The sequence below is a fragment of the Segatella sinensis genome, assembly GCF_040095255.1.
Classification (GTDB): Bacteria; Bacteroidota; Bacteroidia; order Bacteroidales; family Bacteroidaceae; genus Prevotella; species Prevotella sinensis.
Map to the genome: position 1 here is coordinate 1 of NZ_JBBNGE010000001.1, position 57,671 is coordinate 57,671.

A 57,671-nucleotide genomic window follows, 5' to 3' on the forward strand; every position below is an offset into this window, starting at 1 on the left:
GCAGCCAGGAATCGATGATGACAGATATCTTTGAACGTGTGAAGTCTCCGTTCTATCATTTTGGAATGCTGATGAGAGTCAACAAGATTCCATACGAAGATTTCAAGTCATATATTGCAGACAGAATGAAAGATGTATCAGAGCAGCCTACTCAAATTGCAGACGAGATACTGGCCTTTACAAATTGCCATCCATACTACACGCAACAGCTTTCATTCGCAGTTTGGAACAATCTGGTAGCTGGCAAAAACGAGGATATACTCCAACTCGCCATAGAAGACATCATAACAACTCATGATTTAGACTACGAACGCTTATGGCTGAATTTCAACAAGACAGACAAGTATGTAATGGTCAGCATCTGCGAGGGCAACAATCCTGCACAAGACAGGAACCAACCTACCAGCACGATGACCAGTGCCCTATTGCGTTTAAGCAAGAAAGGCTATATCATCCGAAGTGACAGATATGAAATAGAAGACCCATTCTTCAGGAAATGGATACTCAAGAATATGATAGAGTAAGATTATATACTGAGAAATCGCCAGCGAAGCTGTAGAAAGGCTTCGCTGGCGATTTTGCAAGAGAGATTTATCTATGTGTTAACAAAACAAACTCGCTCCAAATTGGACTTTGATTGGATATCAAGAAGTTTCAACTCGATATTATCTTATTCTCTTTCTTCTGTTCCATATCAAACGCATTTTAGTTTCCCAATTCCAACTGATTCTTCACAAGATTATAATATGCCCCTCGCTTGGCGGTCAAAGATTCATGGTTGCCAACCTCAACCACCTTTCCCTGGTCAAGGACCACGATTTGGTCGGCATTCTTCACCGTGCTCAGGCGATGAGCAACAATCACAACCGTCTTGCCTTGGTAGAACTTATCCAGGTTCTCCACAATATTACGCTCATTGTTAGCATCGAGCGAGTTGGTCGCCTCGTCCAGGAAGATATAGTCAGGATTCTTATAAACAGCTCTCGCTATCAGGATGCGCTGCTTCTGTCCCTGGCTCAGTCCTACGCCATCACGCCCAATCTTGGTGTTGAACTTCAGCGGCAAGGCCATCACATAATCCTTGATGCAAGCTATCTCGGCAGCTCTCATCAAACGGTCTTCATCTATCTCTGCATCATCCACGGCTATGTTGCGCCCGATGCTCTCCGAGAAGATGACGCCCTCCTGCATCACCACGCCACACTGTCGGCGCCACCATTTCCTGTTGAGCTGATTGATGTCGGTATCGCCGATGGTGATTTTTCCTTCCAGCACCAGGTAGTAACCCAGCATCAATCGGATGAGTGTGGTCTTTCCGCTGCCAGATGCTCCCACTATTGCCGTCACCTTGCCTTGAGGAATAAGAATATCCACCCCGTCTATCGTCTTTCTGAGGGCATGAGGATCATACTTGAACATGATGTTGCTGATATGGATACCATCCTCAGGATGATCAAGACCAGTCAGCAAGCCCTCCTTTCCGTTCTCATCATCCATCTGGTGAATCTCATTGATTCGTTCCAGACTGATTTTCACATCCTGAACGGAATAGAAAAAGTTCATGAGTTGCTCCACCGGCGAGTTGAGCTGTCCGATGATATATTGCACGGCAAGCATCATACCCAAGGTCATGTGCCCTTGGATTACCGCCGTAGCGGCAACCACCGTCACTACGATATTCTTCACCTCATTGATAAAAATACTTCCTGCCTCCTGGGTCTGCTGTAGTTTTAGAGATTTCTGCTGCACCCTGAAAAGATTCACCTGAGTTTCCTCCCACTCCTTCCGCTTGCGCTGCTCACAATCCTGCAACTTGATTTCCTGCATAGAAGTAATGAACTCGTATGTTCTGTTGTTATTGATGGCCTGCTGCTCGAAGAGTTCATAATCGAGCACCTTTCTTCGACGCAGGAAGAGAGCCATCCATCCTCCGTACAGGATGCTGCCAAGCAAGAAGATGGCAAACACCACCTTATTATATATAAAGAGCACCACCGAAAACACCACGAAGGTAAGCATGGCAAAGGTGATGTTGAGCGTCTGCTGGGTGAGGAAGTTGTTCACACGACTATGATCGTTCATTCTCTGCATCAAGTCGCCCATCAGTTTGGTGTCGAAGAAAGACATCGGCAGTTTCAGAAGTTTGATGAAGAAGTCGCTCACCAGGGAGATATTGATCCGCATGGAGATGCGGAGCAGGAACCATCGGCGGACGAAATCTATCGCAGTTCGGCTGATGGTGAGCATCAACTGGCCTAAGAGTATGAGCCAGATGAATCCAATATCTTGGTTCTTGATACCGACATCCACGATGGATTGGGTAAGGAACGGCAACACCAGCTGCAGGGCGCTGCCCGCAAGCAGTCCCAAGATAATCCAGGAGAATGCCTTGCGGTATTTCTTGAAATATCTGAAAAGGAACTTGAAGGAACGCTTCTCCTTCTGTCTATCTTCTCCTTCCATCTGATAGGTGAAGAAGGCAGGAGTGGTCTCGAAAAACATGGCGATGCCCTTGTCCTCGTCATTAGAGCGAGTGCTTATCCAATGCGGTCTGAATTCTTCAAGATTATAAGTAGTCTTACCCTTGCCAGGGTCTGCAATATAGAACTTCTTGCCCTTCTTCACCTTATATAATACCACGAAATGGTTCTGGTTCCAATGAAGGATGCAAGGAAGCGGAGTCTCGCTCAGTTCCTCTATTGTGGCCCTTGCCGAAACCGTTTGAAATCCCAATATTCTTGCTGCCTCGTTGATACCCAGCATGGAAACACCTTCCGTTGTTGCAAAACAAATCTTCGACAGAGAGTCCAAGGAGTACTCCCTGCCGAAATATCTACATATCATCTGCAAGCAGGTGATACCGCATTGCATGCTGTCATGCTGATGTTCTATCTTTATATGTGCCATTACTAAAAATGAAAGAATATAGACATTAATATTGTTCTACCTCGCAACTGATACTCCTTGCTCGTACGGGTCAACCCAGAATAAACAGTATAACCGTAGGTGCGCTGATTGAAAAGATTAATTAGAAAGCAGCAAAGAAAAGTCTATTCTTCCGAAATACCAAGTCTCTTCATTTCTACTTCTGCTGATGTTTGATTCTCTCTTTCTTTTATCTTATGGAAACGATATGTTAACGTCAATCCTATTTTTCTAGTTTCATACTTTGTATTAAAACTAGATTTAACATTATAAATCTGCCTACAAGCACGATTTCTATCTCCATTAAAAATATCATACCCATCCAATGATAATCGCAATCTATCGTTCAAGAAAGATTTTTTGATACTCAAATTGACAGAAGAAGATGATTTTACATTTATCGACTCCATGTATCCACCCCAGACTTGTTGCCAAGACAGAGAGAGCAGAAAATGCTTAGGAAGCTTGAAATCATTATCAAAATTAAGAATTGTCGACGGATGTCCATCATGAAATGTTGTTCCATCAATCCCCGGATAATGCATAATTGACTTCTGAAAGAATCCCGTCAACGATGCTGTATAGCATTTATAGGTATTACGCCAATTCAACATCGCTGACAAAGCTTGACGATGCGACAAATTATCTTGTGACGAAACCGTTACTGCCGAGTTACCTTCCAAAGAATAAATCACCGGCAATAATGGACGATAAACATAATCATAATTTAATGTAAGAAACAAAGACTTATACATCAACTGATAAGACAATCCATGAGTGATGGCAGTCTTCAACTGGCTATTACCCTTAGATTGCTCATAACGGTTCACATACGTCACATTATCATTCATATCTGCATAATTAGCACGATCTGTTCCTATCGAATAGCTAAGATTCTGCATCAACAATCCATGACTATAGCTTAGGGTTACCGATGGCAGGAATGTATTATCACTATGCGACTCTATCACAGACGCCTTTTCATTCTTCCGACGAGAATATAGATTCTGATAACGTATTCCTGTACTCAAGGAAAAGTCCCCCAAGGGTAATTCGTAGTTGATAAATACTGCATTTTTAACTTCCTTATTCTCAAAACGACCATCGAACTTCAACCGTTCATAATCTATCTTATCTACTCCCTCACTATAGCTGAAATCATATCCCATACCCAAAGTGCCCCACTTTCCAAAATCATGGGTAGCATGGAAATTAGAAGCCAGGACATTCCATTTAGAATGTCCCATATATGAAACCTCAGAACTCGTACCTATATGATTTTCCTTTAAAGCAGAATTAGTGTTCGATACTTTAGAAATATAATCCATCACTACACTCACGTGCCAGGCATGATTCAAACTTGCATCATAATACATATTGACATGATGCGTAAGGAGGTTGTTTTTAGTTTTATTTTTATCAAAGAGATAATATGCAGGTCCAGCATTTGGCACTACACTAAACGTATCCTGAGTCTCAACCTTTCCATCCGTGTACATTCCACTATAAAGCATCCCTAGTTCTGATTTATCAGACAGATGATAAGTCATACCAGCAGAATAAGTATGACTACCAGAATGCGTTAAGCTTTCAATATGTTGCATTTTATTCCAAATGGTATCAGCCAATACCTGTTTATTATAATCAGAACTTTCGGAAGCATTATTTCTCCTATAGTAATACTTACCATACAAATCTATTTTTCCTGAATTGTATGTTGAAGAGAAACCTGTTTTATGAGCCAAATGCTTTGCCTGAGTGACATTTCCGATGACATTAAATGCCACACCATCTCCTAAAATTTTAGTTTTTATATCAACCACAGGTGAACCCGATGTGTCATAATCCGCCCCAGGCATAGCAACGATTTTTAAAGATTTGATTTGATCAACCGGTAAGTTATCGATAAGACTTTGATCTCTCACCTTACGTCCATTTAAATAATAGACCGGGGCTCCCTTACCCAACACATTGAACGAATTTCCTACATGTAAGACACCAGGAACCTTACCAATCAGTTCATATATATCATTCTGATGGTTAAGAATAGAATCATGCTCTACGTCTACGAGTAAATTATGACCAGACAACTTTATGTTTTTGCGATGAGCTATCACCTCTACATCAGATAGAGAGATTGCTGTAGAATCCGAGATACCAGTCATGTTTTTGGCAACAACGTTACTATCAGAATCAAGGATAGCAATGTTTGCAGGAACATCACCTTTGTTAGCTCCCATATCCCTTTCTATTATATTTCTAGCACTAGCAATTTGACATAAAATTACCATAAAGAAAGAGAGAGCAACTAGAATTTTATTAATTTTCATACTTATTTTTAACATTAAAAATTTCACAAAATGTTATATATAAAACTTTTTCAGTATAAGATACAGAAGGACACCTGAATAAAAGTAAAAAGCACTATATAGCCCCTATTTCTAGAAGTTTTCTATGTAGTTACGAAGCGAAAAATGCTCATTTTTTATGCCTACCTTATCCTTATACAAGAACAACTTTTGCTTGATAGCTTTCTCGCTCACACAATAGATAGATGCTAAAGTCTTTTGCGATAATTTTAAACGCAACAACATCATTAATCGCACATCTGCATTGGACAAATTAGGATGCTCTTTCTTTAGCCTCGACACAAACAAATCCTCTACACTATTTAAGAAGACTTCTAACTCTGTCCAATCATTATCAGAAAGCACAATATGCTTGCCCTCATTGGGAACACTCGAATTTAATTTTTCCACAACCTCTATCTTCTTTAGCAAATAGGTACGCATTACAGACAATTGCACATCCCTATGAGAGAGCTCTTCTTGGTGTAATTTCTCCATCATTTGCTGCTTTTGGCTGAATATTTCCTGTTCATGAGCTATGCGAGCTAATGACAGTTTTCGATACGACCAATAAGCATACAAAACAAAAGAAATAACAATCAAGCCCAAAAGTAAAAACAATCCAAATACCCATCGCTGTATTTCCGTCTTTCCTTGCATTTTTGCCCTTTCACTTTCTTTCTTCAAAAAAGAAGTATAATAGGAATTCTTGGCTTTGGATGCTGTCCGGTACATTTCTTGCAAACAAGAACATGCTGAATCACTGAAAGTTTTAGCCGTTTTATAATCCTGGGCTTTTACAGCTGCTTGACTTTGCATATAAAATACCGAATAATGATCTTCAGCAGTTTTAGGAGTTGCTTGATCCAATATTGCAAAAGCTTGCTTTATGGAATCTACTGTAATATAAGCAGAAGCTAACATTAACTGACAGGAAAATCTATCATTACCATTCAAGTCGTAAGCTTGCCGAGCATAAAACAGGCAACTATCCTTTTCTCCCATTTCCTCAAATGTACTCGCTAGATTTTGTCTTACATAAGACAATAAGTTATTATCGCCTACAGACGCTGCCATCCTATATGCCTTCTTTTCTTCTTCCAAAGCCTGGTTCAAACTATCAACGTAAAAGAAGTTTTCTCCTAACTTCAAACGGGCTACCACCTTATTATATATAGTTACATTTGGCATCGAATCATACATCTTCACCAAAGCCTTTGCATATTTCAATGCTGTATCAGGTGCCAATTGTTCTTCTACTTCTATCAGCTTATCCAATGCCAAGCATTTTAAATTCATATTATGAAGGCTGTCAGATATGGAATAGGACTTTTCTAAACAAGCCTTTGCCTGCTCCATACTATCATTCAGCAGAAAGTATTTTCCCATATAATACAAGGTTGTAGCATAAAGCGAATCGTCCTGATGTTCTCCATACCAATCATACGCTATGTGGATCAAGGAATCATTATCCACATCCAAGCCCGACTTATCCTGCGCCATGTAATAAGTGAGAGCATACTTCGCCATATCTTCATCAGAGAGTTTACCTTGATTGATACGGTTCAAAAAGGCCAAGGCACTATCTGGCTTAGACTCTGCCAACGTATAAGCTAAGTCCAACTCTCTCTTATGACTTTGATAACATGATACCAATACCGAAAGCATCACAAAAAACAATATCGTAAACGAAATACTTCTTCTCATATTTTTAGTATAATTACATTCTGGGCGCAAAAATACAAAATATTTTTCAATAATAGAACTAAATAGGGTCTAAAATACAAAGTCTGCAGAAAAGCACAATACAACTGATTATCAGGTATATATATTATATTTATAACAAAAGGGGGTCTAAATAATAGTCGTATTTTCGCATTACCAACCGTTCTGCATCAGATAACAGAATCTCACGCTTTGGTTGCCAGAATGCATTATGTTAACGAAACCAACTCATTGTTTTATGGCTCCTAAGTCTATGAGTTCCGAGAAGGAAAACATAGAGTTAAAAAGCAAAGAAAAAAATAACACGGACAAATTGTCCGACAGCTTATAAGTTACTAACATTTAAGTCTTTACAAGCACCCGGACAAAAGAGCCGGACAAATTCAATTTGTCCGTGTTTCTAATTTAACTTAATTATTTTAACTTTTTGGTCAAAAACCACCTGTTTTCAGCCTTTCTGCCTGAAAGCAGAAGGCGTTACCCCTCTCATCTTCTTGAAGAACTTGGTGAGATGAGCCTGGGATGAGAAGCCGAAGGTGTTGGCTATCTCCTGCACCGTATGCGTGGTGGTAGAAAGCTCGCGCTCTATCTCCTTCACGATGTATTCATCGATGATCGCCTTCGGCGTCTTGCCGGAGATGCGGCGGGTAACCTGCGCCAGATAGCGGCCACTCACATTCAGCTGGTCGGCATAGAAATGCACATCGCTATAGGTGCGGCAGAAGTTATTCACCTGCGAGATAAACTGGTTGTAAAGCTCGGAACTCCTGCCCTGCAGATTGCTCTCCCTAGCCAGTTCTATATTGATGAAATCCTGCGCCATCGCCAACGCCTCCTCCATCTTCTTACCCTGATTCAGATAGATGGCAAGGGCAGAAGAGAAGCGGTTGATGAGACCATGCGAATTGGCATTATCGAGCCGGTAAATCCTGAGCCCCTGCTTTTCGGCAAGCTCCAGGAGTCGGGAGTTCTGAAGAATGATGTCACTCTCCTTCTTTCTCGCCACGACTACCGAACAGAGCGGCAGCAGACGGTATTTGATCTGGCTCACCACATCCTCCGTCATCAGCGCATCGCCCTGACTCGACCAGATGGAAGGGGCGTAGATGATATGGTCGGGACGATACTTGGTCAAGGCATCAATGAGCACATTCAGCGTCTCTACCTTGCGTATCATTCCCACCTTCACGATGTTGGGCTGCATATCGTTCATGATTGCCTCTATCTGTCCGGAAACAATCTCGGCAGGAATATCGAAGAACTCCTGGATACCCAGGGTATTCTGCACGGTGATGCTGGTTATCGCCGAAACGGCATAACCTCCCAATTCGAATATCGTCTTGATATCCGCCTGCACACCAGAGCCACCGGTGCTGTCGGAACCTGTAATCGTTAATATTGGCAACATATCGTTTGAACTTTGAACTTTAATCCTTATACTTTTTAACTGCGCATAAACTCAGTAGGAGTCATTCCAAATGCCTTGGAAAAACACTTGGAGAAATAGCTGCTGTTAGAGAAGCCTACTGTGTACATTACCTCTGACACGCTGAACTTGCCTGCCTTCAATAATTTTGCCGCCTTCTGCATTCTCATATCACGGATATACTCCACCGGAGTCTGACCCGTAAGTGCCTTCAGCTTGCGGTAAAGCTGCTTGTTTCCCATACCCATCTTCTCCTGAAGCATCGACACGTTAAAGTCGGAATCCACCATATTCTCCTCTATCATCTCCCGAATCTGGTTGAGCAGTTTCTTATCCATCTCATCCATCTCAACTTCCGGAGCCTGAGGAGCATGGAGATCTACAATCATTGCCGACTCTGATTCGTCGTCGGAAGCATTCACATCAAGATGAGAAACTACCAGATTATTCACTTCCTCGAACGAACGGTGAGCGGCAGCATTCTTCAGATCATCGGCAAGGTTGGCATAGAACTGCATACGCGCCTGCACCTGCTCCAGGATTTCCTCCTTCTGCTTTTTCGCCTCCTTCAACTGCTTTCTTACGAAATGAGCATTGATGACCCAGGCTATACCCACAATCAGGAGGGTAAGATAGAACAGCTTGCACCAGATGGAAAGATACCATGGCGGAAGAACGGAGATCTCGAGCTGATAAACTTCATCTCCGATATTTCCCTCGCCATCCACCACATGCACGGTGAGATGATAATCGCCATACGACAATCCATTGTAAGTGATGTCAAGATTGCCCTTGTCCAGATAATGCCACTCGTGGTCGCTACCCTCCAGACGGTAGGCATAGACGGCGGTAGGATGATCGGCAAAAGGCAAATCAGACAGCTGGAGCGTGAAGTTGTTCTCATCATGCTTCAGTACCAGCGTCTTCAGTCCCACGGGCGAAACACCCGGTGTTCCCTCAATGTTCTCATCGAGCAGGGCATCCTGGGTCTGTCTGCCATTCACCACGATACCCGCCAGGAGCAGCTGCGCCTTGTCGTCCTTCGGCATGGTAAGGTCGGCACGGATGGAAATGAAGCCATCGTTGCCACCCATCACCACTTCGTGGTTCAGCTTGGAATAATAGATATTGTTCGGATTCTCCATCGGAATGAAGAACCGGAAACTGTTGTTTCCCTGGTCCAGCACGCTGCAGATATTGCCTGCCACCACCCAGACCTTGTCTTCTACGTCACACATAGAAACCACCTTCGCACCTATCTTCCATTCCTTGCTTTCCACCTCCTTGCCCTTCATCGGCAAGTTCACCATATAGCACTTCACGCTGGAATTATATCCTACCCACACATTGCCGTTGTCAGACTTCATCAGATAATTGATGGCATCATTGCCTGGGATATGGGAGATGCGAAGGGTACGGGTATCGATACGGTCGAGATGATTATAAGAGGATGCCCAGACCATTCCCTTTCCATCGAGTACCAGCTGACCGATGTGCAGGCCCGAGAGGGCGTTCTTGCCCTTGTCTGAGAAATGATAGTCTGCCACACAGGTGGCTGTAGCTGCAGATGAGAGTGAGATGGCTGCCAGAAGGCGCTGCTTGTCCAGCACGAAGACGCCACCCTGATAAGATGCCATCCACATCCTGCCCTTCTGATCCTGAAGAATATCATAAGCCCAGGCAGTAGAATACTTGCCGGTCTTGTCATAGACGATAAAGTTGAGCAACTTTCCCGTACTCTTCTGATAGAGGTTGATGCCATGGTCTGTACAGATCCATACATCCCCCTCCTTGTCTTCATAAATCTTGCGCACACGGTTGTGAGCAAGAGGAGCCGAAGGGTTGTTCTGCTTATACCATACCACATTCTGATATTCAGAAGCTGCACCCTGCACGCGCACTCCCTCTGCATAGTGAATCAAGCCGTTGGTTCCGCCCATCCACCAGTCGCCGCTGCGGGTCTGAAGGATAGCATGCAGACAGTTGCCCTCGCCCGAGAAGGTAATCTTATCGAGCGAAGTGAAGCGATAGTAGGTATGGGTAGATAAACGGGAAAGTCCGTGATCGGTACCGATCCACACATTCTGCCACTTATCCACATAGCAGGACCATACGATATTGTTGGGGATGGTTGCCTCATTGCGCGAGTCGTGAACGAAATGCTCCAGACTGTTGTTCATCGCCATGCGATAAAGTCCATTATCTGTACCGATATAGAGATTGCCATCCTGGTCTTCGTCCAGACACTTCACGGAGTTTCCATCCAGCGCCGCAATCTTGGAAAAGTTCTGCAAAGCCTGGTCGGCGCAGTACAAAGCTCCCTCGGTACCTATCCAGTAACAGTGGCGCTTGGCATCGTAAGCCAGGGCATTCACCAGCGGCTGTGCTCCGGGAGTCAGGAGAATCTGGCGCTGGTTGAGACGGAGTCCGGCGAGAGAACCCACCAGAAGTCCCTTCTGCGTATGCAGGATAGCATACACATCGTTGCCAAAGGCATCTTTCCTGCCCTTCATATCAAGCACTCGCAACTCCCTTGCCATCTTTTTCCTGCCCTTACCTCCATCAGATTCCATCGCTGGCGCAGAAGCATAGATTCCCTTCTGCGTATCAAACTTCAGCATTCCACTGCCCGTAGCCAGATAGAGCATGCTACCCTCGAAGCCGAGCGCATTGATGCGGATATGACTAAAAGAATGGGGAGCAAAATGACAATAGTCGTGGTAGCCATCATAACTGTAGAGACCATTGTCGGTACCCAGCCAGACTACTCCTGATGTATCTTGGGTAATGGCATAGACAGCCTGAGCACCATCCAGGGTGGTGTTGACGAAACGTTGCGCATGGAGCGCTATGGATATAAAAAGCATAGCTATCGCCATGCTTACTCTAGATAAAGCGGTTAGTGATTTGTTCATAGCTGCAAAAATACACATTATTCACGACAATGCCAAATATTATTAGAGAAAAATAACAATAGAATAAGGAGAAGTTGTTGAAAGGACAGAAAGAAGATGTTGAAAGGATAGGGAGAATTTGTTGCTACCATTAGAAGAAATCTCCGTTCAATACTGCTGAACGTATGTTCAACAGTGTTGAACACACATTCAACACTGCTGAACACACATTCAACGTCGCTGAACGAAGAATTCCCCTAGGGGTAAGAACTTCTACTCCTAGGGGAATCTATATTTATCATTAATAAGTCTGTTTTATATTGCCTGCAGCGTAAGCGACTTTTCCATATTGCGCTTGCCATCCTTTACGGTGAGGATGATGTCGCCCTTCTGTGCCTTGCTCTGAACAACAATAACGAGTTTGCCAGAGAAGAGTCGCATGTGTGGCTGAGTGAAGGAATCGAGCGAAGTAGCATCACCATTGCATACTGCCTTGAAGGTTCCGGCACCCTTTACCTCGAAGGTAAGTTCATCATCGGCGAGCGGGCACTCATTGCCGTCCTTGTCCAGGAGGCTCACGGTGATGAAGGCAAGGTCGTTGCCATCGGCATTCAGCAGCACGTTGTGCTCATCGGTGCAGCCTTCTACCATACAGGCGATAGGCTCATGGTCTGGAGTCTCCACGCTAAACTTCATCTGTGCAGGTTCTCCGGCTGTACGCTTCACGTCCTCGCCTACCTTGTCGCCATACTGATTGTAGGTAACCACGCGAATCTCGCCTGGTTCATACTTCACATTGTTCCAGCGGAGGCGATAACGGTCGAGGCGGCTTGACTTGTCCTTGCGAACTCTACCCTGGCTCTTGCCGTTTACGAAAAGCTCGCCTTCTACACCATCGGTGTAGCAATATACAGGGGTAACCTGTCCTTCCCTGCCCTTCCAGTTCCAGTGAGGAAGAAGATGGGTGGTATGCTGATGCTCGTTCCAGCGGGCACGATACATATAATACCGATCCTTTGGAAGTCCGGCAAGGTCGCAGATTCCGAAGTAGCTGCTGCGGCTTGGCCAGTAGGTATCGTATGGGGTCGGCTCGCCCAGATAGTCATAGCCCGTCCACACGAACTCTCCGATTACCCAACTGTAGTCATCCTGCATCTTCCAGTCATCATCCGGAAGATTACTCCAGGAACAATACTCCGTGTCATAGCTAGAGCACTGACCATCGGCGTATGGATTGTTGTCGCTGGCACGCACCTGAACCGGGAACTTATACACGCCACGGGAGCTGACGGTAGATGCAGTCTCTGAACCCAGGAGGAATCCCTGAGGCAACTGCTCGATATTCTTATAATATTTATGTACGCGATAGTTGAAGCCTGGCACGTCCATCACCTGGGCAAAACCACTCTTCAGGGCATCCTCAGCCTTGTCCATACCCTGGGTAACAGGGCGGGATGGGTCATACTGATGACAGATATCCTGCAGATGCTTGGCTATCTCCACACCCTCCTTGCTCCACTGCTCAGGAATCTCGTTACCGATACTCCACATAATGATGCTAGGATGGTTGCGATGGTGCTTCACCAGATTGGTCATATCCTTGTCGCTCCACTCCTTGAAGAACTTGGCATAGCCATTCTTGCACTTAGGATAAATCCACATATCGAAGCTCTCTGCCATCACCATCATACCGAGAGAGTCGCAGATTTCCATCTGCATGGTAGAAGGCATGTTGTGTGCGGTACGGATGGCATCGCAGCCCATCTCCTTCATCGTCTTGATCTGGCGGATGAGTGCAGCCTTGTTCTCTGCAGCTCCCAACGGACCGAGGTCGTGGTGCAGGCAGACACCCTTGATCTTGCGGGTAATGCCATTGAGCTGGAAACCATTATTCTTGGATACCGAGATGGTACGGATACCGGTCTTCAGCGTCTGGACATCAGCCACCTTCTTTCCTTCATATCGGGTTAACTTCACCTGATAGAGATAAGGAGATTCCGGAGACCAGAGCTGAGGGTTTGCTACCTTCAGGGTAGTCTTGATGGCTGGGGTGGCACCAGAGATAGTCTGCTCGGCAACCTTTGTACCAGCCTCATCGAGCAAGGCGATGACCGTTTTGCCCGACTTACCGATTTTTCCTTCCAAGAGAGCGTTCACTTCTACTTCAGCTTCCTGCTTATCAGCTTTCAGGGTTCGCACGAAGGTATCCCAGGTAGAGAAGTTCTCGTTACCGTAAAGTTCCACGGAAACCGGACGGTAAAGACCGCCGCCTGGATACCATCGGCTGCTTTCCTCTACATTGTTGAGATGAACCTCTACGAGATTCTTCTTGCCGCCAAACTGCACGTAAGGTGTGATGTCGATGCGGAAGGCATTGTAGCCGTAAGCCCATCTGCCAGCCTCCTTGCCATTCACCTTAACGACAGGCTGACTCATCGCACCATCAAAAACGAGGACGGCACGCTTGTAGCCCTTCGGCAACTGAAGATTCATCTTATACATGCCCTCTCCAATCCAAGGGAGAGCTCCAGAGCGTCCCGACTTCTCGGTCTTCTCCTTTTCGCCATTCTGCTCGATAGCCACCATCTGCAGATCCCATTTCTTATCGAAAGGACCCGAGATAGCCCAGTCGTGAGGCACGGCTACCTGAGACCACGATTTGCCATCGCGGGAGAAATCCCACGATGGCAAATTTATTATTTTTCGGCTCTGCGCCTGGCACATGGTAGAAAGAGCCAGAGCGAGAGACATGAAAGTAATGCTTCTCTTGATCATATCTTTTTCTTCTAAGTTAGTTTTGTATTCCATTTTAAAATTCGCTTTCTATCGCTCCCAAAGGAAGCGAAGAAAGCTAATTTACCCAATTACTTGAAAGCATCGAGTGCTGCGGTTGGCTTGCCACTGTTGTCGAAGGCACCCTTGTCGTAGCCGTTCCAGCCGCTGTTACACTCAGGTTCCCAGTAGAACACGCCCTCGCAGGTAGAGATTGCCTTGCAGCCATCCACCATCTTCTTGAGAAATGGAGCGGCATTCTCAGAATTCCATACCATACCGATCTCTGAGATGATGACATCGCAGTTGTATTTGCCGGAAAGGGTCTTGATGTTGCTGAGGCAGTCATCAGAAACCTGCTCCCAGGTCTGGTCAGTAATCCAATCTGGATAGAGCGACATACCGATGACATCCCACTTGGCTCCATTCTGCTTCAAACCATCAAACATCCAGGTATATTGACCGAGGTTGTTTCCCTTATCGAGATGCACTATCACCTTAGCCTCCGGATAAATCGCCTTGACTGCATCATAACCGGCATTGATGTAAGCGGCAAAATTCGCCATGTTCTTAGAGGCACGGCCTGTCACCTTCAGGGCAGCATCGCCATCCTCATCATTCCAGAGCATTCCATCGGTGGTCTCGTTACCTACCTGTACCCACTCTACGTTGACGTCTCTTTCCTTCAAGGCATTCAAAACATCCTTGGTATGATCGGCAACCGCCTGCTTCATCTGATCGAAGTCATAGTTCTTCCAGGCAGCAGGAACACCCTGCTTTCCTGGGTCAGCCCAGGTATCAGAGTAGTGGAAGTCAATCATCAGTCGCATACCGAGCTGCTGAGCTCTCCATGCCTTTGCCACCACATCATTCTTTCCGTTCCATCCATCCTCAGGGTTTACCCATACACGAAGACGGATGGAGTTCATGCCGAGGTCGCGGAGAAGCGCCATACACTCAGTAGCCTTACCATTAGCATTATAGAACTTCTTTCCGTTCTGCTCCATCTCTGTAATCCAACTTACATCGGCTCCCTTGGCGAAGCCACTCATATCGTATGTCTTCTCCTTTTCGGGAGTGGTATTATCATCATTGCTGCAACTCGTGCCCGTAATAGAAAACAAGAGCGCTGTAGCCAGCAATATGGCTTTTCCTAAAATATTCTTCATTGTTCTTTTGGTTTATAGCTATCTTTGCTTTATCTAAAGAACGTATTTACGCATCAAATATTGCAAAGATAGCTGATTTTTATTCATACTTCCATGTCATGGTGTTGAGGTCGGCTGTAACCGTAAACTCTGTTTCTCCATTCTCATCGCCAAACCAAATATCCCAGGCACCATCGCCTGAAGTTAACTTGAACTGCTCACCATCAGCACCATACCAGGTCTGCTTGTCGTCCTTGTTCTCGCCAACGAAGATGAAGCGGAAGTTCTCCCAGGAAGTTGGCTTGTACTTGCAGGTATAAACACCATCGCTCACCTTGTTCATCACGGCAAGGAGGATGTTACCATCCTTGCTGAACATGCAGAGAGTATTGCTAGCCTCTGGCTCTGGAGCTGTCTGGTTGCCAGACTCGATAGAGTAAGTCAGGTCGCTGTTCTCGCCCACCTTTACGGTGATGGTATAAGTACCCGCCTTGGCGATATTCACGCTGCCAGCAGTTGCGGCATCAGTCATCTTGCCATCAGCAAGAGTGTAGTTCATTGTCTTGACTACGGCTGCAGCATCATCCGTTGCGGTTGCCTTGCTGTACTCTGCACCAGTAGCAACAATACTGACAGGTGTATTATCTGCTGTGGTTGTAATCACCTTGGTCCAGGCATAGTTAGGAGCATCATAGGTCATGTCCTCACCATTCAGCTGCATCGCCTTGATGTAGGTTGGCTTGAATTCCTTAGCCTTTGTATCTACCACTGTATAATAAATACCAGTCTGACCTGGGAACCAGAAGTTCCATGCCGACTCAGTATTATCCATTTCATATACATGGCCATCCTGTCCTACGTTACCCCAAATGGTTCCATCATTCTCCTTACCCCAGAAGTTGAGCCAGGAAGAAGCATTCATATATCCTGCATAGATACCATCCTCGTTTGGAGAATAGAGATAGGTCAGCACCTTGTCCTTATTCGCATTCCAGATGGTCATCTTGTCCATGTGTATAATATAAGGTGTAACGTTCACCTGGCACACATTGCTGTAAGCAGCATCGAGATTGTTGCCCATCTGACTCTTGATGCGGAAATAGAGAGGCGCACTCTGACCCGGAGTCGTTCCCAGATCCTTGGCAAGGGTGTTGAGATCAGCACCGGTGAAAGCCTTGGAGAGATCGGTTACAGAATACTCCTTTACCGTAGCAAAGCTCTCTGAAGGTGATGCCTGCAGATAGGTTTTCAACACACCGTTGCCCGCAGGCTTGGTCTCGTCGCTCGAAAGCAAGGTAGGATTCTTCCAAGCCATCGAGAGCACGATGTCCTTCGTATTGTCAACAGACAGGACCACATCGCTGGCCGATGCCATCAGATCGGATGACTTGAAGCCATCCAGATATATCTTGTCGCCACTCTCGTCGCAACTCACCAGGGCGGTGAGTGCGCAGAGAAGCATCATCAGGTTTCTAAATATCTTTTTCATTCTTTTATCCTATTAATAGTTGTCGTTATGAAGATTTGGATTGGCGGTAAGCTCGGTGTTAGGGATTGGATAGATGTTGTACTTGCTGTCAACAGCCTGTCCATCGTGGGTGCCACCCTTCCACTGCCAGATATACTTGCTGGTAGTGAACTCGCCGAAGCGAATCAGGTCGGTGCGGCGATAGCCCTCATGATAAAGTTCACGGGCACGCTCATCGAGAATGAACTGAAGGAACTCATCATCGTTGGCAAAATTGTTAGCCCATACATCGGTATTACCTGCACGCTCGCGGAGGAGGTTGATCCAATAGATGGCTCCCTGCTTGCGGGAAGCGATGACCTCAGGATCAGCGGCATCAGTCTTTCCTTCTGGCCATGGATCCCAACTAGCACCCTGGGTACGAGCCACACACTCGGCATACATCAGATAGACATCAGCCAAGCGGAAGAGAGGGTAATCGGTTTCTACACCTGCATCGGCAGTATTGGATGCGGTAGTACCATCATCCTTCAGGTTACTCCATTTCTCTGAGAGATAACCGGTGGTTTCATCGGTCATGCTGGTTACATCCTTGCTCTGACCATTGGTGAAGAACTTGCAGCGCTTGTCGCCACCTCCATCAATATCGGTCTGGGTAAACTTATCCACGAACTCCGGACGGAGACGGAACTCACTCCAGCCATTGGTAACACCGAAGTCGGCAACATTCTGGTTAGCATTCGACATACTCAACTGTCCACACACCAAGTAAGTGGAAGAACCCCAGCTTACGGTATGCTCTGCACTTACCGGCAAGGCGAAGATAATTTCGTTGGTACGCTTGTCGTTATCAGCATTGAAGAGCTTGCTGTAATCAGACTCCAGAGAGTAGCCCATATTCATCACCTTCTCACAAGCCTCCTTGCACTCGGCATACTTGGCAACGCCGATATAAACCTCGCTGTTCAGATAAAGCTTGGCAAGCAGGGTGTAGGCTGCGCCCTGAGAAGCCTGACCATAAGGACAGGTAGAGGCAGGAAGCATATCGCCTACGCATTCCTTCAACTCGCTCTCGATGTAATCGAAAGTCTGCTGTGGGGTATAACGTGGAGGGATGAAACTGCCCACAGGATCATTCTCTGTTACCATCGGAATGTTGCGATAGAGATCAAGAGCATGGAAGTAGAACAAGGCGCGCATGAAGCGGACTTCTGCCTTATACTCCTTCATCTTCACCTCGTCCTCGCCCGAGAAGCTGGCGCTATTGGCATTGCGGAGGAACTCGTTGCAGAGGGCGATGTTGTAATAGATGCGATAGTACATATCTGATACCCAAGCATCGTTGGCATCCCAGGAAAGATAGGTCAAGCCTGTGGTCTGCTCACCTGTCAGCCAGGTAGAGGCAAGCTCATCGGTACCGCACTCCTGGAGGTTGAAGAACATACGCATGTAGTCGAAGCCACTGCCGCCGTTCAATACGGAAGACATATCCTTGTTGTCGCCGCCCTTACCCTGACCGCTGGTCACCATGGCAGCATAAATCTTACCCAGCACAGCCTCATAATTGGCAAGCGAGGTATAAACATCCTTAGAGGTGGTCTCCGTCTGAGGATATTGGTCGAGGTCGGATACACAGCTGGTAGCGCTGGTCAACACTGCTGTTCCCAACATCATACTATATAATATATTCTTAAGTTTCATTGTTATCAATTTTGATTGTTAGAACTGAAGTCCGAGGCTTACTGAGTAAGTGCGAGGACGTGGATAGAACGAGTTGTCCATTCCGTTTGGCACCTCAGGATCTGTGCCTGAGTAACCGGTAATGGTGAATACATTCTGTACCATCGCAGATACGGTGAGTGAAGCCCACTTGTTGATTTTACCTACATTGTAGCTCAAGCTCAGGTTGTCGAGCTTCAGGAACGAAGCATTCTCTACATAGTAATCTGAAAGATACTGACGGGTTTTGAAACCGGTCTTCAGGAAGCTGGCGTTGAGATTATTGAGCTGTGAGTTGTTGTAGCTCACGGTCTCCCATGCACCTGTGCTCATACCCATGCCATTATATACGTAGTTGTCGATGTTGGCACGGAAACTCATACCGAGAGTCAGCTGCTTGTATCTCAAGGATGTGCTCAAGCCCATGATGTACTTAGGGGCTGGAGAATGATAGCGGTAGAGATCGGCATCATTGATTTCGCCATCACCATTCAAGTCTGCGTAAGCGCCCTCGATCGGCTTGCCCGTCTCTGAATCATAGAGCTGATGATATACATAGAACATATATGGCTCATATCCCTCGGAGAGTACCTGGAACTGGTAAGCATCGATAGATGGACCTACCTTCACATTGGTCTGACTTCCACCCTGGGTAAGAGAAAGGTTCTTCACCTTCATGTTCTGCCAGGTGAAGTTGTAGCTCAGGTTCCACTCCCAGTCCTTGGTCTGGATAGGAGTTGCATTCAGGGAAACCTCGATACCCTTGCTATCTACATTACCTACATTGGTAAGGATAGTCTTTGAGAAGTTGGTACCTGCCGCTGTAGGAACAGAAGCCAGCAGATCCTTGGTCTTGCGGGTATAGAAATCGATGGCACCACCGATACGACCATTCAGGAATCCAAAGTCGAGACCGAAGTTCCAGGAGGTAGTTGTCTCCCACTTCAGATCTGAAACGTATGCCTCAGGACGATAAGTTGTAATATACTGTCCGTTGATGAGTGCCTCGGCACCTGTTACACTGGATGTATAGACCGGAAGATAGTTGTAGTTGCCGATACCTTCCTGCTGACCAGTTACACCATAGCTGGCACGGAGTTTCAAGTTAGAAAGTACCTTCTGGTTCTTCAACCAAGGCTCTTCTGTCAAAGTCCAGCCCAAAGCAACAGATGGGAAAGTACCCCAACGGGTATCCTTAGAGAAACGGGAAGATGCGTCTCGTCGAACGGTAGCCGTCAGGAGATACTTTCCATCGAAGGAATAATTGACACGACCGTAGTATGACAACATCACGTGACGGTAATCAGAAGCCTTCACGGTAGAAAGGGTTGTACCTGCTGCACTCTTGGTATAATAAAGAGGTGTAGTGCTCTTCCAGAACTGATAGTCGTAACCGGCAGTAAGATCCACATTACTCTTGATATTCTCGAAATACTTCGCATAGTTGGCATAGAGGGTAAGCAGGCGGTTCTCGTTCTTCTGAGGACCATACTTGTAATCGCTACCGCTCAAAGACTCATCCTTGTTGAATGACTGTGCTGCATAGCCAGGAACATAAATGGTACCATCACCCTTGGCATAATCTGCACCAATGGTAGCATGGAGCTTGAGGTCTGGCAGGAAATGAACCTTGTAATCCACATCCATCGAACCGATGAAACGGCTCACCTTACTCTTTGAATCATAAAGATCCACCAGACCACGTGGGTTTCTTACACCCGCATTTACTGGATAGCCATCAGCATCGAGAGCCTCGTTATAGCCACCATAGCTGTTATTACCTGAATATACAGGAATGGTTGGGTTGAATGTGGCAGCTGCCCATACAGCGCCACCATTATTGAAAGAGTTGTTATTGAGTGTACCCTTGGCGTTGATGGTCAACTTCAGGTGATCCTGGAAGAAGCTAGGAGTCAACACCACGTTACCTGTCCAGCGCTCAACATTGTCCTTGCGCACCAGACCACTCTGGTTGTAATATCCGGCAGAAACACGGAAAGGCCAATACTTGCCGATGCTTCCACTCAAGCTGAGGTTGTTATCAGTACCGAAAGCGGTGCGATAAACCTCATCGTTCCAATCGGTATTGGCATTGCCGAGCAATGACTTTTGGTTATCGGTACCAAACTGATTGATTACATTCACGAAATCATCATGGCTCAGCATATCCACCATCTGCGCACGGGTCTGCATACTGTTGGTGGTATTGAAGTTTACCTTCAAACCGCCCTGCTGTCCCTTCTTGGTAGTGATGATGATGACACCATTGGATGCACGGGAACCATAGATGGCTGTAGAAGAAGCATCCTTCAACACAGTCATACTCTCGATATCAGATGGGTTGATCATACTGAGGAAGTTGCTGCTGTTACCAGAGATACCACCCTGCTCCAATGGCACACCATCGAGCACGATAAGCGGGTCGTTGCTGGCATTCAGAGAAGCACCACCACGCACACGGATGGTACTACCTGCTGAGGCAGAACCACTGTTGGACATGATCTGCACACCCGAAACCTTACCATTGATCAACTGTTCAGGAGAAGAAACGAGACCCTTGTTGAAGTCCTTAGCCTTCACCGTAGCCACGGAACCCGTCAGGTCGCTCTTGCGCGCCGTACCATAACCGATGACCACGACATCGGCAAGCGCCTTGCTATCCGATTCGAGATTCACCTTCATATTTTCAGAAATAGCCAGTATCTTATCTATATAACCTATATAAGATACCTTGATCTTCTTGGCAGAAGAAGATACTTGAAGAACAAAGTTACCGTCGAAATCAGTAACCGTACCACCCTTTTCGCCTTCTACCATAATGGTAGCGCCGATAAGAGGATCACCATTTTGTGCATCTGTCACTTCACCCTTAATGGTGCGAGTCTGAGCGAAAAGCTGCAAACATCCCATGAGCAACAATGCCACGAGAAGGAGACTTCTCTGTTTTGTTTTGCTTAAGACGTGATTCATTTTGCTTAATTGTTTTCAGGTTCTTTTGATTTTTTTATTTGATTTCGATTGCAAAAGTAGGTTAGAATACCGCAATCTCACGCTAAATATCAGACAAATCTAGCAACAAAAGGGACAAATACCCGAAATATATCGAAGAAAAAGGGAAAAGAAAGAAAAAAGACGCAGAAATCCAAGCCCCCAACATAGCCTAGGACAACGCCTAGGTTAACATTACAAGATAGCTATGCGCCCTGAAAGGGCAAAAGCCTTATAAACACCAAAAAGCCGAACCTCTTTGAAGAAGTTCGGCTTTTTAAGTGGTACCACCAGGAATCGAACCGGGGACACAAGGATTTTCAGTCCTTTGCTCTACCAACTGAGCTATGGCACCATACTCTTACAGATGATTTCTCATTTGCGGGTGCAAAGGTACAACAATTATTTGGTTCCACCAAATTTTTAAGTGAAAAACTTTTCAAAAAAGATAAAAAAGTGCTTTTTTATTTGGTATTATGGAGATTTTGGTGTACCTTTGCACCGTCTTTGTACTCATAAGTACCACCAAACGGGATTTAGCGCAGTTGGTAGCGCACGTCGTTCGGGACGATGAGGTCGCTGGTTCGAGTCCAGTAATCCCGACTCACCTATAAAATCGGAGCTTATGAAGTTCAAAGACATTTTTTACCTTCAAAAGAAAGACCGACAAGCTCTCCTCACCCTGCTTGCCATTATGATTGTGTGTGTTTCTCTCACGTTCCTGATTCAGGAAAAGCAGGACGATGCTCCTGTGACTTCCCAACTAGACTCCACAAACAGCAATCAAGAGAAAGATGCAACATCTGCCAAAATCCATCACGCCTCCAAATCTCATCCTTTATACAGCAAAGAAGAAGGTATGGTGCACGAACTCTTCCCTTTTGATCCCAATACGGCTAGCGCTGAGGATTTCGAACGGCTGGGATTAGAAAGCTGGCAAGCCAGAAGCATCATCCGTTTCCGGGAGAAAGGCGGCATCTTCTCCCGCCCATCCGATTTCGCCCGGGTCTATGGCATCACCAAGAGAACCTACGAGGTGCTGTTGCCGTTTATCCAGATAGCCGACGATTACAAGCCTGCGGCTGATTTCTACGGAAAAGAAGGATATGGAAGAAGCGGAAGGCGCAATACACCTTATTATAATAATAGAAGAAACGATGATACCAAGGTTTATAGTTATCCACATAAGCTGAGAGCCAACGAGCATATCGAAATCAATGGCGCCGATACGACGCTGCTGATGAAGATTCCCGGTATAGGCAGTTACTATGCCAGCCGCATTGTAAGATACAGAGAACGGCTGGGAGGATTTGCATCTGCCCAACAGTTGGAAGAAATCGATGGATTGCCCGAATCTTCCATTGCCTATATCAAGATTGACGAGCAGCAAATCCGCAAGATGAATCTCAACAAGTTAACGCTCAACCAGCTCAAGAAACACCCCTATCTCAACTTCTATCAAGCCAAGGAAATCTGTGATTATCGCAGGCTGAAAGGTCCACTGCATAGTATAGAAGACCTCAAACTGCTGAAAGAATTCCCACCAGACGAAATAGAAAGGTTGAAGCCCTACATCTGTTTCTAGCTATCCGGCAAGACCTGCATATAAAAAGTAAGGGCAAAAGCATCGTACCCTATTGGTGTATGGTGCTTTTGCCCTTACAAGACTATATGTGAGGAACTAGATGATTCCAAACTGATGCAGGAAGATCAGGAAGATGCAGATTGGACAGATGAATCGGATGGTAAAGAGGAAGATAGGGAAAAGTTTTCCACTTACCGTATTCCAGTTGGTGAATTCATCACGTACAATCTTCTTTGGTACATACCAGCCCAGGAACAGGCAGGTGATGAACGAAGACAACGGCATCAGAAGCTGCGCCGTCAAATTATCACAGTTGGAGAGGAAATCCTTACCGAAGAAGCCCAATCCCTCTACCGCTCCCTGAGAAAGGGAACAGAATACTGCGATAATACCACAGACTATCGTCTCAACCCAGGCTCCCTTCGCACGACTTACCTTGCCCTCTTCATAAATAAAGGCGGTACCAATCTCGTGCATCGAGATGGTAGAGGTAAGAGCAGCCAGCACCAACAAGCCATAGAACAATACAGAGATGATGTAACTAACCACCGGCATATTGCCAAAAGCCTGCTGGAAAACATTAGGCAGGGTGATGAAGATAAGCGACGGACCACTATCCGGCTGAACTCCCACAGAGAAAGCTGCAGGGAAGATCATCAATCCTGCCAATACGGCTATGAGCGTATCGATGGTTACAATCTGAGTGGCTGATTTCAAGAGATTCGTCTGTCGGTTGAAGTAAGAAGCGTAGGTGCAAAGACATGCCGTACCCATACTCAGCGAGAAGAAAGCCTGTCCCAAAGCCTCGAGCAGCACATTCTCATCTACCTTGCTGAAATCCGGCTTCAGCAGGAACTCCACTCCCTTGATCGCTCCCGGCAATGAACAGGAAGCAATCACGATGATCACCAGCAGGATGAAAAGCAGCGGCATCAAGATCTTGGATGCCTTTTCAATACCGTTGCGAACACCACGAACCACCACCATGTGAGTGAGCAGGATAAAGCCCAAAGCCCATAATACAGGACGAATCGGATCGGATGCGAAGGTCTGGAAATAGTTCTTCACATACTCCGGATCACCATGCACGCCGCCGATGATACTTGCATAAAGATACTGCAAACACCAGCCTGCCACTACGGAATAAAATCCGAGGATGATCATGGAAGTGATGATGCCCATCAATCCCAAGGCACCCCACGCCTTGTGCTTACCCAGATTGGTATAAGCACGGGCTGCATTGGATGCAGAATGACGACCGATGATAAATTCGCTCAGCATACCCGGCAAACCCAGCAGAATGATGCAGACTAAATAAATCAGGATGAAGGCTGCGCCACCATTCTGACCAGTCATATATGGGAAACGCCAAATGTTTCCCAATCCTACGGCAGATCCCGCCGTGGCGAGAATAATGCCTAACTTGCTTCCGAAATTTCCTCTTGTTTCCATTATGTTAATGTTAAATGTGTAGGATCTATGTTTATTGAAGAACTACACCTTATTTTATATATACCTTAATATTATATATACCTTACGTCCAAACTCCGATTATCACAAAACTTCAAACTGGTTTAAGAACACCAGCAAGATGAGGATAGGGCACACGAACTTAATCAGGAAGAAATAGATGCCAAAGAGGCGGCCCTTCAAGGTTCCCCAATTGGTAAACTCATCCTTCAAAATCTTCTTTGGCACATACCATCCCAGGAACAGACAAGTAAGCAAGCCTGCCATTGGAAGGAAAACCTGTCCGGTGATGAAATCAAACCAATCGAAAAGCGTCTTGCCAAACCAGGAAAGCTTGTCGGTAGCTCCCAATGAGAACGAACAGAATGCACCAATGACGGCACAGGAGATGGTTACAATCCAAGCACCCTTCTTACGGTCGATCTTCAACTCCTCGTAGAAGAACGAAGTATTCACCTCGTGCAGCGACATCAGAGAGGTCAATGCTGCCACTGACAGAAGCACATAGAACAGCAGGGAGATAATCCATCCCAATACAGGAAGTGCCGCAAACGCCTTATTGAAGACATTCGGCAAAGTGATGAAGATGAGCGATGGACCACTATCCGGCGAAATGCCTACAGAGAAGGCTGCAGGGAAAATCATCAGACCCGCCAATACTGCAACCAGCAAGTCGATGACTGAAATCTGCAATGCCGACTTAAAGAGATTAGTCTGGCGACTGAAATAAGATGCATAGGTACAGATGCAGCCCATACCGATACTCATGGAATAGAACGACTGTCCCAAAGCATTGAGGAACACATTGCGATCTACCTTTCCAAAATCAGGCTTGAGCAGGAACTCCACACCCTTGCCCGCATCAGGCAACAGGCAGGAAGCCACAACGATGATGAGCAGCAGGATGAAAAGCAGCGGCATCATCACCTTGGATGCCTTTTCGATACCGCCACGAACACCATGGATAATCACGAAATGACAAATCAGGAAAATAACCACCGTCCACAATACAGGACGGAACGGATCGGCAGCAAACTCCTGGAAATACTGAGTCACATAATTGGCATCACCATGCAGTTCGCCAATAATGCTGGCATACACATACTGAAGGCACCAACCCGAAACCACGGCATAATAACCCGTAATCAGGAAACCCGTGAGCACTTCCAGAAATCCCACCCACTTCCAGGCTGTACCATTGGCAAGCTTTGTGTAGGCGCGAGCTGTATTGGAAGCACCATGGCGACCGATGACAAACTCCGAAATCATACAAGGGATGCCGAGCAAAAGCACGCTTCCGATGTACACCAAGATAAAGGCTGCGCCACCTTCCTGACCAGCCATATAGGGGAAGCGCCATACGTTACCCAAACCTACAGCGCCACCAGCGGTAGCAAGAATCATTCCCAACTTGCTACCAAAACTACCTCTATTTGAATCTGCCATTTCCTTTACTTTCTCCTTATTATTACTATATTATTTCTTTTTAAAACTTAGATTCTCCTTTATTATTTCACATCAAACTCACAGCGCTATTATATCTTTCTTAACGCTTCAGTTCTTTGATGCTGCAAAATTATAAAAAATAATCCAAATAAGCGTATAAATCGAAAGTAAATTATGCAAAATCTTAAATAATTATACAATTTCATAGCGAATCACGCCATTTATAGAATGGATTTGTCAAAAGATGCGAATTATAGAAGCGTTTGTCGCCTGTTACTTCGCGATCGATGAAATCCGGTTTCTCGTAAGCTTCGGTCTCGCTTTCCAGCTCTACCTCCGCCATCACCAAGCCTTCGTTGTCACCATAAAACTCATCCACCTCGAAGATATGATTACCGCTTTTCACGAGATAGCGGCGCTTATCAATCACACCTCCCTGACAAAGTTGCAGGAGATGCTGCGCCTCGTCCATGGTAATCTCCTTCTCAAACTCATAGCGGGTCATTCCGCCATTCACCGACTTACCCTTGATGGTAAGGTAAGCCTTGTCGTCTCGGGTGCGAACACGCACCGTAGCCCCTTCAGCCGGAATATATCCCTGCTGGATATGACTACTAGAAAAGGCGGCGCTTTTGTAAGCGTCGCCCTTCTTGACGAGGAATTTTCTTTCTATTTCCAATCCACTCATTTCTTACTCTTTTTATGCGATAGAAGTTTATTAAGCTATAGAAGCTGCATAGATGGCAAAGAGAGCACCCAGTGCTATCAAAGAGATGAAAATCCACTTTACTACTTTCTCGCCCTTGGCAGCCTGTTTCTTCTGATAAGCCTCATGCTTGGCTCTTCTTAAATCTTTATTTCCACTCATAGTTATCTTATTTTTAGGTTGTTATAATTCTATTGTTCGTCATCGGTAGTTGGGAATTCCATCAGGTATGCCTTGATGAAATCATCTATCTTGCCGTCCATCACGCCATCCACATCAGAGGTCTGATAGTTGGTACGATGGTCTTTCACACGACGATCGTCGAAGACATAGCTTCTAATCTGGCTTCCCCATTCTATCTTCTTCTTGCCAGCCTCTATCTTCGCCTTGGCTTCGAGGCGCTTCTTCATGGCGCGGTCGTAGAGTTGACTCTTCAAGAGCAACAATGCCTTGGCACGGTTCTTCGGCTGGTCGCGGGTCTCGGTGTTCTCGATGAGGATTTCTTCCTCCTCGCCCGTATCAGGATCTGTGTACCAATAACGCAGACGGACACCCGACTCCACCTTATTTACATTCTGACCACCGGCACCACTCGAACGGAAAGTATCCCAGGAGAGCTTGGCAGGATCTACATACACCTCGATGGTATCATCCACCAGCGGAGTAACAAAGACACTGGCAAAACTGGTCATTCGCTTGCCCTGAGCATTGAAAGGAGAAACACGCACCAGACGATGCACACCATTCTCGCTCTTCAGATAACCATAGGCAAACTCGCCGCCCTCGATGGTCATCGTCACGCTCTTGATACCAGCCTCATCGCCTTCCTGCATATCAGTGATGGTTACCTTGTAGCCATGAGCTTCAGCCCAGCGCATATACATACGCATCAGCATCTGAGCCCAATCCTGACTTTCCGTACCACCGGCACCGGAATTGATCTTGAGCACGCAGTCCATCGGATCTTCCTTCTGGCGAAGCATGTTCTTCAACTCCAGGTCTTCGATGGCCTTGATAGCCTTGCCGTAATCGGCATCCACCTCTTCCTCGGTCACCATTTCGTCCTTATAGAAATCGAAGGCGAGCTTTAATTCATCGGCATAAAGGCGCACGGTCTTATAGCCATCGAGCCATTTCTGGATGCTCTTCACCTTCTTCATCTGTTCCTGCGCATACTTTGGGTCTTCCCAAAAGTCAGGAGCCTGGGTGCGGAGCTGCTCCTCCTCGAATTCTACTTTCTTCTGGTCGATATTGAGATAATGATGGAGAGCATCGGCTCTGTCCATCACATCTTTCAACTGGTCAGCTGTAATCATTAACTTTGAATTTTAAAGTAAAACCATTATTCCTCATACATCTTGTCAATCTCCGCCTTATAGTTCTTGTTGATGATAGGACGGCGAATCTTCAATGTATTGGTCAACTCTCCCGACTCCATAGAGAAATGGTGAGCCAGGAGGGTGATACGCTTGATCTGCTCATAATAAGCCAAGTGCTGCTGAAGAATCTGGATGCGGTCCATCAACATCTTCTGCACCTTCTCGTTGGCACACAGGTCCTCACGACAGGCGAAGGCGATATGATGCTCACGAGCCCAATCTTCTACGAGGCGGAACTCAGGTACAACGAGGGCTGATACGAACTTGCGCTGGTCGGCGATGACTGCCACCTGATCGATGAACTTATCCACCAGGAGCAAAGACTCCACCTGCTGCGGAGCGATATATTTACCATTCGAAGTCTTGAACAAATCCTTGATACGCTCGGTGAGGTAAAGCTCACCATCCTTCATATAGCCGGCATCACCGGTATGGAAGAATCCATCCTTATCGAAGGCCTTGGCATTGGTGGTATCGCGATGATAATATCCTGGAGTGATGGTAGGTCCCTTGAGGAGCACCTCGTTATCCTCACCGATCTTGACCTGAATGCAGGAGATAGGACGACCCACAGAACCCAGGCTGTGCTTCTTGTCGAGATGATCGCAAGATACGGTAGCAAGACTCTCTGTCAAGCCATAACCCACCACCATATTGATACCGATGGCATGTACGAATTCCTCCACCTCAGGACTTACGTAAGCGCCTGCCGTAGGGAAGATATTAGGATTATCCAAGCCCAACTGCTTGCGCACGATGCTCAGGATAGTCTTGTTGACAATCTTATATTCCAGCTCCAAAGCCAAAGGAGGGCGCTTGCAGTTGGCAATATACTCGATATTGCGCTTCCTACCCACTGCCAGAGCATGGTAGAAAAGCTTCTTCTGAATAGGACCGGCATCATCCATCTTAGCCTTCACGGCGATATACACCTTCTCCCAGAAACGTGGTACGCTACTCATACAGGTAGGATGCATCTCGCGCATACTTTCCTGAATTTCCTGTGGATAGGTATTGATGATGAGCTGGGCACCCTCACTCAAGCAGAGATATGCCCATCCACGCTCAAAGATATGGGTGAATGGAAGGAAATCTATGACACGATCCTTCTCGGTAACAGGAATGCACTCATTGTTTGCCTTCAAAGCAGCTGAATACTGACTATAGGTCAGCATAACGCCCTTGCTATCACCGGTAGTTCCACTGGTATAGAGGATGTTGGCCAAATCATCCATACTTGCCTGATTGTAGAGTTCCTCCACTTCGGTCTGACGTGGAAGATTCTCACCCAACTTCAGAAAGTCCTTGAAATAGAGGGCTGCAGGATCGTGTGTACTGATGCGTACACTGGAATCGAAGATGATGATGCGCTCCAGGGATGGGCAGAGGGCAAAGATACGATGTGCCTTGTCATACTGCTCCTGTTCGCCAACGAAGAGAAAGCGAATCTGGGCATCATTAATCATATATTGAATCTGCTGCTCACTGCTGTTGGCATAGAAAGGAACGGAGATTACTCTGATACCATATGCACCAAAATCGGTGTACAGATAATGCACACAGTTCTGTGAGAAGACAGCGATTTTGTCTTGTGGTTTAGCCCCAAGATTGAGGAGGGCATTGCTCACTTGTTTCACTCTTAGGGAAAACTGATTGAATGAAACCGTTTGCCACTGGTCACTACCAAACTTCCTGAAGGTAAGCGCAGGCTTATCTCCCCACTTCTTAGCAAGGTCATGAACCAGAACCGAAAGATGACTATTAATTTGCATAAGCTTAGTATTATAATATTGGTGCAAAGATAATAGAAATTGTTAAGAACACAAAATAAAATGTTGGTTTTTCCACTTTATATGCTCTTTTTTTCGTAACTTTGTCCCCAAAACATTAAAAAGAGAGATTATGATGACACAGGAACAATATGTTAGCGATGCGGTGCAACTGCTCAAAAAGCTGATTGCCACTCCATCGGTAAGCCGCAACGAAAAAGATGCTGCCGACATCATGGAGCAGACCATCCGCAGCTATGGTTTCGAACCGCAGCGCGAGGCAAACAACCTCTGGATTATCGACCCGCACTACGATGAGAGCCGTCCTACCTTGCTGCTCAATGCCCATATCGACACCGTGAAGCCCGTGGCTTCGTGGAGTCGCGATCCTTTTTCTCCAGATGTAGAAGATGGCGTGCTTTATGGACTGGGTAGTAACGACTGCGGTGGCGGATTGTGTTCCCTTCTCCAGATTTTCCGAATGCTGACGGAGAAGCCGCAGAGCTACAACCTGATTTATCTGGCTTCCGCCGAAGAAGAGGTTTCGGGAAAGGATGGCATCACACGTGCCCTGCCCTTGCTTCCACACATCGATCTTGCCATTGTGGGAGAACCTACAGGCATGAACCCTGCCGTAGCCGAAAAGGGACTGATGGTGCTGGATGTTATTGCTCATGGCAAGAGTGGCCATGCGGCAAGAAACGAAGGAGTGAATGCGATCTACGAGGCACTGGATGACATGCGCTGGATTCGTGATTACAAATTCGAGAAGGTAAGCGAATTTCTGGGTCCTACCAAGATGACGCTCACCGTGGTGAATGCCGGAACCCAGCATAATGTGATTCCGGATAAGTGCACGATGCTTGTGGATATCCGAACCAACGAGTTTTACGACAACGAGGAGGTTTACGAGTTGATCCGCCAGCACCTCAAGAGCGAGGTAAAGGCACACAGTTTCCGCCTGAAGTCATCCCGTATCGACCCGGAGCATCCTCTTATCAGGAAATGTGTAGCTATGGGTATGAAACCATTCGGCAGTCCTACCCTCAGCGATCAGGCATTGATGCATTTCCCTTCCTTCAAGCTGGGGCCGGGCGAATCTTCCCGCTCCCATTCTGCCAACGAGTTTATCCGCATCAGCGAAATACGCGATGCCATTGCAAAATACGAAACCCTCTTAGATGGCGCTGCCATCTAAGAGGGTTTCCTCTATCTGCCTATACAGTTAACCTTGATAATTCCTGTATTTTATCTTCCCAGCCAAGCCTCAGGATTGAGTTTTGCAGTCTCCTTGCAAAGCTGGAACTGTAGGATGTTATCAGAGCCTACACTACCCAAAGTCTGACGGGTACTAACCTTCTGACCCTTATGTACGCTGACAGATTTCAGGTTGCAATATACCGAGATGTAGGCACCATGGCGAACCAGGACATTCCACATACCACCATATCCGAAGACGGCACTCACCTCACCATCGTAGATGCTGCGAGCCACACAACCCGGCTTACCCTGGATGTTGATACCCTTGTTATCAAGCCTAACACCCTTCAAACCCTGCACGTTATACTGACCGAAATGGCTCACGATGCGATAACCGCCGCTGATAGGCATAGGCAATCTGCCACGGTTTGCCTCGAATCCACCACTCAACATTCTATCTACCGAACTCAAGGTTGACGCTTCCTGCGCCTCCTTCTTGGCAGCAGCAATCTCACGGACCTGACGCTCCTCATCCGCCTTGGCTTTCAGCTCAGCAGCCTTGCGGTCAGCTTCCGCCTTCTTAGCCGCCTGTTCGGCAGCAGCTTCACGAGCCGCCTGTTCTGCGGCAGCACGCTGGGCAGCTTCGGCAGCAGCACGGGCCTTAGCCTGCGCCTTTGCTTTAGCCTTCGCCTCAGCCTGGGCAGCGGCTTCTTCCTGCGCCTTTCTAGCAGCCTCGGCAGCAGCACGAGCCTCCTCGGCAGCCTTTCTTCTTGCAGCCTCTGCAGCTGCCTCACGAGCCTTAGCTTCAGCAATACGACGGGCATTCTCCCTTGCAGCAGCCTCAGCAGCAGCTTTCTTACGCGCCAGTTCCTCAGCACGCTTCTTGGCAGCAGCGGCTGCTGCTGCCTTGCGCTTAGCCTCGGCAGCAGCACGGGCACGAGCCTTGGCTACTTCCTGCTGGATCAGACGGTCGATCTGAGCATTGATGGCTGCATCCTTCTGGCGCTGGTCGGCGATGACTGCCTGAATGGTCTTCTGCTGCTTCTGCAGTCCGTGTACCATCTCCTGCTGCTGGGTCTGCTTGCCTTCGAGCACGGTCTTCTCCTGCTTGCCCTTATATAATAAGGTATTCTTATGCCCCTTTACATTCTGCAACTGCTTGTGCTTATCGTTCACCTGCTGCTGCTTAGCCTTTACAGCCTCGCCCTGCACCTTCTGATAAGAAGAGTACTGGCGGATGAACGAGAGACGGCGGTACATCTGGGTCAGGTTCTTGGCACTGAAGATAAACATCAGCTTGTCCTGCACCGTATGATGCCGGCTCATATATCGCATAGAACGGATATACTTGTTCTTTCTATCCTGCAACTGCTGCTGAAGAGTCTTCAGCTGCGCCTGCAGGATACCGATGTTTCCATTAATATGATGAATATCCTTCTCGATACCTTCAATCTTCTTCTGACTCTGGTCTATTTCGCCATTCAGCGTCATCAGGTCTTCCAGGCGCTTCTTCACGTCAGCCTTGTTCTTGCGCAAAGCCTGCTCCTGCTCCCTGATTCTTCGCTGGATATCGGCACGCTGCCCCTGCAATCCTCTGATAGAAGCATTGCTATAGGTAGCAGCACGGCGTTCTGCCTTGGTAGGTGCCTTGGCACGGCGAGCCGCCGGTTTTCTTTGAGCCTGATGTTTACGATTGGCAACAGCGGTTTTCTTCACCGGCTTCTTATGCACCGTTTTCTGCGCATAGGGAGCAAGCGAGAACATGATTGCCAATAGGAAAAATATAATTCGCTTCATTATTCAATACATGATTTCATTGTTTTCTTTCGCGACAAGCACTACATACTCATCAGTTTGCCGAGTACATCCTCTGGAGCCACCTTCTTGTACTTGTCAGACACTTCGGTCTGTGCCTCCCATTTACTGTCGGTCTTCACGCTCTTCATATCGATGTTGATCTTCACTACCTGAGGCTTGTTGTTCACCATAGCAGAGAGCGTAAGATTCTGGGTAGCCGGGAACATCTTCACGCCCACGCTCTTGAAATTGCTGTATTTCAGATTGAGCTTGGCTGCGCTGGTGCTTCTGTCCTGATACACCACATTGGCCTCGGTGATTCTGCCCGAATTACGGTTGGCTGTCCAGGTATAGTTCAGTTTGCCATATTGCAGAGCTACAGGCACATTCTCTCCTACAGCATCCAGGTTGGCAGAGAACTTCTTCAGGTCTGCATCTGTCACCTTCTTGGTTCCAGGCACGAGCAACTGGTTCCAGAAGAGTGCCTGGAGAGAATAGAAGCTCACACCCTGCTTCTTCAGGAAATCCACCTGGGTATAATCTGCCTTGATGTATTCCTTGTGAAGGCGGTCGATGATCAGCACATAGTTAGGGGTGAATTCCAGTCTTCCCACTTCTGTACCCAGGATAGGGATGAAGAGCTGGATGCGGATTACCTCATCCTTGCGCATACTCAACTTGCCCGGCACGGTAATGTCCTTATCTGCAGCCTGCAGATTGAAATTCATATTGCCCACAATATTATTGGTATAAACCTGATTATCCGATACTTTCTGGACAAAAGCCAGATTCTTGAGCGCAGCCGACTGATCAGCCTTTGTCTCGGTCTTCTTATCATTGGCATTCACCTTTCCAGCTCCTTCCATCTTCTTGGTAGTGCCGCAGGAAGCCATCAGCAGGAGTGCCGCAGCAGCTACTGCCATATTCATCTTCTTCATATTCATTACTTCTTTTTACCTTTCTTATTCTTTTTACCCGCAGACTTGCCTGCCACTTTCGATTTCTTGAGCTCAGCAGCTGCAGGGTTCTTCTTGCGTTGGAATTCTTCCTCGGAAATATATTGCTTATTTTCTATCTTCCATTTCAGGATCTCGGTCTGATGGTCGTCATCCAAGGCCTGCTTCCAGTAGCCGACAGCCTCATTCACCATACCGTTCATGGCGTAAATATCGCCGGCGTGCTCCAATACCGTACTGTTATTCTCGGTAGAATCCCGGTTCTTGAGAGCCGCATCGATGTAGGTCTTGGCATCTACATAACGCTCTTCCATAAACAGAATCCAGGCGTAGGTATCAAGATAGGTACCATTGTTCGGTTCCAGCTTGATGGTCTTGTAGCTCATCGCCTCAGCCTTGTGCAGGTCCTTGCCTTCCTCGCTCAGATAGTAGGCGTAGTTGTTGAGCGCCATTACGTTGTCGGCTTTCCACTGCAGACAGGAATCATAGGCTGCAAAGGCTGCATCCTTCTGATTCTTCTGATGCAGGATGTCGCCCATCACGGCATAGAGATCAGAAACCAGGTCGTTGGCAGAGAGTTTATTCACCTGAGCTACACCCAGCCGGAACTCATTGAGTGCCGCATCTTCGTCCTTATTCTGATAGTAAGCCATACCTCCGAAATAATAGAAGATCATCTCTTCCGGATTGTATTCGTGGGCAGCTTTCGCCTGCTCGATCACCTCATGATATTTCTTCTGATTCCAGAGCAGCTGAATGGTCTGGATGCGCGCATTGGCATTGTCTGGAGCGATATCAAGCACCTTTTTGAAGGCAGAAATCACAGAGTCGGTCGGCATCTTCTTCAAACTCATGTAGGCGGCACGCACCTCGGCTATCTCAGAAGAAGGCTGTGGCACATTGAGCACCTTATCGAAGAGGGCGATGACCTTGGTAGAGTCGCCGTCTTCGGTTTCATTGTTCTGGATGAAGGAACGGAACATCATGATCTTGGTCTGGGTATCCGTCTTCTGACTCATCAGAATCTTATCGAGCATGCCATTCGCCAGATCCGCCTGCCTGGTGGCATTGTAATAATCATATAGCGACATCTGGGCATAGGAATTATCCGGCTCTTCCTTCAGCACATCGGTGAAGTACTTGAACGCTTCCTTCTGACGGTCGTGCTGCATCAGCCAGTTGCCCAGCATGGTTTTATACTGCATATCCAGAGGATGCTGTTCTACAAGCGACTTCAGTTCGTTATAGGCAGCCTTCTTGTCATCCATCATCTCATGGATACGCATCTTGGTGAGTGTAAACTGCTCGCTCTCACCTTCTTCGGTCTCCAGACGGCTGACGGTATTGAGCATCATCTTGAAGTTCTTCTGCTGCTGATAGAGCTGCGCCAACACGCGGAGCACATCCGTATTGCTATGGTTCTTGGCATAAACAGCCTCGTAGGCATTGATGGCATCCTCGTATTTTCCCTTGCTGATATAGTATTGGGCGAGTCGCTCTGCAAAAATCAGGTTCTCAGGCTCCTGCTCTATCGCCTTCTGCAATCGCAGAAGACCCAGCGAATCCTGCTTCATCTCGGTCAAATAGAGAGACAGATAATAATTTGCCGTTGCCGAGTTAGGATCGATGTTCCGGGCGTGTTCGTAGAGATCGAAGGCGGCAGAATAGTTGCCAGCTGCATGCTGGCGAGCTGCCTCAGTCAAGAAGTAATCATATCGCTTACGGTTGTTTGGAGAAAGCGAATCCACCCTTACAGTCTGCTGTTGCTGACCAACAGGCTGCATCTTCTTTTTTCGGGCGAGCGAAGGCAAGGCTATGGCGCCGATGAGCACCACAGTCACCCAGACTCCCATATTTCTTAAATCTATCTTCACTATCAAATCTTATCTAAAAATCCTTATCTTATTTTACGCCGGTATGACCATAACCGCCAGCACCTCGCTCAGTTTCATCCAGCTCCTCCACCTCTATGAAGTCGCACTGTTCGTGCTTGGCAAGCACCATTTGGGCGATGCGCTCGCCATCATTGATGACGAAGTCTTGCTGTGAGAAGTTGATGAGCAGCACCATAATCTCGCCACGGTAATCGGCATCGATGGTACCCGGAGTATTGAGCACGGTGATGCCATGCTTCAGAGCGAGACCGCTGCGAGGTCTTATCTGCGCTTCATAACCAGCCGGCAATGCCATGAAAAGCCCCGTAGGAACGAGTCGGCGCTCCATAGGATGAAGCACGATAGCCTCATCGATATTAGCACGCAAATCCATACCCGCACTCTGAGGTGTGGCAAACGCAGGGAGAGGCTGATGCCCCTTATTGATAATCTTTACTTTCAACATAATTCTAGAATTTTCTGCAAAAATACTGCTTTTTAGGCGAATAATAGCATTTTATAAGTGAAAATGATATAATTTATTGTTTTTTATTTTGAATTATGCGCACTTTCATGTATTTTTGTGCATCAGTAATGAAAGGATAGTAAGAATCACTTATACAACAGATGGATTATGGAATGGACCCAACTCATATCTAACAAGCGCTTCGGACAGGAGCATAAGCACGCCGAACGCCACGACGATCGCTCTGAATTCAAGCGCGATTACGACCGACTCATCTTCTCTTCGGCTTTCCGCCGGTTGCAGAACAAGACTCAGGTCTTCCCTCTTCCGGGAAGCATCTTCGTCCACAACCGCCTCACTCACAGCCTGGAAGTGGCAAGTGTGGGTATGTCGCTGGGCAACGATATCTCCCGTCACATCATCCAGAAGCGCCCGGAGCTGAAGGATACGCTCTTCGAGGAAATCGGAACCATCGTGAGTGCTGCCTGCCTGGCGCATGATCTGGGCAATCCTCCCTTCGGTCATTCTGGCGAGAAAGCCATCCAGACTTTCTTCAGCGAGGGTGCCGGACAGGGATTGAAAGATGAAGTTTCTGCCGAGTTCTGGGACGACATCACCCATTTCGAGGGTAATGCCAACGGCTTCAGAATCCTGACGCATCAGTTTAAAGGTCGCCGACAGGGTGGATTCGTGATGACCTATCCTATGCTTGCTGCCATCGTGAAATATCCTTTTGCCAGCAGTTTGGCAGGGAAGCACGGCAAGTTTGGATTCTTTACTTCCGAGGTCGAATCTTACCAGAAGGTTGCAGAGGAGTTGGGAATCCTGAGAAAATCGAAACCGGGAGAGCCACTGGAATATGCCCGCCACCCGCTGGTGTATATGGTAGAAGCAGCTGATGACATCTGTTATGAAATTATGGACATCGAAGACTCCCACAAACTCAAAATCTTATCCTTCGAGGAGACTGCAGACTTACTGCTGGGATTCTTTGACGAGGAAACCCAACAGAAGATTCGCCAGCGAATCCTGGATGAGGGATTGACCGATGAAAACGAACAGGTAGTGTACATGCGTGCCTGCGTAATCGGAAAGCTTGAGAACGAATGCGTCAATGTTTTTCGGAATCACGAAGAGGAAATTCTTGCCGGCAGTTTCGAGGGATGTCTCATTGAACATATCGCCGAGCATCAGCGCCAAGCCTATCAGAAATGTACGCAGGTTTCCCGCAAGAAAATCTATGCCAGCAAACCGGTTCTCGACATCGAACTTTCGGGTTACAAGATCATGGCTACGCTGATGGAGGTATTCATCGATGCTGCCGTAAACCCATCCCGCTTCTACTCCAAGCAACTCCTGAGAAGGGTAAGCAGCCAGTACGACATAGAGAACGAGAATCTGGAGGAGCGAATCATGGCGATATTGGATTACATCAGTGGTATGACGGATATCTATGCACTCGACATCTATCAGAAAATCAACGGGATAAGTCTGCCGATAGTATAGAAACAAAGCAGGCATACGGGCTTTAGAGCGTAATGTAAAAAAAACTAACTTATATTTTATGGCTAGTCTATGAGTTCCGAGGTGGAAAACATAGAAATAAAAAGCAAAGAAAAAAAATAACACGGACAGATTGAATTTGTCCGTGTTATTTTTTAATCTTACTTATTCATCCACCTGCTCATAATAATAAGAATAGTCTATGCCCTTCATAAAGACCTCACGGTCTTCAATCTTATCAGTTAAAGCATTGGAAATAAGCTGTTTGATGCGACTGCTATCAACAACACTCTGTGTCATCGCAGCCAAATAATCATTCTTGTCAATAAGGCTCCAATCCACACATTTTTTCAGCCTGCGCTTCAATATCAAGTCAAGCCAAATGCGCGTAGCTCTACCATTTCCCTCACGGAAAGGATGAGCGATGTTCATTTCTACGTATTTGTCGATGATTTCATCCAGCGTACTTTCCGGCATCTGTTCGATTCCTGCAAGTGTTTGTGGGAGATATTGCGCCATAGCAAACTGGAAACCGCCCTTTGCAATATTCACAGTTCGGATCTGTCCTGCAAAATCGTATAGACCACCAAAGAGGAAAGCATGAATCTGCTGCAAACCTTTGACAGAGCCTTCTGTAATGGAATTGATCAATTCACTCTCAAAAAGAGTGTATGCTTTCTTGCGACTCTGCCCATCAATGGTATTATCGCTATAGGTAAACCAATCCAGAAAGTCAGCAGCCTTATTATTAGGAAAGTTCCTGGCTAGCAGCATAATACCTTCGTTATCCAGGACATCTGTCTTATACATCTTACCATCCTTTGCCTGCATTTTCAGTTGGTTAGTGGTACTAACCAACTCAATATTTTCCTTCTTCAGCTTAGTCTTCAGATACTTCCAGTAATTACGGTTTTTGGAATAATCATCCTGCTCGTTCAATACACCAATAATATCCAGTACGGAGAACCACCACTTGTTGTGTTCCCCGTCCCAAACCGCTCTTACCTCCCGGTCTTTATAAAATCTGATTGATAATTTTCTGTCCATATTGCAATTCATTTTAAGAACACCCCATATAATGGAATATTGGCATTCTTTGCCTTATTCCATTTACTGCCTGGTTATGGCAAGATATTGCCCTTTACCAGGGCAACTTTGTGCCATTGCCGGGCACAAAACGATACGTCGGGAGATAAAATTCAGCTGAACTATCTGTAAAAAGACTACTCTCGCTTTTACTCTTCACTCTTCACCAAATCGGCTGAAACCCCTATAAACACTGGGGGTGTGGGCGGTGAAGAGTGGTGGTTCACTCTTCACCACTCTTCACCACTCTTCACTTCTCGCGAGATTCAGCTATCATTCATTCCAAAATCTGGTCTTCATTGATGACAAAGCCTAGTCTTCATTTATGACGGAACCATTGCCTCTCTGACATTCTTTCCTCTAAAATAATATGGGTGAAGAGTGGTGAAGAGTGGTGAAGAGTGGGTCTCCACTCTTCACCGCTATAACCACCTAACTAATAGACCGTTAAACCACATCCGTGAAGAGTGAAGAGTAAAATACTATTCTTTTTCCTTGTAGAAAATCTTGTTGGCACCGCTTGTAATCTTCAGCGCCTCAGGATGCTCCTCAATAAAGCTGTTGATATGGCGGATACGCTTCTCCTCCAGGATTTCATCCACGGCAATGAGAATGCCCGTCTCCTCTACATCGCCGAAGCCATAATTGATGGCTGTACCAAAGAGCTTCATGGTAGGACTGAGGTTCATGTAGGCATTCACCAGAGGAGGAATATTGAAACCGAGCTGGCGAATCTCATGATTCAGAATGCGATAGTCGGCACGGAAATCATCTTCCGTGAAGATAGCTGCCATCTCGCTCTCAGGAGTTTCCAACTTCAATGGCTTCATCGGAATCACCAGGTTCTCCTTGTCATCAAAATGCTTCTTGAGGAAGTAGAGAATCATATCGCGGCCACGACGGATGTAAGAAGGATACATCGTCATCTTGCCGAAGAAATACTTTACATCCGGATAGAGCACGGTAAGGGCACCCAATCCGTCCCAGAGATTGTCGAGAGCAAAGATACTCTTGGTATTCTTGCGCACATTCTGATACTCGAGAGAGACGAACGAACGGCCCAGCTCCACAGTATATGGCATGTATTCCTTCAGGAACTTGTCTGAAAAGTGGAACATGTGACTGGTTGCAAGCTTAGGCTGCCCCTTTTCATCAAGTTCCCAATCCTTGCCCAAGAGATAACGGTAGCCACCGATAATCTCGTTAGCATCTGGATTCCAGACAATAAGCTGCTTGTAGCAGTTGTCACCGAAGTCGAATTCGTCAAGGTCCATCGATTTACCCGTTCCACCACCTGCTTCGCGGAAAGCGATTTCACGAAGGCGACCAATTTCCTTCAATACATTTGGCGAATCATTAGCCGTAACGATATAGATTTCGTTATGACTCTTGTTGGTCATACGAAGCTGCTTCTCGGGAGTCAACTCGCTCTTCAGCAGTTCGCGGTCAATCGGTTGGATGATTTCTTCTTCCATAATTCTCTATATAATATCGATAATTATCTTGTTCTATTTCTCTTACTTTTTCTATGATTGCTCACTGTAAAAGGGTTCTCACTAGAGTTCGTAAACCCTGTCCTTCACATATTGTGCCCACTCTGTAGCCGACTTGCTGTGATCGAAAGTCTGCCAGGGAATCGGCTTGCCTATGGCGATGCGGAAATGCTTGCCCACATTCTTGTACATCTCATCCACGAGGAACATCATGGCAAGGTTGAAAGGCAGATGCTTGTCGCTGAACCTGGCGATGCGATAGAACCGTTCGGAGTTCTGCCCACCGAAATGGATAGGCACCACATCACGCTGATATTCCACACTCTTGGAGATGAAAGTCTTCTTCCAAGGCAAATCGCGAATGCTGCCATCAGGCTGCTTGCGGCTGTTCAATCCCGCAGGGAACATCAGCATGTGGTTGTCACTCTGGAATCCAGCCTCTACCATGCGAGGGAAGTCACGGCTCTGTCGGCCGGTCTTGTTGATACCGATGCTCACCGGCTTCAAGCCCGGGAGATTGAGCAGCAGATCGTTTACCAGATAGCGGAACTTACCATCATAATGCGTTCCGATGATGGAGCCGAGGCACACGCCGTCCTGTCCACCCAACGGATGATTAGACACGAAAGTATAGAGCTTGCCATCATTCTTATCCGGCAAATTCTCCAAGCCTACGATTTCTACATCCATCTTCAGATAGCGCACGCATTCTGTAAGCCACTCCGTACCGGAGAGGTTTCGGCTTTCCCACAAGAACTTGTTCACTTCGTCTTCGTGTATAATCTTTTTTAGCCAAGACACGAGGAATCCGGGAACAAATTTAGCTTTGCTCCCCATCTTGTTCTTCAGTATCTTTTCTATGTCTATCGTTTTCTCTATTGAACCACTCATTTTCAGTAAACCTAATAAGTTCCTGCAAAGTTAGTTTTTCTTTTTTAAATATGAGTCATTTTTCCCGAAAAATTATCAATAAAGCTAAAAAATAGTGCATTTTTCCACCTTTTCGGGAGAAATCAAGACAAAAAACATCGTTTTTCGCGAATTACCAGATACCAGCGAATAAGGAGCGTAAAAATGAAAAAAATCATTTTTTTGCGCCCGTTTCATAAAATTTGTGGGGAAACATGGAGCTATGTGAGGATTTTTATGTACCTTTGAAGCCGAATTCCTATTAAATAGGTACATACGCGCTGTATATAAGTACATGCACGTGAAAGAAACAAGTTAAAAATAAGTAACTTACAAAAGAAAAAGAATCAAGAAGAATGATCAAGACAGCAGAAACATATCACGTACCCGTGCTCCTCAAAGAGAGCGTTGACGGACTCAACATCCAGCCAGGCGGCATCTATGTAGATGTTACCTTCGGCGGTGGAGGACATTCCAGGGAGATTATCTCCCGCCTAAGCGAGGGAGCACATCTCTACAGCTTCGACCAGGACGCTGATGCCGAGCGCAACGTGGTGGCAAATCCCAACTTCACCTTCGTATGCTCCAACTTCAGATACCTGAAGAACTGGATGAGATACTATGGCGTGGAGGGACTGGACGGACTACTCGCCGACCTCGGTGTATCGAGTCATCATTTCGACGACGAGACCCGCGGATTCTCCTTCCGCTTTGATGCTCCTCTCGACATGCGCATGAACAAGAGAGCCGGGAAGACTGCTGCCGACATCGTGAACGAATACGAGGAAGAGGCTCTTGCCGACATCTTCTATCTCTACGGCGAACTGAAGAATTCCCGACGCATCGCTTCAGCGCTGGTCAAGGCAAGAGCCGCAAGCCCTATCAAGACCACCAAGGACTTCATGGCTGCCGTGGAACCCCTCTTCAAGCGAGAGCGGGAGAAAAAGGAGATGGCCAAGCTCTTCCAGGCACTGCGCATAGAGGTGAATCACGAGATGGATGCCCTGAAAGAAATGCTCCGCTCTGCCACCGAACTACTCAAGCCGGGAGGAAGACTCTCGGTGATTACCTATCACTCACTGGAAGACCGCATCGTGAAGAACATGATGAAGGCGGGCAATCCAGAGGGCAAGGTAGAACAGGACTTCTTCGGAAGAATCGAGACGCCTTTCAAGCTCGTCAACAACAAGGTAATCATACCAAATACCGATGAGCAGGAGAGAAACCCGAGAAGCCGCAGCGCCAAGTTGAGAATCGCAGAAAAGAAATAGAGTAAATGAGATTATCATGTAACTGCAATCATGTAATGCAATAGAAAATGAAACAAGATAAAGAAAAACCAGAAACAAGCATCCCGGCTGAAGAGCAGAAGACGCAGGTTTCTGAGTCGGCAAAGACCAAGGAGAAAGCACCGACTACTGAAAAGCAGAAGGCGCAGCCGGAAACTCCCAAACCGGCTCCGCAGGCTTCGCTCAAGGAAGTGATTGCCAAGCAGGCCATCGAGGAGGAAGAATCGGGATCTGCCAGCTTCACACTGCGCAAGATTCTGGGTGGTGACATCCTCACCGCACAAATCATCAGAAAGCAGATATGGCTGTTCATGCTCATCGTGTTTTTCATCATTATCTACATATCCAACCGATACAGCATCCAGAAGGACCTCATCGAATTGGACCAACTGCAAAAAGAGCTGCAAGACACGAAATACAGAGCACTGTCAACCAGCAGTCAGATAACAGAGAAGAGTCGTGAAAGCAATGTGCTCAACATGCTGAAGCACAGCAAGGACAGCACCCTGCACATCGCTACACAACCTCCCTACATCATAAACGTACCAGAAGAATGAGCAAGTTTGAGCATAAGAAAATAATGCCGCGCTATAGTGCCATCGCCATCATCATGACCCTGATTGCCACCGCCATCGTAGGAAAAGCACTCTACATCATGACGGCTAAGCACGACTACTGGATGCAGGTTGCCGAGCGACAGAAGAGAGACTCCGTGACCGTGAAGCCTAACCGAGGCAACATCCTGAGCTGCGCAGGACAGCTGATGGCAAGTTCGCTGCCAGAGTTCAAGGTATTCATGGACTTCAAGGCGCTGACCGAAGCCGGCAACGACTCGCTTTGGGATGCCAAGCAGGATTCCATCTGCCAGGGACTCCACAAGATATTCCCGGAGAAGACAGCAGAGGAATTCAAGCGCCATCTCATAGAGGGACGTGGCAAGAAGAGCCGCCACTGGGCGGTATATGGAAGTCGTATCGACTATAACACCTTCACCGAGGTGAAGGCGCTGCCAATTTTCCGCCTCACTCCCTACAAGAGCGGATTCCACTGGGAGGAATACAATGCCCGCACCCGCACCTACGGTTCGCTGGCAGGAAGAACCATCGGAGCCATGTTTGGTGCCAAGGATACCGCCAGATTCGGACTGGAGCTGAGCTATGACTCCATCCTGCGCGGAACCAATGGTATCGTGCATCGCCGCAAGGTGCGCAACAAGTTCCTCGACATCACCGACACCCCTCCTATCGACGGTGCCGACATCGTTACCACCATCGATGTGAGCATGCAGGATCTTGCCGAGCGCTCACTCATCGAAGAGTTGAAGGAAATCAATGCCAACGTGGGTGTAGCCATCGTGATGGATGTGCCTACCGGCGACATCAAGGCCATTGTAAACATGGAAAAATGCTTCGATGGCGAATACAGAGAGATTCACAACCATGCCGTGAGCGACCTTCTGGAGCCGGGTTCGGTATTCAAGCCAGCCTCGCTGCTCGTAGCGCTCGATGATGGCGTGGTAGATACTACCTATCGCGTGGAAACGGGATGTGGTGTCTGGCAGATGTACGGACGAGATATGAAGGACCATAACTGGCGAAAGGGCGGATATGGAATGCTGACCTTCGCAAAGACACTGTGGTACAGTTCTAACATCGGTGTGAGCCGAATCATCGACGACCACTACCACAACTGTCCGGAGAAATTCGTACAAGGCATCTATCGCACCGGTCTGCACGACGACCTGAAGATTCCGCTGGTGGGAGCTACTCCTGCCCGAATCCGAATGCCGCACAGAAACAGCCACGGACAGTATGACAACTGGGCAAAGACCAGCTTGCCATGGATGAGTATCGGATACGAGACGCAGGTGCCACCGATCTCTACCCTCACCTTCTACAACACCATCGCCAACAACGGCAAGATGATGCGTCCTAGATTCGTGAGCAAGGTAGTGAAGAACGGAGAAACCATCATGGAGTTTCCGCCAGAGGTGATGCGCCCACAGATAGCCAAACCGCAATCCATCAAGAAGATGCAGACCATCCTGGAACAGGTGGTTAGCCTGGGACTGGGCAAAAAAGCCGGTTCGCCTAACTTCAAGGTTGCCGGAAAGACCGGTACGGCTCAGGTTTCCAAGGGAGCCGGCGGTTACAAGAGCGGCATTACCAACTATCTGGTGAGCTTCGCCGGCTACTTCCCTGCCGACAATCCGCGCTACAGCTGTATCGTCTGCATTCAGAAATCAGGTTTGCCAGCTTCCGGCGGAAGCATGAGTGGCAAGGTATTCCACGACATTGCCGAAGGCATCATGGCACAGAGCCTGAAACTCGACGTGAAGGATGCCAAGGATTCAGCCTCCATCTTCGTTCCGGACGTGAAGAACGGAAACGTGCTGGCTGCCGACTACGTACTCACCCATCTGGGCATCAAGACCAACACCAACTGGAGTGGAAGCTACGCCAACGGCAATCCTATCTGGGGCAAGGCAGAACGCATAGGAAGCAGAAGTATCAAGCTCATCAAGGAGAAGCAATACGGCAAAAGCACCGTGCCCGATATTACAGGCATGGGAGCCAGAGACGCTATCTTCTGCATGGAGAGCAGAGGAATCAGAACCAGGATTCATGGCAGAGGCAAGGTAATCAAGCAAAGTCTCATGCCGGGAACACCGGCCAAGAAGGGTTCCATCTGTATCATCGAATTGAACTAATATATATAATAAAAGGTGTAAATACATAAAGATATTAAATATGAAGTTACAAGAATTACTCAAAAACATCGAGCCGATTCAGATTGTCGGTGATGCTGATGTAGAGGTTTCGGGCGTAAACATCGACTCCCGAAAGATTAAGGAAGGTCACCTGTTCGTTGCTATCAAGGGCACTCAGGTTGACGGCCACCAGTTTATTTCAAAGGCATTGACCCTGGGCGCAAAGTCGGTTTTGTGCGAGGATATGCCTGAGGAGAAAATCGAAGGCGTAACTTACATTCAGGTAGCATCTACCGAAGATGCTGTAGGTAAAGTGGCTACACTCTTCTATGGTGATCCATCCAAGAAGCTGAAGTTGGTTGGCGTGACTGGCACCAATGGCAAGACTACCATCGCCACCTTATTATATAATATGTTCCGCAAGTTCGGACATAAGTGCGGCCTGCTCTCCACCGTCTGCAATTACATTGAGGGCGAGGCAATTCCTGCCGACCACACTACCCCAGACCCTATCGAGCTGAACATGCTGCTGGGCAAGATGGTAGAGGCAGGATGCGAATACGCCTTCATGGAGTGCTCTTCTCATGCCATCGCACAGAAGCGTATCGGCGGTTTGGAGTTTGCCGGCGGACTGTTCACCAATCTCACCCGCGACCATCTCGACTATCACAAGACATTCGAGAACTACCGCAACGCCAAGAAGGCTTTCTTCGACGGTCTGCCTAAGACTGCCTTCGCCATCACCAATGCCGATGACAAGAACGGCATGATCATGGTACAGAACACCAAGGCTACCGTGAAGACCTACTCTACCCGCTCTATGGCAGACTTCAAGGCAAGGATCCTGGAGTGTCACTTCGGCGGCATGTATCTGGAGATAGATGGCAGAGAGGTAGGCGTACAGTTTATCGGAAAATTCAATGTAAGCAATCTGCTTGCCGTATATGGTGCAGCCGTCATGCTCGGCAAGAAGCCGGAGGATGTACTCGTAGTGATGAGTACCCTTCACAGCGTAAACGGACGACTGGAGCCAATCCAGTCGCCAGAAGGCTATACAGCCATCGTTGACTATGCACATACACCAGATGCATTGGAGAACGTACTGAATGCCATTCACGAAGTTCTCGACGGCAAGGGCGGCGAAGTGATTACCGTCTGCGGTGCCGGTGGAAACCGTGACAAGGGCAAGCGCCCGTTGATGGCACAAGAGGCAGTTAAGCAGAGCGATAAGGTTATCATCACCAGCGACAATCCTCGCTTCGAAGAGCCACAGGACATCATCAACGATATGCTGGCTGGTCTCAACGCCCAGCAGATGAAGACGGTGATCAGCATCGTTGACCGCAAGGAAGCAATCCGCACAGCCTGCATGCTGGCCAAGAAGGGCGATGTAATCCTCGTTGCCGGAAAGGGACATGAAGACTACCAGGAGATCAAGGGCGTGAAGCATCATTTTGACGACAAGGAAGTGCTTCGCGAAATCTTCGGTATCGACAAGTAGTATTATCATCTAATAGAAAAAGAGAAGAAGAAAAATGTTATACTATCTTTTTAGATTTCTGGAGCAGTGGGGCATTACAGGTTCCCACATGTGGGGTTACATTTCATTCCGTGCCCTGCTCGCACTGATTTTATCACTCGTCATCTCTGCATGGTTTGGCGAGAAGTTCATCAAGTACCTCAAGAGCAAGCAGATTACCGAGACCCAGCGCGATGCCAGCATCGACCCATTCGGCATAAAGAAGATCGGTGTCCCATCCATGGGTGGCGTCATCATCATCCTAGCCATCCTCGTACCGGTATTGCTGCTCGGCAGATTGCGCAACATCTATCTGATCCTGATGATCATCACCACCGTTTGGCTTGGTTTCCTCGGTGGTATGGATGACTTCATCAAGATTTTCAAGCGCGACAAAGAAGGCTTGAAGGGTAAGTACAAGATTGTGGGACAGGTGGGCATAGGCCTCATCGTAGGTCTGGTGCTCTGGGCTTCACCTGACGTGAAGATGAACGAGAACCTCGCCATCGAACGCCAGGGACAGGAGACCGTGGTGAAACACCGCACAGAAGCAAGGAAATCGCTGAAGACTACGATTCCGTTCTTCAAGGGTCACAACCTGGATTACTCCAACATTACCAGCTTCTGCGGCAAATACAAGGTGGCTGCAGGCTGGATTCTCTTTGTAATCATGACCATCTTCGTGGTTACCGCCGTTTCCAACGGTGCCAACCTCAACGATGGAATGGATGGAATGTGTGCCGGAAACTCCGCCATCATAGGTGTGGCATTAGGCATTCTTGCGTATGTGTCGTCGCACATCGAGTTTGCCGCCTACCTCAACATCATGTATATTCCTGGCTCCGAGGAGCTGGTGGTATTCTTCTGTGCCTTTATCGGAGCCCTCATCGGCTTCCTCTGGTACAATGCCTACCCTGCGCAGGTGTTCATGGGCGATACCGGTTCGCTCACCATCGGCGGAATCATCGCCGTGGGCGCCATCATCATCCACAAGGAGCTGATGCTGCCTATCCTCTGCGGAATCTTCTTCGTAGAGAGCCTCAGCGTGATGATGCAGGTATATTACTACAAGCTGGGTAAGCACAGAGGCATCAAGCAGCGCATCTTCAAGCGCACGCCTATCCACGACAACTTCCGCACACAGGACAGCCAGCTGGATCCAGACTGCAAGTATCTGTGGAAGAAGCCTCGCAACTGCTACCACGAATCAAAGATTACCATCCGTTTCTGGATCGTGACCATCATCCTGGCAGCACTCACCATCATCACATTGAAGATAAGATAAAACAAAGGCTCTTATCAGCCTGACAAGATAAAGATACAACAATGAGCAAAATTGTAATTTTAGGAGCTGGCGAAAGTGGCGCAGGTGCTGCCGTGCTGGCGAAAAAAGAGGGATTCGAGGTATTTGTCTCTGACATGTCTAAGATCAAGGACAACTACAAGAAGTTGATGGACGACCACGGCATTGAGTGGGAAGAGGGACATCATACTGAAGAGAAAATCTTAGACGCTGATGAAGTCATCAAGAGCCCGGGCATTCCTAAGGAAGCCCCTATGATTCAGAAACTGATGGCAAAGGGTACTCCTATCATCAGCGAAATTGAATTTGCAGGCAGATATACAGATGCCAAGATGATCTGCATCACAGGTAGCAACGGCAAGACCACAACTACTTCGCTGATCTATCACATCATCAAGTCGGCTGGCTACGATGTAGGACTGGCTGGCAATATCGGCAAGAGTCTGGCGCTGCAGGTGGCAGAGACACCTCATAAGTACTACGTCATCGAGCTGAGCAGTTTCCAGCTTGACAACATGTACGAATTCCGTGCCAACGTGGCAATCCTGCTCAACATCACTCCAGACCATCTGGACCGCTACGAGTTCAAGATGCAGAACTATACCGATGCCAAGATGCGCATCACTCAGAACCAGACAGAGGAAGACAGCTTCATCTTCTGGAACGATGATCCTATCGTGCAGAAGGAACTGGAGAAGTATGACCTCAAGTCACACCTCTGCCCATTCTCAGAATTCAACGAGGAAGGATGCGTGGGCTACATCGAGGACGGCAAGTACAAGCTCAACTTCCCATCAGCCTTCGAGATGCCACAGGCAGACATGAGCCTACGCGGCAAGCACAACATCTACAACAGCCTGGCAGCCGGACTTGCCTGCAACATCGTTGGCATCGACCACGAGACCCTACACAAGGGCCTCAGCGACTTCCCAGGCGTAGAGCACCGACTGGAGAAGGTGGGCAAGTTCAAGGGAGTTTACTATGTAAACGACTCAAAGGCTACCAATGTGGATGCTTGCTGGTACGCTCTGGAGAGCATGACAACCCCTACCATCCTCATCATCGGTGGTAAGGACAAGGGCAACGATTACAACCAGATCAAGGACCTGGTAAAGGAGAAGTGTGCTGGTATCGTATATCTCGGAGCCGACAACCAGAAGCTGCACGACAACTTCGACGCCCTGGGCATTCCTGTTCGCGACACCCACAGCATGAAAGACTGCGTGGCAGCCTGCCAGGAACTTGCCAAGCCAGGCGACACCGTATTACTGAGCCCATGCTGCGCCAGCTTCGACCTCTTCAAGAACATGGAGGACCGCGGCGAGCAGTTCAAGGCCCTGGCAAGAGCCATCGGTGAATAACTTTTCATCTGGCAAGAACTTAAGTGATAATAATTTTAGAGATAGGACAGTTAAGAAATGAACAATAAGACCATAGGCAACATATTCAAGGGAGACAAGGTCATCTGGATGGTCTTCTTCTTTCTCTGTATGATAAGCATCATAGAGGTGTATTCCGCCTCTAGCTCCTTGTCGTACAAGAGTGGTAACTATATGGCGCCGGTAATACGCCATATAGGTCTCCTTTTTCTAGGCTTAGGCACCATGATATGTATGCTCAAGGTTAAGTGTAAGTACTTCAAGATCGTCACTCCTTTTGTGATATTTCCATCTCTGGGCTTACTCATCTGGGTTTTGATAGCGGGACAATCCACCAATGGTGCATCCCGCTGGATTAACCTGGTGGGCATCCAGTTTCAGCCTTCGGAAATAGCCAAGGGAGCGGTGGTGCTGGTAGTGGCACAGATTCTCAGTGCAATGCAGACGCAGAATGGTGCAGAACGGAGAGCCTTCAAGTATGTCTTGACGGCCTGCTGCCCGTTTATCATCCTCATCGGAATTGAGAACTTATCCACAGCCATGCTTCTGTGCATCACCATCTTATGCATGATGATCATCGGAAGAGTACCTATGAGTCAGATAGGCAAACTCGTGGGCAGCGTCTTGATATTTATCTGCGTTGTCTTCGCCGGCGTCATGATCGTGGGTGAAGACAAGGAAAACGGAGAAAACAAGCCGGAAAATACGCTCACAGAGAACATCAACGAGAAGGAAGAAGCACCAGGTATGGCAGAGAAGATGTTCCATCGAGCAGATACCTGGAAAGCACGTATCGACAAGTTTATCAATTCCAAGCCAGTGGCTCCGGAAGACGTGGATCTGGATAAGGATGCGCAGGTGGCCCATGCCAACATCGCCATCGCCTCATCGAATATCGTGGGAAAGGGACCGGGAAACTCCGTAGAACGAGATTTCCTATCTCAAGCTTTCTCCGACTTCATCTACGCCATCATCATCGAGGAAATGGGACTGTGGGGTGCCTTCTTTGTGGCATTCCTCTACATCATTCTGCTCTTCAGAGCCGGACGAATCGCCAACCGGTGTGAGAACACATTCCCAGCATTCCTGTGCATGGGGCTTGCCATCATGCTGGTTATCCAGGCACTGTTCAACATGGCTGTAGCTGTGGGCTTGGCACCGGTTACTGGTCAGCCACTTCCGCTCATCAGCCGAGGTGGAACCTCAACCATCATCAACTGTCTCTACCTGGGCATCATCTTAAGCATCAGTAGAACCGCAAAAAAGAAAGATTTGCCTCAAAACGAAGCAAATTTTGACAAATTTGCTGCTGCATAACAAAAGAGTATCATAAATAAGGTAAAAAATGCCATTAAATGGATTTTTTTGCTTACCTTTGCGTGAAAATTGTTGACCCTCGGGTCGTAAACAAGAATGGATTATGAATAATGAACTGAGAATTATCATAAGTGGAGGCGGTACAGGCGGTCATATATTCCCTGCCGTATCCATCGCAAACGCCATCAAGGCAAAGCGCCCTGATGCCAAAATATTGTTTGTTGGAGCACTCGGCAGAATGGAAATGCAGCGTGTTCCTGCAGCTGGTTATGAAATTAAAGGATTGCCTATCTGCGGTTTCGACAGAAAGCATCTGCTCAAGAACATCGCTGTTCTCTTCAAGATATGGAAGAGCCAGCACATGGCCAAGAGCATCATCAAGAATTTCAAGCCGATGGCTGCTGTAGGTGTGGGCGGATACGCCAGCGGTCCTACACTCAACGTTTGCGCTAGCAAAGGTATTCCATGCCTCATCCAGGAACAGAACTCATACGCAGGTGTGACCAACAAGCTCCTGGCAAAGAAGGCAGAAAAGATATGCGTGGCTTACGAAGGAATGGAACGTTTCTTCCCTGCCGACAAAATCATCATGACGGGAAATCCAGTACGCCAGAACGTATTGGAGACTACCCTCACCAAGGAAGAAGCACGAAAGCAGTTCGGTCTCGACCCTGACAAGAAAACCATCCTGCTCGTGGGCGGAAGCCTCGGTGCAAGAACCATCAACGAGAGCGTGCTTCAGCACCTCGACCTCGTGAAGGAAAGCGGCGTGCAGTTTATCTGGCAGACAGGTAAGTACTACAACGCAGCCATCATGGAGCAACTCAAGGGCAAGGAACTGCCAATGCTCAAGGTTACAGACTTCATCAGCGACATGGGCGCAGCTTACAAGGCTGCCGACCTCGTGATCAGCCGTGCCGGAGCCAGCAGTATCAGTGAGTTCTGCCTCATCGGAAAGCCAGTCATCCTCGTCCCAAGCCCTAACGTGGCAGAAGACCATCAGACCAAGAATGCCATGGCACTGGTAAACAAGGATGCAGCCATCTACGTGAAAGATGCTGATGCGCCAAACGAATTGCTCCAGAAAGCCATCAACACTGTCAAGAACGAGGATAAACTCAACTCACTCTGTGAGAACATCAAGAAATTAGGATTAAAGAACTCAGCCGACGTCATCGCCGACGAAGTAATCAAATTAGCAACAAGATAATGGAAATCAAGGATATTAAAGCAGTTTATTTAGTAGGTGCAGGCGGCATCGGTATGAGCGCCATCGCCAGATACTTCCTCAGCAAGAAGTTGGTTGTAGCCGGATACGACAAGACTCCTTCCAATCTCACTCACGAGTTGGAGAAAGAAGGAATGCTCATCCACTACGAAGAGAATGTAGATCTCATCCCTGAGGCTTGCAAGGATGCCAAGAACACGCTGGTTGTCTATACACCAGCCATCCCTGCTGAGCACAAGGAGCTGGTTTACTTCCGCGAGAATGGATTCACCATCGAGAAGCGTGCACAGGTTCTGGGTACTCTGACCCGCACCCACAAGGGACTGTGCGTGGCAGGTACACACGGCAAGACTTCTACTTCTACCATGTGTGCCCACATCATGCACCAGAGCCATCTCGACTGCAATGCCTTCCTCGGAGGAATCTCCAAGAACTATGGCACCAACTACATTCTCTCAGACAAGAGCGACTTCGTAGTCATCGAGGCAGATGAGTTTGACCGCAGTTTCCACTGGTTGCGCCCATGGATGAGCGTCATCACATCTACAGATCCTGATCACCTCGACATCTATGGTACCAAGGAGGCTTATCTCGAAAGCTTCCGTCACTATACAGAATTGATTCAGCCGGGCGGTGCGCTCATCATCCACAAAGACCTGGAGATGAAGCAGCACGTACAGGACGGCGTCAAGATATACGAATACAGCCAGGACGAAGGCGACTTCCACGCTGAGAACATCAAGATAGAGAATGGCGGAATCACATTCGACTTCATCTCTCCTATCGAAAACGTTACAGGCATAGAGCTCGGACAGCCAGTGCCAATCAACATCACAAATGGTGTGGCAGCAATGGCAATGGCACAGCTGAATGGTTGTACCGCCGATGAGCTTCGCAACGGAATGAAGACATACGGAGGCGTGGACCGCCGCTTCGACTTCAAGATCAAGAACGACAAGCTCGTATTCCTTTCCGACTACGCTCATCATCCAAAAGAGATTTACCAGAGTGCAAAGAGTATTCGTGAGCTTTACAAAAATCGCAAGATTACAGCCATCTTCCAGCCTCACCTCTATACCCGCACCCGTGATTTCTACAAGGACTTTGCCAACAGCCTGAGTCTCCTCGATGAAGTCATCCTCTGCGATATCTATCCTGCTCGCGAGCAGCCTATCCCAGGAGTTACCTCCAAGCTCATCTACGACAACCTGAAACCAGGTGTAGAGAAGAGCATGATTCACAAGGAAGATGTACTCGGCCTGGTGAAGAGACGTGACTTCGACGTACTCGTCGTTCTGGGAGCTGGCGATCTGGACAACTACGTTCCAGAGATCACAAAGATTCTAGAATCAAAATAAGCCCCGAAGATAGGGACTTATGCAAACAAGAACAAAGTAATCAATGCATATCAATTGGCAGAAAACCCTACTCATCACCCTGGATGTTGCACTGGCAACCTATCTGGGATTCGCTTTCACCAAGTTTAACAAACCTGATGAAAAGGGAATGCTATGCACCAAGGTAAACATCAACATTGAGGATGAGATGACCAACGGCTTTCTGAATGCAAAGGAAATCAAGAAGAGACTGGAGATAAAAAAGCTCTATCCCCTGGAGAAACCGCTGAACAACGTAAACGCCAGAAAGATAGAGGAAACCTTAAAGACCAGCCCCTTCGTGAAGACCGCAGAATGCTACAAGACGCAAGACGGACTGGTGGATATCTACCTCACCCAGCGTATGCCAATTGTGAGAATCAAGAGCATCAACAACGAGGACTACTATATAGATGATCATTATCAGGTAATGCCCAACACCAACTATACGAGCGACATCATCATCGCCACAGGCAACATCAACAAATGGTTTGCCCAGAAATACATATCGCTGGTAAGCAAGACCCTGATGAAGAACAATCTTTGGAGAAATCAGATAGAGCAGATCAACGTACTGCCCGACAGGGGCATTGAACTGGTGCCACGAGTAGGAAACCACATTATATATATAGGTAACCTGCCGGAAAGCAATATCATCAGCAAAAGAGAACAAGATGTAGAAGACTTCATCAACAAGAAAATGGACCGTCTGGAAAAGTTCTACAAATATGGTCTCTCTCAAGCTGGCTGGAACAAATACTCATACATCAACATCGAGTTTGACAACCAGATAATTTGCACAAAGCATCATAACAGCTAATTTTATAATTGAAACAGAAAAAGATAATATATAAAGACTATGCCAAAGGAATTTATTGTAGCTATCGAGCTTGGCTCATCTAAGATGACAGGTATAGCTGGTCAGAAGAATTTAGACGGCAGCATCACTGTGCTGGCTACCGTCGAGGAAAACTCGTCTTCTTGTATCAGAAAGGGTGTTATCTATAACATCGACAAAACATGCCAGTGCCTCACTAGCATCATCAAGAAGTTGAAGAACTTCCTCAAACAAGATATTACCCAGGTTTACGTGGGTGTAGGAGGCAGATCTATCAGAAGCCTCAAGAACGTCATCGTGAAAGATCTGCCAGGCGCATCTATCATCTCGCAGGATATGATTAATGAGCTGATGGACATCAACCGCAACATGACTTATCCAGACCAAGAAATTCTTGACGCTGCAACACAGGAATACAAGATAGATAACCAGTACCAGATTGACCCTGTAGGCATACAGTGCAGCCATCTGGAAGGTATCTTCCTGAATATCCTTTGGCGCAAGAACTTCTATAACAATATCAACACCTGCTTCGAGAATGCAAATATCTCGATTGCGGAGATGTATCTCGCACCATTGGCTATGGCAGACAGCGTATTGACCGACTCTGAGAAGAGAGCCGGATGTATGCTCGTTGACCTGGGTGCCGACACCACTACCGTATCCGTTTACTACAAGGGTATCCTGCGCCATCTCTCTGTCATCCCATTGGGTGGAAACAACATCACCAAGGACTTGACTTGCCTCCAGCTCGAGGATGCTGATGCAGAAAAGATGAAGCTGAAATATGCAAAGGCCTACACCGATATCAGCAATATCGACCCAACACTCAACTACTCTGTTGACAAGGACAGAACCATAGAGAGCAAAAAGTTTATCGAGATTGTTGAGGCTCGTGTGGAGGAAATCGTAGAAAATGCATGGTTCCAGGTACCTGCAGAATTCTCTGATAAGCTGATGGGTGGTATCATCCTCACCGGCGGTGGAAGCAATATGCCAGAAATCGATAAGGTATTCAAGACTCATACCCATATCGACAAGGTACGCATCGCGAAGTTTGTTACCCAGACAGTCAACTCAAAGGATCCTAAGATCACCAATCATACTGGTATGATGAATACCGTATTGGGACTCCTGGCTAAGGGCGACATGAACTGCGCTGGCAGCGAATTCAACAACGACCTTTTCGACAACCTCGACAACCGTCCTACAACAGGAACAGGTGCAGAAGCCCACAAGGCTCCTCGCAACCCGAACGAGACAGTAGGCACCGGCGTGGTATTGACTGCAGCCGAAAAGCAGAAGGCTGAAGAAGAGGCTCGCCGCAAGAGAGAACAGGAAGAGGAAGAGGCAAGACTCCTGGCAGAAAAGGAAGCCGAAGAAGAAGCAAAACGCAGAAAAGAGAACAGCCTCGTTCACAAGTTCATGAGAGGATTCAAGAAATTCGTGAAGGATACCATCTCTGAGGAAGAATAATATAATCATATTTTAGAATAGACTATTATGCTAGATAACACAAATACTCCACATATTCTGGACTTTGGAGAGCCAGAAAAGGAAAACAGCATCATCAAGGTGATTGGTGTAGGTGGTGGCGGTGGTAACGCTGTCAACCACATGTACCGTGAAGGCATCCACGACGTAAGCTTCGTATTGTGTAACACTGATAATCAGGCGCTCAACGATTCTCCAGTACCTGTACATCTGCAGTTGGGCAAGGAAGGTCTGGGAGCCGGCAACAAGCCTGCCAAGGCTCGCCAGGCTGCCGAGGAAACCCTGGAAGAGATCAAGCACATGCTGAACGACGGCACCAAGATGGCTTTCATCACTGCTGGAATGGGTGGTGGTACAGGAACCGGTGCTGCGCCTGTCATCGCAAAAGTGAGCAAGGAACTCGGAATCCTTACCGTTGGTATCGTAACCATTCCTTTCCGCTTCGAAGGTCCTAAGAAGATCGACCAGGCACTGGATGGTGTAGAAGAGATGTCTAAGCACGTAGATGCGCTGCTGGTTATCAACAACGAGCGTCTCCGCCAGATTTATCCAGACCTCGCAGTACTCGATGCCTTCGGAAAGGCAGACGACACCTTAAGCGTTGCAGCAAAGAGTATTGCTGAAATCATCACCGTTCACGGACTCATCAACCTTGACTTCAACGACGTGAAGACCGTATTGAAGGATGGTGGCGTTGCCATCATGAGTACTGGTTACGGTGAAGGTGAAGGTCGTGTCAAGATGGCGATTGAGGATGCATTGAACTCACCTTTGCTCAACGACAACGATGTATTCAACTCCAAGAAGATTTTGCTGAGCATTGCTTTTGCCAGTGAGAAGAAGGACAATCCTGGTTTGACTATGGATGAGATGAACGATGTAAACGACTTCATGGAGAAGTTTGGAGACGACTTTGAGTTGAAGTGGGGACTCGCCATTGATCCAGAGTTGGGCAGCCGTGTCAAGGTTACCGTATTGGCAACAGGTTTCGGACTCGAAGACGTAGAGGGAATGAACCGCCACATGAAGAAGCATACAGAAGAGGAAGCTCGCCGTATCGCAGAAGAGGAAGAGACAAGGGCAGAGCGTCAGAACAGACGCGAGCGCTACTATGGTTCAGACGGCAACTCTACCCAGTATAAGCGTCATCCACACATCTTCCTGTTCCGTCCTGAGGATCTCGACAATGAGGATGTAATCCTTCAGGTAGAGAATACACCAACCTTCAAGCGCACCCGTCAGACTCTCGAAGACATCCGCAATCTGGCTTCTGGCAACGCAGAAACGGAGGAGGCTAAGAAGAAAGACGATAACGACACAGTACAGGGAGTCATTAGCTTCGCCTAGGGAACCGTTCCTTAAGCAAACAACTCCTGTAGAACAGAAAAGCTTTTCAGTTCCGGGAATCCCGGAACATGAATCCTATAATATTGCAATATCACCTCTACACAGCGGTTTCGATCCAATCGGGACATTGTGTAGAGGTGCATTGTTTCATAGCTCAGGCGAAGCAGCCCCAACATACGTAAAGAATCCTCTTTATTTAAATAATGTACGTGTGTAGGCACGAAGGATACAAAACGGCCTTCCTCCAAGTCGAAGAAATCGCCATGCGCACCACTCTCAAGGTTAGGCGAAAATCCAAGAAAGAAGGTTAGCCGAACCATAAAGACAATATGGAAATTGGCATAATTCCCCTGTGCCTGGTCGAGCCACGCCACACTCTCCTCTATGAAGGAAAACAATGGAACATTCACCTGCTCGTTCCTGGTGGCTTGCCCCAAAAGCTCTGCCAGAAACATAGACATCGCCAACTTGTAAGGCGAAAAGGGAAGATCCACAAAGGGAAGAGCGATGAATACATCCTTCAATCGCTGCAAGTTAGCTTTCGGACGATGATCGAACTCCAGGTTGAGAATCATCAAGGGCTGAAACAGCTGACGCTTCATCTTCGCCTTAGAAGACTTGGGTATTTTGACCATAAAAGAGACTCTGCCCAACTTTTCGGTGAAGAAATCCACGATAAGTTGTGCATCCCCATACTTAATGGTCTGTAGTACGATAGCTCTAGTTTTTACTTCCATTTTGTCTATAATTATTAAAAAACAGGGCAAAATTACAAAAAAACAAGCATTTAGCGAAAATTTTCGCAGAAAAATTTGCAAG

General features: G+C 47.3%; 40 protein-coding genes and 2 tRNA genes. 17 read left to right on the forward strand and 25 right to left on the reverse strand.

All coding sequences use genetic code 11. The features are described 5' to 3' along the window. On the forward strand, positions 1-524 hold a 524-nt coding region (locus AAAT87_RS00005), incomplete at its 5' end, for an ATP-binding protein (RefSeq protein WP_489743390.1). A gap of 181 nt (positions 525-705) precedes the next feature. On the opposite strand, the gene AAAT87_RS00010 is transcribed toward AAAT87_RS00005, so the two are convergent. The 11 genes from AAAT87_RS00010 to AAAT87_RS00060 all read right to left on the reverse strand — a co-directional run bounded on the left by AAAT87_RS00010 (position 706) and on the right by AAAT87_RS00060 (position 21,768). Then, complete coding sequence (locus AAAT87_RS00010) at positions 706-2,907, reverse strand: peptidase domain-containing ABC transporter (RefSeq protein ID WP_349225273.1); 2,202 nt, start codon at positions 2,905-2,907, stop codon at positions 706-708. A 143-nt stretch (positions 2,908-3,050) separates the two neighbouring features. After that, the gene (locus AAAT87_RS00015) at positions 3,051-5,255 is read right to left on the reverse strand and encodes an outer membrane beta-barrel protein (RefSeq protein ID WP_349225274.1); all 2,205 of its coding nucleotides are present in this window, start codon (positions 5,253-5,255) and stop codon (positions 3,051-3,053) included. Positions 5,256-5,366: 111 nt separating this feature from the next. Further along, positions 5,367-6,980, reverse strand: coding sequence for a tetratricopeptide repeat protein (locus AAAT87_RS00020; protein ID WP_349225275.1), 1,614 nt, complete (start codon positions 6,978-6,980; stop codon positions 5,367-5,369). 466 nt (positions 6,981-7,446) lie between these two features. Next, the gene (locus AAAT87_RS00025; protein WP_293460386.1) at positions 7,447-8,406 is read right to left on the reverse strand and encodes a bifunctional hydroxymethylpyrimidine kinase/phosphomethylpyrimidine kinase; all 960 of its coding nucleotides are present in this window, start codon (positions 8,404-8,406) and stop codon (positions 7,447-7,449) included. Positions 8,407-8,441: 35 nt separating this feature from the next. Continuing rightward, on the reverse strand, positions 8,442-11,339 hold the full coding sequence (locus AAAT87_RS00030; RefSeq protein WP_349225276.1) for a two-component regulator propeller domain-containing protein: 2,898 nt from the start codon (positions 11,337-11,339) through the stop codon (positions 8,442-8,444). Positions 11,340-11,633: 294 nt separating this feature from the next. Further along, positions 11,634-14,093: a glycoside hydrolase family 2 TIM barrel-domain containing protein gene (locus tag AAAT87_RS00035; protein WP_349225277.1), complete on the reverse strand. Its 2,460-nt coding sequence runs from the start codon at positions 14,091-14,093 to the stop codon at positions 11,634-11,636. Between the two features lie 89 nt (positions 14,094-14,182). Continuing rightward, the gene (locus AAAT87_RS00040) at positions 14,183-15,259 is read right to left on the reverse strand and encodes a glycoside hydrolase family 53 protein (RefSeq protein WP_349225278.1); all 1,077 of its coding nucleotides are present in this window, start codon (positions 15,257-15,259) and stop codon (positions 14,183-14,185) included. A 79-nt stretch (positions 15,260-15,338) separates the two neighbouring features. Then, positions 15,339-16,727 (reverse strand): DUF5111 domain-containing protein, encoded by a 1,389-nt coding sequence (locus AAAT87_RS00045; protein ID WP_296972512.1) that lies wholly within the window; start codon positions 16,725-16,727, stop codon positions 15,339-15,341. Positions 16,728-16,739: 12 nt separating this feature from the next. Next, on the reverse strand, positions 16,740-18,407 hold the full coding sequence (locus tag AAAT87_RS00050) for a RagB/SusD family nutrient uptake outer membrane protein (RefSeq protein ID WP_428848527.1): 1,668 nt from the start codon (positions 18,405-18,407) through the stop codon (positions 16,740-16,742). 18 nt (positions 18,408-18,425) lie between these two features. Further along, on the reverse strand, positions 18,426-21,395 hold the full coding sequence (locus AAAT87_RS00055) for a SusC/RagA family TonB-linked outer membrane protein (RefSeq protein ID WP_349225279.1): 2,970 nt from the start codon (positions 21,393-21,395) through the stop codon (positions 18,426-18,428). Positions 21,396-21,695: 300 nt separating this feature from the next. Further along, positions 21,696-21,768: transfer RNA gene (locus tag AAAT87_RS00060), tRNA-Phe, on the reverse strand. A 175-nt stretch (positions 21,769-21,943) separates the two neighbouring features. Here AAAT87_RS00060 and AAAT87_RS00065 point away from each other — a divergent pair. Both AAAT87_RS00065 and AAAT87_RS00070 read left to right on the forward strand, forming a co-directional pair. Then, positions 21,944-22,016, forward strand: a tRNA-Pro gene (locus AAAT87_RS00065). 22 nt (positions 22,017-22,038) lie between these two features. Next, positions 22,039-22,998, forward strand: coding sequence for a ComEA family DNA-binding protein (locus AAAT87_RS00070; RefSeq protein ID WP_298531238.1), 960 nt, complete (start codon positions 22,039-22,041; stop codon positions 22,996-22,998). Positions 22,999-23,094: 96 nt separating this feature from the next. Here the strand turns inward: AAAT87_RS00070 and AAAT87_RS00075 are convergent, their stop codons facing one another. From AAAT87_RS00075 to AAAT87_RS00100, 6 genes are all read right to left on the reverse strand, one after another. Further along, on the reverse strand, positions 23,095-24,450 hold the full coding sequence (locus AAAT87_RS00075) for a sodium-dependent transporter (RefSeq protein ID WP_349225280.1): 1,356 nt from the start codon (positions 24,448-24,450) through the stop codon (positions 23,095-23,097). 102 nt (positions 24,451-24,552) lie between these two features. Further along, the gene (locus tag AAAT87_RS00080; protein WP_298531233.1) at positions 24,553-25,914 is read right to left on the reverse strand and encodes a sodium-dependent transporter; all 1,362 of its coding nucleotides are present in this window, start codon (positions 25,912-25,914) and stop codon (positions 24,553-24,555) included. A 202-nt stretch (positions 25,915-26,116) separates the two neighbouring features. Further along, positions 26,117-26,602 carry a CYTH domain-containing protein gene (locus AAAT87_RS00085; protein ID WP_089544070.1) on the reverse strand — a complete coding sequence of 162 codons (486 nt, stop codon included), beginning with the start codon at positions 26,600-26,602 and terminating at the stop codon, positions 26,117-26,119. 30 nt (positions 26,603-26,632) lie between these two features. After that, a complete protein-coding gene (locus AAAT87_RS00090) occupies positions 26,633-26,782 on the reverse strand; it encodes a hypothetical protein (RefSeq protein ID WP_176425554.1) in 150 nt (49 codons plus the stop codon). A gap of 29 nt (positions 26,783-26,811) precedes the next feature. Next, positions 26,812-27,936 carry a peptide chain release factor 2 gene (gene prfB, locus AAAT87_RS00095; protein ID WP_117662464.1) on the reverse strand — a complete coding sequence of 375 codons (1,125 nt, stop codon included), beginning with the start codon at positions 27,934-27,936 and terminating at the stop codon, positions 26,812-26,814. A 26-nt stretch (positions 27,937-27,962) separates the two neighbouring features. Then, positions 27,963-29,771, reverse strand: coding sequence for an AMP-dependent synthetase/ligase (locus AAAT87_RS00100; protein WP_349225281.1), 1,809 nt, complete (start codon positions 29,769-29,771; stop codon positions 27,963-27,965). Between the two features lie 130 nt (positions 29,772-29,901). On the opposite strand from AAAT87_RS00100, the gene AAAT87_RS00105 reads away from it, so the two are divergent. Continuing rightward, the gene (locus AAAT87_RS00105; protein WP_349225282.1) at positions 29,902-30,966 is read left to right on the forward strand and encodes a M20 family metallo-hydrolase; all 1,065 of its coding nucleotides are present in this window, start codon (positions 29,902-29,904) and stop codon (positions 30,964-30,966) included. A 50-nt stretch (positions 30,967-31,016) separates the two neighbouring features. Here the strand turns inward: AAAT87_RS00105 and AAAT87_RS00110 are convergent, their stop codons facing one another. The 4 genes from AAAT87_RS00110 to dut are packed head-to-tail and all read right to left on the reverse strand — an operon-like array spanning position 31,017 to position 36,061. Further along, complete coding sequence (locus AAAT87_RS00110; RefSeq protein ID WP_349225283.1) at positions 31,017-32,765, reverse strand: murein hydrolase activator EnvC family protein; 1,749 nt, start codon at positions 32,763-32,765, stop codon at positions 31,017-31,019. A 41-nt stretch (positions 32,766-32,806) separates the two neighbouring features. After that, positions 32,807-33,703 carry a lipoprotein insertase outer membrane protein LolB1 gene (gene lolB1 / locus AAAT87_RS00115; protein ID WP_295024431.1) on the reverse strand — a complete coding sequence of 299 codons (897 nt, stop codon included), beginning with the start codon at positions 33,701-33,703 and terminating at the stop codon, positions 32,807-32,809. A 5-nt stretch (positions 33,704-33,708) separates the two neighbouring features. Continuing rightward, positions 33,709-35,595: a tetratricopeptide repeat protein gene (locus tag AAAT87_RS00120; RefSeq protein WP_349225284.1), complete on the reverse strand. Its 1,887-nt coding sequence runs from the start codon at positions 35,593-35,595 to the stop codon at positions 33,709-33,711. A gap of 28 nt (positions 35,596-35,623) precedes the next feature. Beyond that, a complete protein-coding gene (gene dut / locus AAAT87_RS00125; protein WP_153090702.1) occupies positions 35,624-36,061 on the reverse strand; it encodes a dUTP diphosphatase in 438 nt (145 codons plus the stop codon). Between the two features lie 168 nt (positions 36,062-36,229). Between dut and AAAT87_RS00130 the strand changes: the two genes are divergently transcribed. Continuing rightward, positions 36,230-37,567 carry a deoxyguanosinetriphosphate triphosphohydrolase gene (locus tag AAAT87_RS00130; protein ID WP_349225285.1) on the forward strand — a complete coding sequence of 446 codons (1,338 nt, stop codon included), beginning with the start codon at positions 36,230-36,232 and terminating at the stop codon, positions 37,565-37,567. Between the two features lie 162 nt (positions 37,568-37,729). On the opposite strand, the gene fic is transcribed toward AAAT87_RS00130, so the two are convergent. From fic to glsA, 3 genes are all read right to left on the reverse strand, one after another. After that, positions 37,730-38,611 carry a protein adenylyltransferase Fic gene (fic, locus tag AAAT87_RS00135; protein WP_349225286.1) on the reverse strand — a complete coding sequence of 294 codons (882 nt, stop codon included), beginning with the start codon at positions 38,609-38,611 and terminating at the stop codon, positions 37,730-37,732. A gap of 521 nt (positions 38,612-39,132) precedes the next feature. Continuing rightward, entirely contained in the window at positions 39,133-40,125 is a 993-nt protein-coding gene (gene glsB / locus AAAT87_RS00140; protein ID WP_089544077.1) for a glycine N(alpha)-acyltransferase GlsB, read from the reverse strand. 81 nt (positions 40,126-40,206) lie between these two features. Next, positions 40,207-41,034 carry a lyso-glycine lipid O-acyltransferase GlsA gene (glsA, locus tag AAAT87_RS00145; protein WP_089544078.1) on the reverse strand — a complete coding sequence of 276 codons (828 nt, stop codon included), beginning with the start codon at positions 41,032-41,034 and terminating at the stop codon, positions 40,207-40,209. Between the two features lie 374 nt (positions 41,035-41,408). On the opposite strand from glsA, the gene rsmH reads away from it, so the two are divergent. The 12 genes from rsmH (at position 41,409) to ftsZ (ending at position 56,852) form a co-directional block, all read left to right on the forward strand. Next, on the forward strand, positions 41,409-42,323 hold the full coding sequence (gene rsmH, locus AAAT87_RS00150; protein WP_349225287.1) for a 16S rRNA (cytosine(1402)-N(4))-methyltransferase RsmH: 915 nt from the start codon (positions 41,409-41,411) through the stop codon (positions 42,321-42,323). 47 nt (positions 42,324-42,370) lie between these two features. Continuing rightward, positions 42,371-42,898 (forward strand): FtsL-like putative cell division protein, encoded by a 528-nt coding sequence (locus AAAT87_RS00155; protein ID WP_295023574.1) that lies wholly within the window; start codon positions 42,371-42,373, stop codon positions 42,896-42,898. Continuing rightward, the gene (locus AAAT87_RS00160) at positions 42,895-45,051 is read left to right on the forward strand and encodes a penicillin-binding transpeptidase domain-containing protein (RefSeq protein WP_349225288.1); all 2,157 of its coding nucleotides are present in this window, start codon (positions 42,895-42,897) and stop codon (positions 45,049-45,051) included. The genes AAAT87_RS00155 and AAAT87_RS00160 overlap by 4 nt, the downstream gene beginning before the upstream one ends. Before the next feature lie 40 nt (positions 45,052-45,091). Beyond that, positions 45,092-46,552, forward strand: coding sequence for a UDP-N-acetylmuramoyl-L-alanyl-D-glutamate--2,6-diaminopimelate ligase (locus AAAT87_RS00165; protein ID WP_295023578.1), 1,461 nt, complete (start codon positions 45,092-45,094; stop codon positions 46,550-46,552). A 34-nt stretch (positions 46,553-46,586) separates the two neighbouring features. Then, positions 46,587-47,855 (forward strand): phospho-N-acetylmuramoyl-pentapeptide-transferase, encoded by a 1,269-nt coding sequence (mraY, locus tag AAAT87_RS00170; RefSeq protein WP_349225289.1) that lies wholly within the window; start codon positions 46,587-46,589, stop codon positions 47,853-47,855. Positions 47,856-47,896: 41 nt separating this feature from the next. Then, positions 47,897-49,234 (forward strand): UDP-N-acetylmuramoyl-L-alanine--D-glutamate ligase, encoded by a 1,338-nt coding sequence (gene murD, locus AAAT87_RS00175; protein ID WP_349225290.1) that lies wholly within the window; start codon positions 47,897-47,899, stop codon positions 49,232-49,234. Between the two features lie 57 nt (positions 49,235-49,291). Next, a complete protein-coding gene (locus tag AAAT87_RS00180; RefSeq protein ID WP_295023584.1) occupies positions 49,292-50,569 on the forward strand; it encodes an FtsW/RodA/SpoVE family cell cycle protein in 1,278 nt (425 codons plus the stop codon). Positions 50,570-50,672: 103 nt separating this feature from the next. Next, a complete protein-coding gene (gene murG, locus AAAT87_RS00185) occupies positions 50,673-51,779 on the forward strand; it encodes an undecaprenyldiphospho-muramoylpentapeptide beta-N-acetylglucosaminyltransferase (protein WP_117662444.1) in 1,107 nt (368 codons plus the stop codon). After that, positions 51,779-53,155: a UDP-N-acetylmuramate--L-alanine ligase gene (murC, locus tag AAAT87_RS00190; protein WP_349225291.1), complete on the forward strand. Its 1,377-nt coding sequence runs from the start codon at positions 51,779-51,781 to the stop codon at positions 53,153-53,155. Before murG ends, murC begins: the two co-directional genes overlap by 1 nt. A gap of 43 nt (positions 53,156-53,198) precedes the next feature. Continuing rightward, on the forward strand, positions 53,199-53,993 hold the full coding sequence (locus AAAT87_RS00195; protein ID WP_089544087.1) for a cell division protein FtsQ: 795 nt from the start codon (positions 53,199-53,201) through the stop codon (positions 53,991-53,993). A 39-nt stretch (positions 53,994-54,032) separates the two neighbouring features. Next, positions 54,033-55,487: a cell division protein FtsA gene (gene ftsA / locus AAAT87_RS00200; protein ID WP_295023590.1), complete on the forward strand. Its 1,455-nt coding sequence runs from the start codon at positions 54,033-54,035 to the stop codon at positions 55,485-55,487. Between the two features lie 27 nt (positions 55,488-55,514). After that, a complete protein-coding gene (gene ftsZ, locus AAAT87_RS00205; protein ID WP_295023592.1) occupies positions 55,515-56,852 on the forward strand; it encodes a cell division protein FtsZ in 1,338 nt (445 codons plus the stop codon). Between the two features lie 11 nt (positions 56,853-56,863). Here ftsZ and recO read toward each other — a convergent pair whose 3' ends face one another. Continuing rightward, a complete protein-coding gene (recO, locus tag AAAT87_RS00210) occupies positions 56,864-57,589 on the reverse strand; it encodes a DNA repair protein RecO (RefSeq protein WP_295023594.1) in 726 nt (241 codons plus the stop codon). Positions 57,590-57,671: the final 82 nt, after the last annotated feature.

Excerpts from the sequence above, each read along its gene's own strand:
- AAAT87_RS00010 (WP_349225273.1), bottom strand. The coding sequence starts at position 2,907 with ATGGCACATATAAAGATAGAACATCAGCATGACAGCATGCAATGCGGT.
- AAAT87_RS00015 (WP_349225274.1), bottom strand. The coding sequence starts at position 5,255 with ATGAAAATTAATAAAATTCTAGTTGCTCTCTCTTTCTTTATGGTAATT.
- AAAT87_RS00020 (WP_349225275.1), bottom strand. The coding sequence starts at position 6,980 with ATGAGAAGAAGTATTTCGTTTACGATATTGTTTTTTGTGATGCTTTCG.
- AAAT87_RS00025 (WP_293460386.1), bottom strand. The coding sequence starts at position 8,406 with ATGTTGCCAATATTAACGATTACAGGTTCCGACAGCACCGGTGGCTCT.
- AAAT87_RS00030 (WP_349225276.1), bottom strand. The coding sequence starts at position 11,339 with ATGAACAAATCACTAACCGCTTTATCTAGAGTAAGCATGGCGATAGCT.
- AAAT87_RS00035 (WP_349225277.1), bottom strand. The coding sequence starts at position 14,093 with ATGATCAAGAGAAGCATTACTTTCATGTCTCTCGCTCTGGCTCTTTCT.
- AAAT87_RS00040 (WP_349225278.1), bottom strand. The coding sequence starts at position 15,259 with ATGAAGAATATTTTAGGAAAAGCCATATTGCTGGCTACAGCGCTCTTG.
- AAAT87_RS00045 (WP_296972512.1), bottom strand. The coding sequence starts at position 16,727 with ATGAAAAAGATATTTAGAAACCTGATGATGCTTCTCTGCGCACTCACC.
- AAAT87_RS00050 (WP_428848527.1), bottom strand. The coding sequence starts at position 18,407 with ATGAAACTTAAGAATATATTATATAGTATGATGTTGGGAACAGCAGTG.
- AAAT87_RS00055 (WP_349225279.1), bottom strand. The coding sequence starts at position 21,395 with ATGAATCACGTCTTAAGCAAAACAAAACAGAGAAGTCTCCTTCTCGTG.
- AAAT87_RS00070 (WP_298531238.1), top strand. The coding sequence starts at position 22,039 with ATGAAGTTCAAAGACATTTTTTACCTTCAAAAGAAAGACCGACAAGCT.
- AAAT87_RS00075 (WP_349225280.1), bottom strand. The coding sequence starts at position 24,450 with ATGGAAACAAGAGGAAATTTCGGAAGCAAGTTAGGCATTATTCTCGCC.
- AAAT87_RS00080 (WP_298531233.1), bottom strand. The coding sequence starts at position 25,914 with ATGGCAGATTCAAATAGAGGTAGTTTTGGTAGCAAGTTGGGAATGATT.
- AAAT87_RS00085 (WP_089544070.1), bottom strand. The coding sequence starts at position 26,602 with ATGAGTGGATTGGAAATAGAAAGAAAATTCCTCGTCAAGAAGGGCGAC.
- AAAT87_RS00090 (WP_176425554.1), bottom strand. The coding sequence starts at position 26,782 with ATGAGTGGAAATAAAGATTTAAGAAGAGCCAAGCATGAGGCTTATCAG.
- prfB (WP_117662464.1), bottom strand. The coding sequence starts at position 27,936 with ATGATTACAGCTGACCAGTTGAAAGATGTGATGGACAGAGCCGATGCT.
- AAAT87_RS00100 (WP_349225281.1), bottom strand. The coding sequence starts at position 29,771 with ATGCAAATTAATAGTCATCTTTCGGTTCTGGTTCATGACCTTGCTAAG.
- AAAT87_RS00105 (WP_349225282.1), top strand. The coding sequence starts at position 29,902 with ATGATGACACAGGAACAATATGTTAGCGATGCGGTGCAACTGCTCAAA.
- AAAT87_RS00110 (WP_349225283.1), bottom strand. The coding sequence starts at position 32,765 with ATGAAGCGAATTATATTTTTCCTATTGGCAATCATGTTCTCGCTTGCT.
- lolB1 (WP_295024431.1), bottom strand. The coding sequence starts at position 33,703 with ATGAAGAAGATGAATATGGCAGTAGCTGCTGCGGCACTCCTGCTGATG.
- dut (WP_153090702.1), bottom strand. The coding sequence starts at position 36,061 with ATGTTGAAAGTAAAGATTATCAATAAGGGGCATCAGCCTCTCCCTGCG.
- AAAT87_RS00130 (WP_349225285.1), top strand. The coding sequence starts at position 36,230 with ATGGAATGGACCCAACTCATATCTAACAAGCGCTTCGGACAGGAGCAT.
- fic (WP_349225286.1), bottom strand. The coding sequence starts at position 38,611 with ATGGACAGAAAATTATCAATCAGATTTTATAAAGACCGGGAGGTAAGA.
- glsB (WP_089544077.1), bottom strand. The coding sequence starts at position 40,125 with ATGGAAGAAGAAATCATCCAACCGATTGACCGCGAACTGCTGAAGAGC.
- glsA (WP_089544078.1), bottom strand. The coding sequence starts at position 41,034 with ATGAGTGGTTCAATAGAGAAAACGATAGACATAGAAAAGATACTGAAG.
- rsmH (WP_349225287.1), top strand. The coding sequence starts at position 41,409 with ATGATCAAGACAGCAGAAACATATCACGTACCCGTGCTCCTCAAAGAG.
- AAAT87_RS00155 (WP_295023574.1), top strand. The coding sequence starts at position 42,371 with ATGAAACAAGATAAAGAAAAACCAGAAACAAGCATCCCGGCTGAAGAG.
- AAAT87_RS00160 (WP_349225288.1), top strand. The coding sequence starts at position 42,895 with ATGAGCAAGTTTGAGCATAAGAAAATAATGCCGCGCTATAGTGCCATC.
- AAAT87_RS00165 (WP_295023578.1), top strand. The coding sequence starts at position 45,092 with ATGAAGTTACAAGAATTACTCAAAAACATCGAGCCGATTCAGATTGTC.
- mraY (WP_349225289.1), top strand. The coding sequence starts at position 46,587 with ATGTTATACTATCTTTTTAGATTTCTGGAGCAGTGGGGCATTACAGGT.
- murD (WP_349225290.1), top strand. The coding sequence starts at position 47,897 with ATGAGCAAAATTGTAATTTTAGGAGCTGGCGAAAGTGGCGCAGGTGCT.
- AAAT87_RS00180 (WP_295023584.1), top strand. The coding sequence starts at position 49,292 with ATGAACAATAAGACCATAGGCAACATATTCAAGGGAGACAAGGTCATC.
- murG (WP_117662444.1), top strand. The coding sequence starts at position 50,673 with ATGAATAATGAACTGAGAATTATCATAAGTGGAGGCGGTACAGGCGGT.
- murC (WP_349225291.1), top strand. The coding sequence starts at position 51,779 with ATGGAAATCAAGGATATTAAAGCAGTTTATTTAGTAGGTGCAGGCGGC.
- AAAT87_RS00195 (WP_089544087.1), top strand. The coding sequence starts at position 53,199 with ATGCATATCAATTGGCAGAAAACCCTACTCATCACCCTGGATGTTGCA.
- ftsA (WP_295023590.1), top strand. The coding sequence starts at position 54,033 with ATGCCAAAGGAATTTATTGTAGCTATCGAGCTTGGCTCATCTAAGATG.
- ftsZ (WP_295023592.1), top strand. The coding sequence starts at position 55,515 with ATGCTAGATAACACAAATACTCCACATATTCTGGACTTTGGAGAGCCA.
- recO (WP_295023594.1), bottom strand. The coding sequence starts at position 57,589 with ATGGAAGTAAAAACTAGAGCTATCGTACTACAGACCATTAAGTATGGG.